Origin of the sequence: Pseudomonas sp. Ant30-3, assembly GCF_000690905.1 — a bacterium.
Classification (GTDB): domain Bacteria; phylum Pseudomonadota; class Gammaproteobacteria; order Pseudomonadales; family Pseudomonadaceae; genus Aquipseudomonas.
The window spans coordinates 1-56261 of record NZ_JMCL01000038.1 but is presented as its reverse complement, the minus strand read 5'-3'; the positions used below and the strand labels follow the sequence as shown (position 1 = coordinate 56261).

The window sequence follows — 56261 nt, the reverse complement described above, 5'->3', positions numbered from 1 at the left end:
GCTGCCACTTTCCTACAAGACCTTGGTCATCATCCTTGCGGCGTTCTCCCTGCTGGTGTCCAACCTCGGCCTGACCAATCTGATTGCGTTCTCGATCCCGGTGCTGACGGCGATCTATCCGCCGTGCATCGCGCTGGTGGCCCTGAGCTTTTGCAAGGATTTCTGGAATGAGCAGACCCGTATCGTCGGTCCGGTGATGCTGGTGTCGTTCATCTTCGGCCTGATCGATGCGCTTAAGGGCGCAGGTCTGGCGGACTGGATGTCGACGCAACTCACCCACCTGCCGCTGAGCGAGCAAGGCCTGGCCTGGCTGGTGCCGTCGGTCATGACGCTGGTAGTGGCGGTGATCTGCGATCGTCTGCTGGGCAAGCGCGAAGAAGCCTTGGCTTAAGCCGGTTCAAGGCCCGTCACAAGCGGGCTTGAGCTGCTCTCAGCAAAAAAACGAAATGCCCCGTATCAATCGATACGGGGCATTTTTTTTGCGCTTGATGCAGTGTCTTTCCCTTGAGCTAACGTCGAACCACCGCCTGAACCTTGTAGGAGTGAGCCCTGCTCGCGATAGCGGTATTACAGTCAACACAGAGGGTGAATGTTCGGCCGCTGTCGCGAGCAGGCTCACTCCTACAGGTAATATGTACTGCGTATTTACATCAAAAGGACCCGCATGTCGTTCATCCAAGCCAACCTGATCCACATTCTCGCCGCCGTCTGGTTCGTCATTTGCTGGGGTGGGTATACCCGTTATGCAACGTGGAAGGGCAGCGATACGGCGTGCCTGGCCAGTGTCCTGCACCTGTATCGGGAGGACTGGATGCGCCGCATGCTGCTGCGCGACAACCGCATCGCTGATGCCAGCGTTATCGGCAACCTCGAACGCAATGCCTCGTTCTTCGCCTCCAGCACGTTGATCATTCTGGCCGGTATTCTGACCGTGCTGGGCGCGTCCGAACGTGCGGTGTCGTTGCTGGCAGACATCCCCATGGTGCAGCAGGCGTCCCGGGGTATGTCTGAAATCAAGCTGTTGTGCCTGGCGATGGTGTTCGTCTATGCGTTCTTCACCTTCAGCTGGTGCATGCGTCAGTACAACTTCGCGGCGATCCTGATCGGCTCGGCGCCCATGGTGGGGGAGCGCCATGTGTCCGAGCAGGAGCGTAAAGCCTTCGCCGCCCGTGCGGCGCGCGTCATCTCCATGGCGGCCAACCAGTTCAACTTCGGCCTGCGTGCTTATTACTTCGGCATGACCATGCTGGCCTGGTTCGTCAGCCCGTGGCTGTTCATGCTGATGAGTGCTGGCGTCGTAATGGTGCTGTACCGCCGCGAGTTTCACTCCGCTGTGCTCGACGTGATGGTGTATACACCTACAGAGGCACCTTTGCCTGATGCAAACAAAGAGGCTGTTTGATGAGTATTCCGTTCTGGTGTGTGTTTGTTAGTGCATTGCTTATCTATGTAGCCCGCATGCCGGTGGCGAAGGCGATGAAAGAGCAGGGCGGCTACAACAATCACCTGCCACGCCAACAACAGGCGCAACTGACTGGCTTCGGTGCACGCGCGTTGGCGGCGCATCAAAACAGTATCGAGGCATTTATCCTGTTTGCAGCGGGGGTCTTGATGGCGCATACCACGCAAACGGCGGGGTGGTTGATTGATACGCTGGCGATCATGTTTGTGCTAGCGCGAATAATCTACCTGCTGTGCTATTGGGCAGATCTGGCCTGGCAGCGCAGTCTAGTGTGGGTGGTCGGACTAGTGTGTTCGCTGTTGTTGATGATTAGTCCGACTTTTAGAACTGTTTTGCTCTAAGCCCTACTTCAAAAATGCAGACAAAAGAAAACCCGCACTTGGCGGGTTTTCTTTATCACGCTAAAAACTGAATCAGTTTTTAGGTGCTTCCTCTTTTGCTGCCGCTTCGTTCGATTCGGCCTGAGCTTTGGCAGCTTCAGCGTTTTCTTTCGCAGCGTCGTTCACTTTATCCTGTGCTTTGTTCATATCCTGCTGAGCCTGCTCAGCATGTTCGTTGGCATCTTGAGCTTTGTCCTCGGATTTTTTATCGCAGGCAGCGAGACCGAGGGAAGCGGTCAACATCAAGGCAATAGCAAAAGTCTTACGCATGGGGTGGATCTCCTTATGGAAAATATCTACTGGCCTTTCGAGCATGGCCCTTCCGGTTAAGTTCCTCAATTTGTTCAGATATATAAGATTGTTTTTCAGTGGAACTTCTGCCGCTTGGCATGTTGCTTATTATCGGCTCTAACGAGAATGTTTATCATATGTCTGAGAACCCCGTTTTTGAGCGTGCGACACGGTTCCTGTCGGCGTTGCGGCACTGTCAGGTGCTTGGGCTGCGTGTACACAGCGCCAGCAATGAAGGACTGACTGTGATCCTTCCATACAGCGAAAAAATTGTCGGCAACCCGCGCACCGGAGTGATTCATGGGGGGGCATTGACGTCGTTGATGGACACGGCGTGCGGCATGTCGACCCTGTGCGTGCTGGCAGAATTCGAAGTCTGTCCGACCCTCGATCTGCGCATCGATTACATGCACGCCGCCGAACCCCATAAAGATGTGTACGGATTCGCCCAGTGCTACCGGGTCACGACCGACGTGATCTTCGCTCGCGGTTTCGCCTACCAGGACGACCCGGAGCAACCCATCGCACATGTAGTGGGTACATTTATGCGCATGGGCAAAGCCATCAAGGGCACTAAAGGTTTTGGCGGCGCCATCGCCGGGAGCGCGCAATGACCGATACGTTCAAGGAGCAATTGCAACAGGCCCACGCGCTGGGCGACTACGCACCGCTGCTGCAGATGATTCCCTACGCCGGGCTGATCGGCATCGAATGCTCGCGGGTCGGCGACGAGCTGCTGTTTCGGCTGCCAGCCAACAAGGACAACATTGGTAATCCTATTCTGCCGGCGATCCATGGTGGTGTTATCGCCGGTTTCATGGAATTGTCCGCCGCCCTGCATTTGCTGATTTCCACCGGTTCGCCGGGCGTGCCGAAAATCATCGACTTCTCATTGGACTATTTGCGTGCCGGGCAATTTCGCGACACCTGGGCCCGCTGTCAGGTCTGTCGCCAGGGGCGGCGCGTGGCTAACGTGGCGGTGACAGCCTGGCAAAGCGTCGAATCGGAGCCCATTGCTACCGCCCGCGCACATTTCAAAATCGAAGAGCCCTTGAAATCCTGATCTCAGCCCCCAACTTTGATGACAACCCGCCGCCGACCCTGAAGGTCGCGGCCACTGCCATCTGATTGGAGTTTGATGACCATGAGTGTGGAAACTCAAAAGGAAACCCTGGGCTTCCAGACCGAGGTGAAGCAACTGCTGCACCTCATGATCCATTCGCTGTATTCCAACAAGGAAATTTTCCTTCGCGAATTGATCTCGAACGCCTCTGACGCTGTCGACAAATTACGTTTTGAAGCACTTTCCAAGCCGGAGTTGCTGGAAGGTGGCGCCGAGCTGAAAATCCGTGTGAGCTTCGACAAGGACGCCAACACCGTCACCCTCGAAGACAACGGCATCGGCATGAGCCGCGAAGACGCGGTCACCCATTTGGGCACCATTGCCAAATCGGGCACTGCCGATTTCATGAAAAACCTCTCCGGCGATCAGAAAAAGGATTCGCACCTGATCGGTCAGTTTGGTGTCGGTTTCTATTCCGCATTCATCGTTGCCGACAAGGTTGACGTGTTCAGCCGTCGTGCCGGCCAAGCCGCGAGCGAAGGCGTGCACTGGTCCTCAAAAGGCGAAGGCGAGTTCGAAATTGCCACTGTCGAGAAAGCCGATCGTGGTACTCGCATTGTTCTGCACCTGAAATCCGGCGAAGACGAGTTCGCCGATGGCTGGCGCCTGCGCAATATCATCAAAAAGTACTCCGACCACATCGCGCTGCCGATCGAGCTGCCGAAAGAAGTCGCCGCTGCTGAAGGTGAAGAGCAACCTGCCGCCGAATGGGAAACCGTCAACCGCGCCAGCGCGTTGTGGACCCGTCCTCGTACTGAAGTGAAGGACGAGGAATATCAGGAGTTCTACAAGCACGTCGCCCACGACTTCGAGAACCCGCTGAGCTGGAGCCATAACAAGGTCGAAGGCAAGCTGGAATATTCCTCGCTGCTGTATGTGCCGGCCCGCGCTCCGTTCGATCTGTACCAGCGCGAAGCGCCGAAAGGCCTGAAGCTGTATGTGCAGCGCGTCTTTGTCATGGATCAGGCCGAGTCGTTCCTGCCGCTGTACCTGCGTTTCATCAAAGGTGTGGTGGATTCCAACGACCTGTCGCTGAACGTGTCGCGGGAAATCCTGCAGAAAGACCCGATCATCGATTCCATGAAGTCGGCGCTGACCAAGCGCGTTCTCGACATGCTGGAAAAACTGGCGAAGAACGAGCCTGAGCAGTACAAGAGCTTCTGGAAGAACTTCGGCCAGGTCATGAAAGAAGGCCCGGCTGAAGACTTCGCCAACAAGGAAAAAATTGCCGGTCTGCTGCGTTTCGCATCGACCACCGGCGACGAAGGTGAGCAAGTGGTGGGTCTGGCCGATTACCTGGCGCGTGCCAAGGAAGGTCAGGACAAGATTTACTACCTCACCGGCGAAACCTACGCGCAGGTCAAAAACAGCCCGCACCTGGAAGTCTTCCGCAAGAAAGGCATCGAAGTGCTGCTGCTGACCGATCGTATCGACGAGTGGCTGATGAGCTACCTCAGCGAGTTCGACGGCAAGAGCTTCGTTGACGTGGCGCGTGGTGACCTGGATCTCGGCAACCTGGACTCGGAAGAGGACAAGAAGGCCGCGGAAGAAGTCGCCAAGTCCAAGGAAGGTCTGGTTGATCGTCTGAAAACTGCACTGGGCGATTCTGTCGCTGAAGTGCGGGTTTCGCATCGTTTGACCGATTCCCCGGCGATTCTGGCCATTGGCGAACAGGACCTGGGGATGCAAATGCGCCAGATCCTCGAAGCCAGCGGGCAGAAGGTCCCGGAATCGAAGCCGATCTTCGAATTCAACCCGGCTCACCCGCTGATCGAGAAACTCGACAACGAGCAGAGTGAAGAGCGCTTCGGCGACCTCTCGCACATCCTGTTCGATCAGGCGGCGCTGGCCGCCGGCGACAGCTTGAAAGATCCGGCCGCTTATGTGCGCCGTCTCAACAAGCTGCTGGTTGAACTGTCGGTCTAATCGGCAGGTAAGAAAAAACCCGCTTCGGCGGGTTTTTTTTGACTCCTCGACCCTGATCCCTAACGGGTTGTTGCGCAGACACTGTTCTTCAGGCCTCTTCGCGAGCAGGCTCGCTCCCACAGGGTTTCTGTGTCATCTACCGACTGCGCATCCGCCACCAATCCTTGTGGGAGCGAGCCTGCTCGCGAAGGCGTCTTTAAGCTCAGTACACAACTACGGCAATTCGATGCGCTCTATCTCCCCCGGCACTGTCGGCCAGTCGCCGGCGGCCCAGCGGCGCCGCGCTTCATCAATCGCAGTCGGGTCACTGGCGACGAAATTCCAGTTGATCCGTCGTGGTCCGTCCAGCGCAGCCCCGCCAAACAGCACGGCGTGGCAGTCGCTTTCAGCGAACAAGGTCAGCTCTTCCCCGGCAGGCAACACCACCAAGGCGTGCGGCTCGATCAGCTCGTCTTCCAGCTGCGCTGCACCGCTCAGCACATACAGCGCGCGTTCTTCATGTTCGGTCGGGATCAGCAATGTCGTCGCCGTCTGCAGGTGCAATTCGGCATACAGCGTAGGAGAAAGCACCGGGACCGGCGATTCCAGACAAAAGCCTGAGCCGGCTATCATGCGAATTCGCACGCCCAGGTTATCGCTGACCGGCAAGGTTGCCGCCGGATGATGGCTGTAGTGCCCCGGACCCTGTTCATGCTCTCGGGGGGACGCGAGCCAGACTTGCAAGCCATGCATCCTGAAGCCGCTTTCCAGCAGTACTTGCGGTGTGCGCTCAACATGGGCAATCGCGCTGCCGGCCGTCATCCAGCTGACATCGCCGGCGTCCACGACTTGATCGGAACCGAGGCTGTCTTTGTGCTGGATCTGCCCCTGAAACAGGTAGGTGAGGGTGGACAGCCCGATGTGCGGATGCTGGCGGATGTTCATGCCTTTACCGGCCGGGTAATCAGTCTCGAGCATATGGTCAAAAAACACGAAGGGCCCGACGCTGCGGCACTTGGCTGATGGCAAGGGGCGAAGAATCGGTTGACCTTCGACATCTTCGGCGCGGGGGCGAATCACGAGCGGAGTGTTCATGGTGCATTCCAGGCTGTGCGGGTGACGCATGAAGCATAACCCGCCGGCCCGGACGTTGCCGCTATTGGCTGAAGGCGCCCTCGGACAAATGAGTTTCAATGCTGACGTCGGTAGTGGTCATCAGCTTGTGGATAGGGCAGCGGTCGGCCACGCGGTGCAATTCATCGCGCTGAGCATCGGTGAGCACACCTTTCAAAGTCAGCTTGACGTGCAGGGCGTATTTGCCTTTCTGTTCTTCGCTGTTATCACGTTTGACTTCGACGGTGACGCCGGTCAGCGGGATGTCCTTCTTCTTGGCGTACATCTTCAGGGTCAGCGCTTTGCAGGCGCCCAGTGCGGCATCGAAATAATCGTGCGGCTCCGGTGCCGAGCCCTCACCGCCTGCGGTGGTAGGGGCGTCGGTAAACAGTTCGTGCTCATCGATCTGCACGCTGTGACGAAGACCTTCGGCGGTTACGGTGTTGACGGTGACAGTCATGTGAAACCTCGCAGGATGTAGGAAAACGATCGATGTTGAGCGCGCGCGGTGGCTGGGCGCCCTGAAGTTATAGAGCATTCTCACGCAACCGCGTTCCAAGGGTTTGTATCGGTGAACCCTCAATGGGGCGGCGGGGTCTACGCTGTTCCTGACTTTCGGAGATCGCCCGTGCCCCTGATTCGCTCCAGTGTTGCCTGCCTGTTGGCTTTTTGCTGCGCGAATGCCAGCGCCCGCGAATACGCCTACAGCGATGCGCACCTGCATTATGTGGATTTTTTCCAGGAAAGCGCCGGCATGCCGAAATTACTCACGGCGATGAAGGAAAATCGCATCGAGCATGTAATGATTTCCGGCATTCCGGTGGCGAAGAAATGGCACGAAGATGAACCCAAGCGCCCGCGTTATTACGCCGGTGATGACGCCGATGCCTATTGGTACAGTGCGACGGACGTGATTGTCGCCGCTGCAGTGAACAAACTGACGCCCGAACAACGCCCGTATTTTCACCCGTTTTTGTCCGGCTTCAATCCCAACGACAAAAACTCCGCCGCGCACATCCAGCGCATGCTCGATCTCAATCCCGGGCTATGGCAGGGCATCGGCGAAGTGTTCACCCGCCACGACGACTTGACCGCCCTGACGTCCGGCGACACGCCACGGGCGAATAACGAAGCGATGACGCGGATCTACCACCTCGCCGCCGAGAACGATTTGCCGGTGATGGTGCACTCCAACATCACCTCCAAGCGTGAGCGCAATCCGCTGTACCTGGCAGAAATCGAAGAGCCGCTGCGCAATCATCCGCACACCCGGTTTATCTGGGCGCACGCCGGCACCAGTGCGGAAATCCACCGGCATCAGACTCAGCTGGATTTTCTCTTGCCAACGCTGACCCGCATGCTCGAAGCCTATCCCAATCTGTTTATCGACCTGTCTTGGAGCATGCTCACGCCTTACCTGCTGGACGAGCAGGGCACGCCACGCAAAGAGTGGCTGAGCCTGGTAGAGCGTTTCCCTGAGCGCTTCATGCTCGGCTCGGACGTAGTAGGACGATTCAACAAGCTCGGTCAGGAACTGCACAGCTTCAAACCGTTTCTTGATGCTTTGCCTGAGGAAGTCGCGCGAAAAGTCGCGCGGGATAATTTCCTTGCGGTCCTGCCGCGCACGGTGCGCTGACACGGCCCGTTGATCCACTGAATGGCGCGCGACGGTTGCGGGTGACGGCATCCGGGCCTATGGTCCAAACGAGGTATTGCCGGCGACACGTACTGGATGGCGGGTCGTTGGGTTCAGTCCATCCAGTGCGGATTCTCCGCAGCGAGGTGACGCCATGCCGAATGATTTACGCCCCGCAGTGCTCGAACTGATCGGCAGCACGCCACTGGTTCGGGTCAATCGTTTTGACACCGGTCCGTGTACGCTGTTTCTCAAACTCGAATCACAGAACCCCGGTGGATCGATCAAGGATCGCATCGGGCTGGCGATGATTGATGCCGCCGAACGCGACGGTCGCCTGCGGCCCGGCGGCACCATCGTCGAAGCGACGGCCGGCAACACCGGTCTTGGCCTGGCGCTGGTCGGCCGCGCCAAGGGTTACCGGGTGGTGCTGGTGGTGCCGGATAAAATGTCGACTGAAAAAATCCTGCACTTGAAAGCCATGGGTGCCGAGGTTCATATCACCCGATCCGATGTCGGCAAGGGCCATCCCGAGTATTACCAGGATGTGGCGGCGCGCCTGGCGGAAGATATTCCCGACTCGTTTTTCGCCGATCAATTCAACAACCCGGCCAACCCGCTGGCTCATGAATGCAGCACTGCGCCGGAGATCTGGGCGCAAACTCAACACGACGTGGATGCCATCGTCGTCGGCGTGGGGTCGGCGGGCACGTTGACCGGGCTCACCCGTTTTTTCAGCCGTGTGCAGCCAGATCTGGAAATGGTCCTGGCTGATCCGGTCGGTTCGGTGATGGCCGAATACAGCCGCAGCGGCACCGTCGGTAAACCCGGGTCGTGGGCGGTTGAAGGCATTGGCGAAGACTTCATCCCCTCGATTGCCGACCTGTCCAGCGTGCGCCACGCCTATTCGATCAGCGATGAAGAAAGCTTCGATCACGCCCGTCAGCTGCTGCGCGCCGAAGGCATTCTCGGCGGTTCGTCGACCGGTACCTTGCTGGCGGCGGCGTTGCGCTATTGCCGCGAACAAACCGAACCGAAGCGGGTGGTGAGTTTTGTCTGCGACACCGGCACCCGTTACCTGTCGAAGGTCTACAACGACCAGTGGATGAACGATCAAGGCCTGCTGCAGTACAAGCATTACGGTGATTTGCGCGATTTGATCGCGCGACGTTTCGAGGACGGCAGGGTGATCAGTGTCGGCCCGGACGATACGTTGCTCACGGCCTTCCAGCGCATGCGCCTGGCAGATGTTTCGCAACTGCCGGTACTGGAAAACGGCCAGCGCCTGGTCGGGGTTATCGACGAGTCGGACATTTTGCTCGGCATGCAGGAGGACGCTTCGCACTTTCGCATGAGCGTCGCCAGCGCGATGACCGACAAGGTCCAGACCCTGCCGCCCGGCGCCAGCCTGTCGCGGCTGCAGGCTGAACTCGACCGCGGCCTGGTGGCGATCATTGCCGATTCTTCGGGTTTTCATGGCTTGATTACCCGGGTCGACCTGCTCAATCACTTAAGGAGATCGCTGGCATGAGTCAACACGACGAAACCGGCGCACCGCGCGCATTTGCCACCCGGGTGATTCACGCCGGGCAAGTGCCGGACCCGACCACCGGGGCGCTGATGCCGCCGATCTACGCCAACTCCACCTACCTGCAACAAAGCCCCGGTGTGCACAAGGGGTTTGACTACGGGCGCTCGCATAACCCGACGCGTTTTGCGCTGGAGCGATGCGTGGCGGATCTGGAAGGTGGCACTCAGGCGTTTGCCTTCGCGTCCGGGCTGGCGGCGATTGCCAATGTGCTGGAACTGCTCGATGCCGGCGCGCACGTCGTGTCGGGCAATGATTTATATGGCGGCACCTTTCGGTTGTTCGACAAAGTGCGTAAGCACAGCGCCGGGCATCGCTTCAGCTTTGTCGACCTGACCGATTTGTCTGCCTTCGAAGCGGCGCTGCAGGAGGACACGCGGATGGTCTGGGTCGAGACGCCGAGCAATCCCTTGCTCAGCCTCACCGACCTCGCCGCCGTCGCGCGCATTTGCCGTGATCGCGGGATTATCTGCGTGGCCGACAACACCTTCGCCAGCCCTTGGATCCAGCGACCGCTGGAGCTCGGTTTTGACATCGTTGTGCATTCGACCACTAAGTATTTGAACGGTCACTCCGATGTAATTGGCGGTATTGCGGTGGTCGGGCAGAACGCCGATTTGGCCGAGCGGTTGGGTTTTTTGCAGAATTCGGTCGGGGCGATTGCCGGGCCTTTTGATGCGTTTTTGACATTGCGCGGGGTGAAGACGCTGGCGCTGCGCATGGAGCGCCATTGCAGCAATGCGCTGGAGCTGGCGCAATGGCTGGAGCGTCAGCCGCAAGTGTCGCGGGTTTATTACCCAGGGTTGGCGTCGCATCCGCAGCATGAGCTGGCGCGGCGGCAGATGCGCGGTTTCGGTGGGATGATTTCCATTGATCTGAACAGCGATCTGGCCGGTGCGCGGCGGTTTCTTGAGGCCGTGGAGATTTTCGCGTTGGCGGAGAGTTTGGGTGGGGTGGAGAGTTTGATCGAACATCCGGCAATCATGACGCACGCCAGTATTCCGCCTGAAACGCGGGCGCAGCTGGGGATTGGTGATGGGCTGGTGCGGATGTCGGTGGGGGTTGAGGATGTTGAGGATTTGAGGTTGGATTTGGCGCGGGCGTTGGGGCGGATCTGAGTTTTCGGTTGGAGTGGGGTCCTATTCCGTCTGCTATGTCATGGCTGATATCGGGTCCGCTTATACAGCCATCTCTTTTCAAGGCCTTTGTTGATGATCGTTCCCAGCCTGGCTAACCGTCAGGCCGGCTATCAGGCCGCCTCGGCGGCTGTGGCTGTTAGCGCACCGTCGGGAGGCTGAGTGGAGGTTCTGCGCAGTGGGCAACCCGGCAAGGATGCCGGGTTAGGCGCGCACGGCCAAGGATGGCCGATCGCGCCGGGCCCACGGAGCAGGGCCGGAGCGAAGGCATGGCGAGCCTAAGCGAGCCACCGGACGTCAGGGGCAAGAGCACTTGGTTACTTGGTGTCGGGCCGCGCAGGCTTTTCCAAGTGACTCGCTGTAAGAGCGAAACAAATACAAGCCGTCACGGCAAAAATGGATATATACACCAAGAAAATCTCAAGCGCCTAAATGTCAGCTATCGCGAGCAAGCTTGCTCCTACAGTGGACCAAGAACATTTGCGAGGATCAGGCCGAACCAAACACCCACAGCGACATCATCAGCGAAGCGGCCACTCAGCTACCTTTTACAGCCTTCCCGTTAACAGTCCCATCAAGCAGCATGATGTTGTACTCCTTCCCATCCGTCTCAACCTGCTGCAAACGAACCAACAGATAATCCCAATCCTTGGCAAACCACAGCACGGTAGTGCGCTTGCTTTGAGTCGGATCCCGTACTCGCTCAACCTTGATCGCATCGATCTGGCCAGCCTTGGTATCGACTTTCTCCGAACCCAGCACACGGAAGTCATAAGTGTCGATTTCACCATCATCGACGACCTGATAACTCATGCTCTTCTTGCCAGCGGCCACGTCGTGTTGCAGAGCCAGCTGATAAGTGGATTTGTCGACCATGCCGCGATTCAGCGGGATCTTGACCGCGTCGCCGCGATCGGTACCGGTGACCATCTTGTTGGTCCAGTCGAAATCCAAGTCAGCCTTCTTGGCTTTACCCAGGCCGCCACGCTCGAAGTGATAGGACTGAGGCAGCAGAGCGTCCTTGTCGACGGTCAGAGTGCTTTCTTCGGTGAGGCTGGCGATCATCATCGACGCCTTGAAGCTGAGCTTCCAGACACCGTTGGCTTCCTTGGTCAGGCTGCGCTCGGCGGTGCCGCTCATGGGCAGCTGTTTCCAGTCGGCGGTGTAGCTGGCGGAGAAAGGTTGAAGGTCTGCAGCCTGCGCAAAAGGCAGGGCGAGCAGGGCGCAAGCGAGGAGCAGGGCGCGACGCATAATATCTCCTAGATTCGAATCAAGTGGCCGCTGGGCGCAAGTAACTTGCCATCCAGTAAAGCACCATCCTCGCCGAGCGATAAACGACCCTCGGCAAACCAGCGCACAGCCATCGGGTAGATCAGGTGTTCCTGGGTGTGGACTCGTTGCGCCAGACTCTGCGGCGAATCCTGCAACTCTACCGGTATTACTGCCTGTACGACCAGTGGTCCGCCATCGAGTTCCTCGGTGACGAAGTGCACGGAGCAGCCATGTTCAGTGTCACCGGTCTCCAGCGCACGCTGGTGGGTGTGTAACCCTTTGTATTTGGGCAGCAGCGAGGGATGGATGTTAAGCAGGCGGCCCGCGTAATGGCGCACGAAGTCAGCGCTGAGAATGCGCATGAATCCGGCCAGGACCACGAGTTTGGGGTTGAAGGCGTCAATCAGTTCGATCAGCGCGGCATCGAAGGCCTCGCGGCCTTCAAACGCTTTGTGATCCAGGGAGCGGGTTTCGATGCCCGCATCCCTGGCGCGTTGCAGGCCGTAAGCGTCGGCGCGGTTGGAAATCACCGCAGCGATGCGAACCGGGCTGTTGCCGGTCCGCGTGCTGTCGATCAAGGCCTGCAAGTTACTGCCGGTGCCGGACAACAGCACCACGACATCACAAGTTGCTGGCATCAGTGAGCCTTAAGGTTCTTCAGCTCGACCTGAGCCGCGCCTTCGGCAGCAGTGGAAATCTGGCCGATCACCCAAGGCTGCTCGCCGGCTTCACGCAGTACGTTCAGCGCAGTTTCAACGTGCTCCTGAGCCACGCAGATAACCATGCCGACGCCGCAGTTCAGTACACGGTGCATTTCGTTTTCGTCGACATTGCCTTGCTCTTGCAGCCAGTCGAACACGGCAGGGCGGGTCCAGCTTGCGACATCAACCACCGCTTGTGCGCCTTTTGGCAGAACACGCGGGATGTTGTCGAGCAGGCCGCCACCGGTGATGTGTGCCATGGCCTTGACCGCGCCGGTTTCCTTGATCAGCTTGAGCAGCGGCTTCACGTAGATGCGGGTGGGGGCCATCAGCAGGTCGGTCAGCGGCTTGCCGTCGAGCTGGATGTTTTCGATGTCGGCGCCTGCCACTTCGATGATCTTGCGGATCAGCGAGTAACCGTTGGAGTGCGGGCCGGAAGACGGCAGGGCGAGCAGGGCATCGCCGGCAGCGACTTTCGAGCCGTCGATGATTTCGGATTTTTCCACGACGCCAACGCAGAAGCCGGCCAGGTCGTAGTCTTCGCCTTCGTACATGCCCGGCATTTCAGCGGTTTCGCCGCCGACCAGGGAGCAGCCGGACAATTCGCAGCCAGCACCGATGCCGGTCACGACCTGGGTCGCGGTCTCAACGTTGAGTTTGCCGGTGGCGTAGTAATCGAGGAAGAACAGTGGCTCGGCGCCGCAAACCACCAGGTCGTTCACGCACATGGCAACCAGGTCGATGCCGATGCTGTCGTGCTTGTTCAGGTTCAGCGCCAGACGCAGCTTGGTGCCGACGCCGTCGGTGCCGGAAACCAGCACAGGCTGTTTGTAGCCGGCCGGGATTTCGCAGAGGGCGCCGAAACCGCCCAGGCCGCCCATGACTTCCGGGCGCGCAGTGCGCTTGGCGACGCTCTTGATGCGTTCGACCAATGCTTCACCGGCGTCGATGTCTACACCGGCGTCCTTGTAGCTCAGGGAGGGTTGCTTGCTCATGATCCAGGCCTTTAGGGGGGATTCAGGGGTAACGACCAGGTCCAGTGGGACCGCCGAAACAGACGAAGGCAGCTGCCATGCGCGCATTTCAGGGTGCCCGGCTATTGCCGGTCTGCGAAGGCGCGCGATTTTATCAGGCTTGAGGGACAGCGGCCATCCTCACGCCGACGGCAGGGACATATCCGCTCAAAAAAAGCTTCAGGGTGCGAGCGGTTTGCAATGCTTAAGGCGGTATAAGGTGACGCCATTACCGTCTATCGTTAGGGCAGTGCGAAAACTTACCCGGGACGTGTGAATGTTTTGCGCGGGGCGATGGTCACAGCCTTGCTCGATTGTCTTCACGCGGCCTGTTCCAGCCGCCCTTGTCGTCAGGAATCTTCCATGCGTTTTTCCGGATTGTTGTTTGCAGGATGTTTGTCCCTGATCAGCCTGGCCAGTCAGGCAGAAACCGTTAAAGGCCTTTATCAAGTGCGCGAGCCTGTCAGCAGTCAGGCGCCCGAAGAGCGTACCCAGGCAACCCAGCGAGCGCTGGAAACGCTGGTAACGCGTCTGACCGGCGATCCCAAGGCCGCACAGAATCCGGGCCTGGCCGCGATTCAGAAAGATCCGCAGCAGATCATCAGTCAATACGGTTTTGAAGCCGGGCCGCCGGAGGTACTGAAAGTCGACTTCGATCCGGCATCTACCCAGGCAGCCTTGCGTCGCGCCGGCTTGTCGCTGTGGGGCGCGAATCGGCCGTCGATCCTGAGCTGGTGGTTGAATGATTCCACCGAAGGCTCGAGCCTGGTGGGCGACGGTCAGGCCAGTGCCGCGCCGCTGCGTCGGGCGGCTCAGCATCGTGGTTTGCCGCTGCGTTTGCCGCTGGCCGACCTGAGTGAGCAGTTGGTGGCCACTGCGCCAAATCTGGAAGGCGCCGACCCTGCACCGTTGCGCGATGCATCAGACCGTTACAATGCCGACGCCTTGCTGGCGGTGCATGCCCGCGAGGAGGGCGGTCAGTGGCAGGCGAAATGGCAACTGTGGCTCGGCGACAAGAAGGAGGCGGGCAGTGTTGAGGGCGCGGATCAGGCTGCGCTGGCCGATGCGGTCATGCTGGCCGTCAATCAACGCCTCGCGCCGCGTTTTGTGGTCAAGCCGGGAGCCAGCGGCGAGCAACTGCTGGAAGTGCAGGGCATGAATCTTGAGCGTTATGCCACACTGGGCCGCTTGCTCGAACCGTTTCGTGGGCGCCTGCAAAGTGTTGACGGCGACCGAATTCTTTATCGGGTCAATGGCAGTGCCGAGCAGCTGCGAGCGCAACTGTCACTGGCAAAACTGCTGGAAGTGCCTGCCGGTGAAGTACCTGCGCCAGTCGCACCGGTTCAGCCCGTGGACGGCAGTACCGCACCTGTCCCAGCGCCAGCCCCGGTGGTGATGCCGCAATTGCGTTTCCGTTGGTAGATTTTCTTTCCTTATATAAAGCAGGAGTTTTACATGGCCGATACGCGGCGTTGGTTTTGGCTCGGTGGGTTGGTCCTGCTTTGCGCATTCCTGTGGCTGTTACATCCGATTCTCACGCCGTTTCTGGTGGCGCTGCTGCTGGCCTACATGTTCGACCCGCTGGTGGATCGTCTGGAAAAGGCCGGTTTGTCCCGCACATGGTCGGTGGTGGCAGTGTTCGCGCTGATCACGCTGATCTTTACCGCGCTGTTGCTGGTGCTGGTGCCGATGCTCGCCAAGCAGTTAATCCGTTTGTACGAGCTGGCGCCTCAGATGCTCGACTGGTTGCAGCACAGCGCGTTGCCTTGGGCCCAGTCTAAGTTTGGTCTGTCGGATGGTTTCTGGAAGTTCGACAAGCTCAAGGCTGCCATCAGCGAACACATGGGGCAGACCACCGACATTGTGGGTGTGGTGCTGAGTCAGGCGACGGCTTCGGGCCTGGCGTTGATCGGCTGGCTGGCTAACCTGGTGCTGATCCCGGTGGTGGCCTTTTATCTGCTGCGGGACTGGGACCTCATGATGGCCAAGATCCGCAGCCTGCTGCCGCGCGACCGGGAAGAGCGGATCGTCACATTGGCCGGCGAATGTCATGAAGTACTGGGCGCGTTCATACGCGGGCAGTTGCTGGTGATGGTGGCCCTGGGCATCATTTACGCAGCGGGCTTGATGATTGTTGGCCTGGAGCTTGGGTTGTTGATCGGACTGATCGCCGGGCTCGCGGCAATCGTGCCGTACATGGGCTTTGTCATCGGCATCGGCGCGGCATTGATTGCCGGCCTGTTCCAGTTCGGTGGCGACCTCTATCCAATGATCGGCATCGTTGCGGTATTCATGGTGGGTCAGGCGCTGGAAGGGATGGTGCTGACGCCTTTGCTGGTCGGCGACCGCATCGGCCTGCACCCGGTAGCAGTGATTTTCGCGATACTGGCCGGTGGTGAATTGTTCGGATTCACCGGCGTATTGCTCGCACTGCCAGTGGCTGCAGTGATCATGGTGCTGGTGCGTCATGTGCATGATTTGTACAAGGATTCGGAAATGTACAGCGGTGCCGAGGATCCTAAACTGTAAGGTCGTTCGGTAGTGATAACAGGCGGTGTTACCCTGACACCGCCAATGAAACGGTCACCAAACCGCAGCAATTACGCAAACCTTTGATTTTGCTTGTGGTCTGTCGCATTGTGCGGCCAGCTTCACGGGTATAAACTTCGCAAACTTTACACAGAGGCCACTAACGGTTCCCTTGGAACTGTTCAGTCAGGATGAAACCGATTCAGCTGCCCTTAGGTGTGCGTCTGCGTGACGACGCTACCTTTATCAACTACTACCCAGGCGCCAATGCCGCTGCACTCGGCTATGTCGAGCGGCTTTGCGAAGCCGACGCCGGTTGGACCGAGAGCCTGATTTATCTCTGGGGCAAGGACGGGGTAGGGCGCACGCATCTGTTGCAGGCCGCCTGCCTGCGTTTCGAACAGTTGGGTGAACCGGCGGTGTACTTGCCGCTGGCTGAGTTACTGGATCGCGGCATCAGCATTCTCGACAACCTCGAACAGTACGAACTGGTGTGCCTGGATGACCTGCAGGCGGTTGCCGGTCGTGCAGATTGGGAAGAGGCATTGTTCCATCTGTTCAACCGACTGCGCGACAGCGGTCGGCGTCTGCTGATCGCGGCATCGACTTCACCAAGGGAGTTGCCAGTGAAGCTGGCGGACCTCAAATCCCGCCTGACTTTGGCGCTGATCTTCCAGATGCGCCCCCTCTCCGACGAAGACAAATTGCGTGCGCTGCAGCTGCGCGCATCCCGTCGCGGGTTGCATCTGACCGACGAAGTGGGGCATTTCATTTTGACCCGTGGAACTCGCAGCATGAGTGCGCTGTTCGAGCTGCTGGAGCGACTCGACCAAGCGTCACTTCAAGCTCAGCGCAAGCTGACCATCCCGTTTCTGAAAGAAACTTTAGGCTGGTAAAAATCAGAATTTTGCGTGGGATCGGCAGTTTTCAGACGTCAAAAAGCCCGCATTCCTACAGGTTATAGGCTTTGAACGGTCTAAATGGGGGATTAGCGCTTAGATGTTGAGCCGGAACAGGGAAGTCACATAAAGTTCGATTGAATTTGCAAATGAGGATGATAGCGGGCATAGTCGCGGCTTCTTCACCTCTCTCAGCCACGGTCGTGCCCATGCTAAATCGCTTCGCACCCCTCGTGCCTCTCGCACTCGTTACCCTTCTGTTCGGTTGCGCCGCCCACACTCCAGTCGTCGAGCAGGCGCCTCAGCAGCAGGTTAAAAACTCGGTTACAGCCCAGTCGTCTTCGATACTTTTCCAGCGCGAACTTGACCAGCAAGAGCTCGCGACCGACAAGGAACTGGCGACCTTTGCCGACGGCAAGTCTTACCAGCTTCCGGTTCTGGCTGACAGCATCCTTGAACGCGGCATGTCCCTGATCGGTACCCGTTACCGTTTCGGCGGAACCTCCGAGGCCGGGTTCGATTGCAGCGGCTTCATTGGCTACCTGTTTCGCGAAGAAGCCGGGCTGAATCTGCCACGTTCCACCCGTGAAATGATCAACGTTGATGCGCCGCTGGTTTCGCGCGGCAACCTCAAGCCGGGTGATCTGCTGTTCTTCGCGACCAACGGTCGTCGCGGCCGTGTCAGTCACGCCGGGATCTACCTGGGTGACAATCAGTTTATCCACTCCAGCAGCCGCCGTAGCGGTGGCGTACGGGTCGATAGCCTGGGCGACAGCTACTGGAGCAAGACTTTCATTGAAGCCAAACGCGCACTCGCAATGGCCCCTACCGTGGTCACTGCGCGCAAATAAGTGTCTAGAATCGCCACTCCGGTGGCGAGCAACGCCTCTCTGCAACGGAGTAGGCGGACACTTTGTAAGGCGAAGTTAAAGTCTTACTTGAAGTTTGCCGCGTAGCCGCTAGAATCCGATCTATTATTGATGGCAAACCGCCTGCGCCTCGCGTTGGCGGTTTTGTTTTCTGCCATTACGGTGGAAAAAAGCCGCAGCCAGATCAGGATGTTCTGCCCATGACCATGTCGGCCCGCCTCGCAATCATGATCTTCGCCGCGCTGCTGAGCGCCTGCGCCAGCCGCACACCGCCGCCGCCCGCGCCGGTGGTTCGCGCGCCCATCGTCTTCGCTCCGGCGCAGGATTTTTCACCCGAAGCTCAGGACGTGCTGTTCCGAGCGTTGGGCCTTGTCGGCACACCTTATCGCTGGGGCGGCAACACCCCGGATTCAGGTTTCGATTGCAGCGGGCTGATAGGTTACGTCTACCGTGACGTCACCGGCATCGCCCTGCCGCGCACCACCCGCGAGATGATCAGCATGCAAGCCGCCAGTGTCGGCAAGGAAGGCCTGCAGACCGGTGACCTGATTTTCTTCGCCACCAACGGCGGCTCACAAGTCAGCCACGCCGGGATCTATGTCGGCGAAGGCCGCTTTGTGCATGCGCCCGCCACGGGCGGGACGGTGAAGCTCGATAGCTTGTCGAAAGCTTACTGGCAGAAAGCCTACCTCAGCGCCAAGCGCGTTTTGCAACCTGAGCACCTGGCGCGCAACCCTTAACCGTCAGAGGTTGTCATGACCGCTCGCACGCTCAACCTCGACGATTCCCTTTATCAATACCTGCTCGACGTTTCCCTGAGGGAAACGCCGTTGCTCAAGCGTCTGCGCGACGAAACCCAGGCGATGCCCATGGCCCGTTGGCAGGTGGCGCCAGAGCAGGGGCAATTCCTTGCGTTGCTGGTGAAACTGATCGGCGCGAAACGTCTGTTGGAAGTGGGCACCTTCACCGGATACAGCGCGCTGTGCCTGGCGGCAGCGCTGCCGGAGGACGGCTCGCTGATTTGCTGTGACATGCCAGGGGATTACAACGACATTGCGGAGCGTTACTGGCAGGAAGCCGGACTGGACGCTCGAATCGACCTACGCCTCGCGCCGGCGCTGCAAACGCTGGGTCAGATCGACAAGCCCGAGCATTTCGATCTGATCTTCATCGACGCCGACAAAGCCAATTACCCAAGCTACCTGGAACACGCGTTGCGCTTGCTGCGCGTCGGCGGTCTGGCGATATTCGACAATACGCTGTGGAGCGGGAGAGTGCTTGAAACGAATCCCGAAAGTACCGACACCCGCGCCATCCAGGCGCTCAATCTGGCTTTGAAGAATGACGCGCGGGTTGATTTGTCACTGTTGCCGCTGGGCGATGGTTTGACGTTGTGCCGTAAGCGGTAGAGCGCAGCGCCTGTGTTAGCGAGTCTGCTCGCGAGAGCGGACTGAATGCTGGCATTGATGGTGCGCTACTGACGCCATCGCTGGCAGGCCAGCTCCCACAAGAATGACCTGTGACAACTGGCGCAGCCTGCGTCTGATCGCGGCCCGAGCCGGACGCAGGCTTCTAAGGTTTTATGCTATGGCGCACACCGAGTTACTTGGCCGCCGACACCCGCCAAACCTTATTCCCCACATCATCCGCTACCAACAGCCCGCCCTGCTGATCCACCACTACGCCCACCGGCCGGCCCATGGCTTTCTCATCGTCATTGAGAAAGCCGGTCAGCACATCAATTGGCTGCCCGGTCGGTTTGCCCGCAGCAAACGGCACGAAAATCACCTTGTAGCCACTGTGCGGCTTGCGGTTCCACGAACCATGCTGACCGATGAAAGCGCCTTCCTTGAACTGCGCCGGCAGCTCGTTGCCCTCTGCAAACGTCAAACCCAGCGAAGCTGTATGCGGGCCAACCGCATAATCCGGGGCGATCGCCTTGGCCACTAAATCAGGATTCTGCGGTGTCACGCGCACATCCACATGCTGGCCGTAATAGCTATAAGGCCAGCCGTAGAATCCTCCGTCCTTCACCGAAGTGATGTAATCCGGGACCAGATCGCTGCCGATCTCATCCCGCTCATTCACCGCCGTCCACAACGCGCCGCTCTGTGGCTCCCAGGCCAAACCGTTCGGATTGCGAATGCCGGAAGCGAAAATCCGATGGTTGCCCGTGGCCCGATCAACTTCCCAAATCGCCGCGCGACCTTCTTCCTGATCCATGCCGTTCTCGCCGACATTGCTGTTGGAACCCACCGTCACGTACAACTTGCTGCCGTCCTTGCTGGCGATGACATTCTTGGTCCAGTGATGATTCAACTTGCCGCCCGGCAAATCGACGATTTTGATCGGCTGCGACTTGATCGCCGTCTCGCCCGCTTCGTAATGGAAACGCAGCAAGCGATCCGTGTCCGCGACGTACAGGTCAGTACCAACCAGCGTCATGCCAAAAGGAGAGTTGAGGTTTTCCAGAAACACCGTGCGTGTTTCGGCAACGCCATCGTGATCGGCATCGCGCAACAGAGAGATTCGATTCGCGCTGGGCACGCCGGCACCGGCGCGGCCCATGACTTTCTCGGTGACCCAGCCTTTGATGCCTTTGCTGTCGTCAGGCTTGGGCGGTGCATTGGTTTCGGCCACCAGTACGTCGCCATTGGGCAGCACGTAGAGCCAGCGCGGGTGATCCAGGCCTTCGGCAAACGCCGCGACTTGGGTTCCCGCTGCCGGAACCGGTTTGGCACCTTCGGGCCAACCGATCGCGGGCGCGATGTTCACCGTCGGTATCAGGGTCTTGTTTGGTTCCGGCAATTTTGGCGATGGGCCGGTGCCGTCGGACACCTGCAGCGTGGACGTTTCGCCACAGGCCGCGAGCCCTCCAGCGAGTACGATGACGAAAGCGAGCTGGGGCTTGCGCATGCTGATCTTCCCTATGAATGCAGTGGCTTGATCAGTAGAGAAGCGCAAACCCGCGATGGTTCAACCGATCAGCCACGCGCTTCCTTGAGTAGCAGGGCGATGCCGGGGTGATAGTTGCCGGCCTCATTGTGCAACTTGCGGTAGGCGTACGGGAAATACCAGGCGACGGCGCAGGTGTGTTCCTTCTGCAAATCGTCGACCATGTCCTGGAGCTCTTCCGGGGTGGCGCTGTGCTGGGATTTTTGCGGCGCGACGAACAGGCAGCCGAGTTTCAGATCGCTGGCGTAGCTGATTTTCCTCGCCTCGCTGGTGATATCGGCCAATGCCTGTGTCAGGTTCAAGCTGTTGACCTTCGGCCAGCGTTGTGAGGCCTGAATGAAGGCACGCTCTTCGCTGGTGGCAATCAGCAAGTCGGCGCGAGCGTTGCGTTCACCTTCTTCATTCTGTTTGCGGGTCGGTGTTTGCTGCAGCGTGATCATTTCCGCCATCCACGCAGCGGCCGAGAGCACGCTGAGGTTGGCTTTTTCGTCATGCCAGTAAGGCGTTTCGTTATCGCCGCGCACGGCGTTGAAACGGTCGATGCAATCGAACCAGCGTTCGAGCGCCGGGCGCAGGAATTCCAGCTTTGGATTGCTGATGATCATGCCTTGCATGTGGCTCACCCTTGTTATTGTAATGTGGCAGATGTGGCTCTTTGATATCACTGCTTGAAGTGTGGCACAAGATCGGCGACAGCAAATGGATCGACGTAAGTTATTTACCCCGCTGCCTCCCGGCTTCAATTGACGCTCCACCCCCAACCCTCTAACCTTCGCCGCTTGTTTCAGGTGCTCTGTGGCCGTGGCCGACAGGGTGAAACAGGGAAACCGGTGAGTGCGCTCTTCCAGTACATGGGAAGCCACAATCCCGGCGCTGCCCCCGCAACGGTAAATGAGTAAACACTGCGTCTTGAGCCACTGTGTCGATTGTCGGCATGGGAAGGCGCGCAGTCAGGCGAACGCCGCTCATGAGCCCGGAGACCGGCCTGATTCATCCAACGGCATCACGGTGGGCGATGCCAGGCTTTTTGCCGTCTATTCTTGTGCCTGCCCGCCGTTATCCAGTCTCAACGGAGAGCTCCCCCATGACCGATTCCCCTGATCGTGACGAACGTCATCTGGCGCGCATGTTGCGCAAAAAAGCCGTGATCGACGAACGCATCGCCAATTCCCCGAACGAATGCGGCCTGCTGCTGGTGCTGACCGGCAATGGCAAAGGCAAAAGCAGTTCGGCGTTCGGCATGCTCGCACGGTCGATGGGCCACGGCATGCAGTGCGGCGTGGTGCAGTTCATCAAGGGGCGCAACAGTACCGGTGAGGAAATGTTCTTCCGGCGCTTCCCGGAGCAAGTTCGCTTTCATGTGATGGGCGAGGGCTTCACGTGGGAAACCCAGGACCGCCAGCGTGACATCGCCGCCGCCGAAGCCGCGTGGGAAGTTTCCCGGGAACTGCTGCGCGATCCGTCGATTGGCCTGGTGGTGCTCGACGAATTGAACATCGCGCTGAAGCATGGCTACCTCGATCTCGATCAGGTGCTCAGCGACCTGCAAGCGCGACCACCGATGCAACACGTAGTGGTCACCGGTCGGGGTGCAAAACCGGAGATGATCGAACTGGCCGACACCGTCACTGAAATGGGTGTGATCAAACATGCTTTCCAGGCCGGGATCAAAGCGCAAAAAGGCGTAGAGCTGTGAACCAGCCACGTCATTGCCCGGCGGTATTGATTGCCGCGCCGGCTTCCGGCCAAGGCAAGACCACCGTCACCGCCGCGCTGGCCCGGTTGCACCGCAATCAGGGGCGCACGGTACGCGTGTTCAAATGCGGACCGGACTTTCTCGACCCGATGATTCTCGAACGCGCCAGCGGCGCGCCGGTGTATCAATTGGACATGTGGATGGTCGGCGAGCAAGAAAGTCGCCGACTGTTGTGGGAAGCCGCCGCCGAAGCCGACCTGATTCTGATCGAAGGCGTCATGGGGCTATTCGACGGTACGCCGTCCAGCGCCGACCTGGCGCGACACTTTGGTGTGCCGGTGCTCGCCGTCATTGACGGCACGGCGATGGCGCAGACCTTCGGTGCCCTGGCGTTAGGGCTGGCGAAATACCAGCCGGATTTGCCGTTCGCCGGCGTCCTGGCCAATCGCGTCGGCACCCTGCGTCACGCGCAATTGCTTGAAGGCAGCCTGACCGAGGGTTTGCGCTGGTACGGCGCCTTGTCCCGAGAGACCGGCATCGAATTGCCAAGTCGCCATCTCGGCCTGGTCCAGGCCAGCGAGTTGAACGATCTCGATGTGCGCCTCGATGCGGCGGCCAACGCGCTGGCCAGCAGTTGCGAAGTGGCGCTGCCACCGCTGGTGGAATTCGCCGCGCCAGACGTTATCGCTGTCGAGCCATTGCTGGCCGGCGTGCGGATTGCGGTGGCGCATGACGAAGCGTTTGCGTTCACCTACGGTGCAAGCCTGGATGTGCTGCGGGCCATGGGCGCCGAGCTGCTGTTTTTCTCGCCGATCCGAGATGCCGATCTGCCCGAAGCGGACAGCCTTTATCTGCCCGGTGGCTACCCGGAATTGCACCATGTAGCGTTGTCGCAGAACACCTCGATGCTGGAGGCCATTCGCGCCCATCACGCGGCGGGCAAACCGCTGCTGGCCGAGTGTGGCGGCATGTTGTATCTGCTCGACTCGCTGACCGATGTCGAAGGCACTCGCACCGAACTGGTCGGCTTGCTGCGCGGCGATGCGGTGATGCAAAAGCGCCTCGCCGCGCTGGCCCTGCAAGCGGTCGAATTGCCGGAAGGTCTGTTGCGTGGCCACACCTACCATCACTCGCTGACCTCCACCGAACTTGAGCCGATTGCCCGCGGGCTGAGCCCCAATGGCGGGCGCGGGGCGGAGGCGGTGTACCGCGAAGGGCGAATGACGGCTTCGTACGTGCATTTCTATTTCCCGTCGAATCTTTCAGCGGCTGCCGCGTTGTTCGCGCCCGACCTTAAGGACGCCTTCGCGAGCAGGCTCGCTCCTACAGTTGCAGATGTGTTGCCTGAAGAAACTCGTTCCACTGTGGGAGCGAGCCTGCTCGCGAAGAGGCCATGACCGACAACGCCTTCACTCAGGCAGAACGCGAGGCCGTCTATAAAGCCATCGCCGAACGCCGCGACATGCGCCATTTCACCGGCGGCACCGTGGAGCCCGAGCTGCTGCAGCGCCTGCTCGAAGCCGCTCATCAAGCGCCAAGCGTCGGCCTGATGCAGCCCTGGCGCTTCATCCGCATCAGCGATAAAGCGTTGCGCGGTGAGATCCGCCAACTGGTAGAAGCAGAGCGCATCCGCACCGCCGAAGCCCTCGGCGAGCGCAGCGACGACTTCATGAAACTCAAAGTCGAAGGTATTAATGACTGCGCCGAAGTACTGGTCGCGGCGCTGATGGACGACCGCGAGCGACACATATTCGGCCGTCGCACGCTGCCGGAAATGGACATGGCCTCGCTGTCCTGCGCAATCCAGAACCTGTGGCTGGCGTCCCGTGCCGAAGGGTTGGGCATGGGCTGGGTGTCCTTGTTCGAGCCGCAGGCACTGGCGGATCTGCTGGGCATGCCGGCCGGCGCGAAACCGCTGGCGGTGATTTGCCTGGGCCCGGTCAAGGCATTCTATCCGGCGCCGATGCTGGTACTCGAAGGCTGGGCGCAGGCGCGTCCGCTGAGCGAAATGCTGTATGAAAATTATTGGGGAGTGAGGCAATGAGTGTGGCGTTATTGAGTGTCGCCGCGGTTGCGCTGGATGCGCTGCTGGGCGAACCGAAACGCTGGCATCCGCTGGTGGCGTTCGGCCGTTTTGCCGATCGCATCGAGCGCCGTTTCAACGGTGAAGGTCGCGGCTGGCGCAGTCATGGCGTTACCGCGTGGGTGATCGCAGTGGTGCCGCTGACGTTGCTGGCCACGGCGTTTTCCTGGGCGCCTTACATCGGCTGGATGATCGAAATTGCGCTGCTGTATTGCGCGCTCGGCATGCGCAGCCTTGGTGAGCATGTTGAGCCGGTCGCGAAAGCGTTGCGCAGCGATGACCTCGATGAAGCGCGCAGGCGGGTCGGTTATCTGGTCAGCCGCCAGACCAGCGAGCTGGATAAAACCGAAGTCGCCCGCGCCGCCACCGAGTCGGTCCTGGAAAATGGCAGCGACGCGGTGTTCGCCGCACTGTTCTGGTTTGCCGTGGCGGGTGCACCCGGGGTGGTGCTGTATCGCTTGAGCAATACGCTTGATGCGATGTGGGGTTATCGCAACGAACGCTTCGAGCGCTTCGGCTGGGCGGCCGCGAAGATCGACGACGTGCTCAACTACATTCCTGCTCGCCTGGTGGCGTTGACCTACGCACTGCTGGGTAAAACCCGACTCGCGCTGAAATGCTGGCGCACCCAAGCGCCGCAGTGGGACAGTCCGAATGCCGGTCCGGTGATGGCCGCAGGCGCCGGTGCATTGGGGGTCGAACTGGGCGGGGCGGCGATTTATCACGGTGAGTTGCATCAGCGCCCGCAACTGGGCGAAGGCGTGCTGGCGGACGCCGATTCGATTGATCGTGGCTGGCAATTGGTCCAGCGCGGGGTATGGTTATGGCTGCTGATTCTCTGCGTCGGAGCTGAATTTTATGCTTGAACACGGTGGACGCTTGCGCCAGGCCGCGCTCGAATACGGCATCGCCGAAGGCGAGTGGCTGGACCTCTCGAGCGGGCTCGCGCCCTGGCCTTTTCCTGTCCCGGAAATTCCCCTGCGCGCGTGGGCACGCTTGCCGGAAATCGACGATGGCCTGGAGCAGGCAGCTTGCGACTATTACGGCGCCGCACACTTGCTGCCGGTGGCCGGCTCACAGATGGCGATTCAATTGCTCCCGCGCTTGCGCCGCGTCGGCAAGGTCGGCGTGTTGTCGCCGTGCTACGCCGAACATGCCGAAGCCTGGCGCCGCAGCGGTTACATCGTGCGTGAGGTGCTGGAGCAGGAAGTCGATTTCTATATCGATAACCTCGACGTACTGGTGGTGGTCAACCCGAATAATCCCACCGGTTTGAGCCTGCCTCCGAGCCGACTGCTCGGCTGGCACACAAAAATGGCGCAACGCGGTGGCTGGCTGGTCGTCGACGAAGCGTTCATGGACAACACGCCGCAGTTGAGCCTGGCGCCTTTTGCCCATTTGGTCGGTTTGATCGTGCTGCGTTCGTTCGGCAAGTTTTTCGGCCTGGCCGGGGTGCGTCTGGGCTTTGTGCTGGCTGAACGCAAATTGCTCAGATTGCTCGCCGAACAGGTGGGGCCCTGGGCCGTCAGCGGGCCCACTCGCGTCATCGGTCAGGCCTGTCTGCTCGACACCGACGGCCACGCACGCCAACGCCTGCGCACCGAAGAAGCCAGTGAGCGGTTGCGGCAGTTGCTGGAAAAATCCGGCTTCCCTGCGCAGGGCGGCTGCGCGTTATTTCAATGGGTGGTTACCGACCGTGCCGAGCAGCTGCACGAGTTCATGGCCCGCCGTGGCATTCTCTTGCGACTGTTCATCCACAGCAGCAGCGTCCGTTTTGGTCTGCCCGCTGACGATTGCGATTGGCAGCGCCTTGAGCAGGCATTTATGGCGTTCAACAAGGAAACCCGATGACCACGTTGATGGTGCAGGGCACCACTTCCGATGCCGGCAAAAGCACACTGGTGACGGCATTGTGTCGCTGGGTCACGCGCCAAGGCGTGCGGGTGGTGCCGTTCAAGCCGCAGAACATGGCACTCAACAGTGCGGTGACCGCAGACGGTGGTGAGATCGGTCGCGCGCAAGCAGTGCAGGCGCAGGCGGCTTTTTTGCCGCCGCACACCGACATGAACCCGGTGCTGCTCAAGCCCAACAGTGACACCGGTGCACAAGTGATCATTCATGGTCGCGCGGTCACGACGATGAACGCGGTCGCTTATCACGACTACAAAACCATCGCCATGCAAGCGGTGCTGGCGTCCCATGAACGGCTGAGCGCAGCCTATCCAGTGGTGATGGTCGAAGGCGCAGGCTCGCCGGCGGAAATCAACCTGCGCGCTGGTGACATCGCCAACATGGGTTTTGCTGAAGCGGTGGATTGCCCTGTGGTCCTGATCGCCGACATTAACCGTGGCGGCGTTTTTGCCCATCTGGTCGGCACGCTGGAGCTGCTGTCGACAAGCGAACAGGCGCGGGTCAAAGGCTTCATCATCAACCGTTTTCGCGGCGACATCGCGCTGCTGCAGCCAGGTCTCGACTGGCTTGAAGCGCGCACCGGCAAACCGGTGATTGGCGTCTTGCCCTACGTGATGGACCTGCATCTGGAAGCCGAGGATGGCATTGATCAGCGCCAGACCGGCAAGGTCGAGCACGTTCTCAAAGTCGTGGTGCCGGTGCTGCCGCGCATCAGCAACCACACCGATTTCGATCCGCTGCGCCTGCATCCGCAAGTCGATCTGCAATTCGTCGGCCCCGGTCAGGCGATTCCATCCGCCGACCTGATTATTCTGCCCGGCTCGAAGAGCGTGCGCAGCGACCTCGCTTTTTTGCGCGCCAACGGCTGGGAAACCGCGATCGCCCGTCACTTGCGCTACGGCGGAAAATTGCTGGGGATTTGCGGCGGTCTGCAAATGCTTGGCCTGCAGGTGCACGACCCGCTGGGACTGGAGGGCGCGCCGGGTTCGAGTGCCGGTTTGGGTTTGCTGGCGTTCGAAACCCGACTCGAGCAAGAAAAACAATTACGCAATGTGCGCGGGCGTCTGGCGCTGGAAGATGCGCCGGTCAGTGGCTATGAAATTCATGCCGGCGTCACGACCGGGCCGGCGCTGGAGAATGCCGCCGTGCAGCTGGACGATGGCCGTTGCGATGGCGCGCAAAGTGCCGACGGGCAGATTTTTGGTACGTACTTGCATGGGCTGTTCGAATCGCCGCAGGCGTGCAGCGCGCTGTTGCGCTGGGCCGGCTTGCAGGACGTGCAGGAGGTCGATTACCACGCTCTGCGCGAGCGCGATATCGAGCGATTGGCGGATCTGGTGGAACAGCATCTGGATACCCGGCTGCTGCGGGAGCTGTGTGGGATTTGAGGTGCTTTCCAGAATGCCATCGCCAGCAGGCTTGCTCCCACAGGTTTCATGTTGAATTGAATTGTGTGAACGGCGCAAAACCTGTGGGAGCCAGCCTGCTGGCGATGAGGCATTCACCGTCTTCGAAGGCTGGCTCCCACAAGTTTCGTGTTGGATTCAATAGTGTGAACGGTGCAAAACCTGTGGGAGCCAGCCTGCTGGCGATGAGGCATCCACCGTCTCCGAAGACTGGCTCCCACAGGTTTCGTGTTGAATTGAATTGTGTGAACGGCGCAAAACCTGTGGGAGCCAGCCTGCTGGCGATGAGGCATTCACCGTCTCCGAAGATTTCAAGGAATAAACCATGCTCCAACTGATCCTCGGCGGCGCCCGCTCCGGCAAAAGCCGTCTCGCCGAAAAACTCGCTACAGATAGCCAGCTCAAGGTCACCTACATCGCCACCAGCCAACCCTTGGATGGCGAGATGAACGAGCGTATTGCCCATCACCGTGCCCGTCGCCCGGCCGACTGGTTGCTGATCGAAGAGCCCGTCGAGCTGGCCCGCGTCCTGCGCGAAAACGCTAGCGCCGAGCGTTGCCTGCTAATCGATTGCCTGACGCTATGGCTGACCAATCTGCTGATGCTCGAAGACAATGATCGCCTGATCGCCGAGCGCGAGGCCTTGCTGGACGGCCTGGCATCGCTGCCGGGTGAAATCATTTTTGTCAGCAACGAGACCGGCATGGGCGTCGTGCCGTTGGGTGAGCTGACTCGCCGCTACGTCGATGAGGCCGGTTGGCTGCATCAAGCCCTGGCCGAACGCTGCCAACGCGTCGTCCTGACCGTCGCCGGTCTACCCCTGACTCTGAAAGGAAGTGCTTTATGACCCCATCCTGGTGGCTGAACCCGTGCCAGCCGATCAACGCTGCCATCGTCGAGCAGGCCCAGGCGCGCCAGCAACAGCTGACCAAACCGGCCGGTTCGCTCGGTCGACTGGAAACGGTAGCGGTGCAATTGGCCGGGATGCAAGGCCAGGTAAAGCCCAGCGTTGATCACCTGTGGATCGCCATTTTTGCCGGCGATCACGGCGTGGTGGCCGAAGGCGTGTCGGCATTTCCGCAGGAAGTCACCGGGCAGATGCTGCACAACTTCGTCAGCGGCGGGGCGGCGATCAGCGTGCTGGCGCGGCAGCTCGGCGCGTCGCTGGAAGTGGTCGATCTGGGTACCGTCAACCCGGCACTGAATTTGCCGGGCGTGCTTCACCTCAACATCGGCGCCGGCACCGCCAATTTCGTCCAAGGCCCGGCGATGACGGTAGCTCAGGGCGAACTCGCCTTGCAGGCCGGGCGTGACAGCGTGTTGCGCGCAGTGGCGGCGGGCAGTCAGTTGTTCATCGGCGGCGAGATGGGCATCGGCAATACCACAGCGGCGAGTGCATTGGCTTGCGCGTTGCTGAACTGCCCGGTGGTGCATCTGACCGGGCCGGGCACGGGCCTTAACGCAGCCGGCGTCAGCCACAAAACGCAAGTCATCGAGCGCGCGTTGACGCTGCACGGTGCGCAATGCGGTGATGCCTTGCAGACGCTGTTCAACCTCGGTGGCTTTGAAATCGCGGCACTGGTCGGCGCCTATCTGGCGTGTGCGCAGCAAGGTGTTGCGGTGTTGGTGGACGGTTTCATTTGCAGTGTCGCCGCGCTGGTCGCGGTGCGCTTGAATCCTGAATGCCGCGCTTGGCTGCTGTTCGGGCATTGCGGCGCCGAGCCGGGCCATCGTCATGTGCTCGAAACGCTGGGTGCCGAGCCGTTGCTCGATCTCGGCCTGCGTCTGGGCGAGGGCAGCGGTGCCGCGCTCGCCGTGCCGCTGCTGCGTCTGGCGTGCGACCTGCATGGCCAGATGGCGACCTTCGCCGAAGCTGCCGTTGCGGATCGACCGGCATGACCTTGCGCCTGGACCTCTTGCGCCACGGTGAAACCGAACTCGGCGGTGGTCTGCGCGGCAGTCTCGATGACGCGCTGACCGATAAGGGCTGGGCGCAAATGCGCGCCGCGGCGGTTGAGCAGGGCCCCTGGAATCGCTTGATCAGCTCACCGTTGCAACGTTGCGCGCGGTTCGCTGAAGCGTTGGGCGAGCAGTTGGAACTGCCGGTGCAGCTGGAGAAAGATCTGCAAGAGCTGCATTTCGGCGCATGGGAAGGGCAGAGCGCGGCGGCGTTGATGGAGACCGATGCCGACGCGTTGGGCTCATTCTGGGGGGATCCTTATGCCTTCACACCGCCTCAAGGTGAGCGAGTCGCGGATTTCTCAACTCGCGTGCTGGCCGCTGTCGAGCGTCTGCACGCGGCTTATGCCGGCGAGCGGCTGCTGCTGATCAGTCATGGCGGAGTGATGCGTTTATTGCTGGCACAGGCGCGCGGATTGCCACGTGAGCAATTGCTCAATGTCGCAGTGGGCCACGGGGCGATGTTTTCCCTGTCGGTCGAATCCGCGGGTTTGTTGAAGGAAGTGAGCTGAGCATGCTGCCATTCTGGATCGCCCTGCAATTTCTCGGCAGCCTGCCGATTCGTCTGCCGGGCATGCCGTCCCCGCAGGAATTGGGCCGCTCGCTGCTGTTTTACCCGCTGGTAGGGCTGCTGTTTGGTGTCATCCTGTGGGTCTTCAACGAACTGTTGCTCGGCGCGCCATTACTGCTTCACGCCGCATTATTGCTGACGGTTTGGGTGATGCTCAGCGGCGCCCTGCACCTGGATGGTCTGGCCGACAGCGCCGACGCCTGGCTCGGTGGTTTTGGTGATCGGGAACGCACGCTGACGATCATGAAAGATCCGCGCAGCGGACCGATTGCCGTCGTGACGCTGGTGCTGGTGCTGCTGCTCAAGTTCGCCGCGTTGCTGGCGTTGATCGAACAGCACAACAGCGTTTTTCTGATTATTGTTCCGCTGCTGGGGCGCGCTTCCTTGCTGGCGTTATTTCTGACGACGCCCTACGTCCGCCCCGGAGGATTGGGGCAGGCATTGGCCGATCATTTGCCGCGCACGGCTGCTAGGCAGGTGTTGCTGATTTGCGCAGTGGCTTGCGTTGTCTTTGCAGGCCTCGACGGCTTTATCGCCCTCGTTGTAGCGGCGCTGCTGTTTGCCTGGCTGCGTCAGCTGATGATTCGGCGACTGGGCGGCACCACCGGCGATACTGCTGGAGCGCTACTGGAATTACTGGAAATGACCCTGCTGGTCAGCGTTGCACTATTCCCGTAGGAGCAAGCTTGCTCGCGAAGCAGGCGCCTCGGTCTTGCAGTGGAAACCATGCCATCGTTCTTCGCAAGCAAGCCTCGCTCCAAGGGTGAGACGTATCTAAATATTTGCTTTTATCTTTTCGCGGGTATATACACGCACCATGCTCGAATCCCAATGTTTATGCATCAACCTGCGTCGCGCCGCTCGTGGCGTCAGCAGGCACTATGACGGCGCTCTCGACGGCTTCGGAATCAACGTTGCCCAGTATTCTCTGCTGTGCAATCTGCAGCGTCTTGATCAGCCGAGTATTTCCACCCTGGCCGAGGCCATGGGCCTGGATCGCAGCACGCTTGGACGCAATTTGCGCGTGTTGGAGGGCGAGGGGCTGGTGTTGTTGGTCGAAGGCGATGACATGCGCAACCGCATCGTCAAATTGACCGACACCGGCGCCGAGCGTCTCAAAGCCGCGTTGCCGGCGTGGGAAGCGGCGCAGCAACGGTTAGTCGATCGTCTAGGCACTGAAAAACGCGAAATCCTGCTGCAACTGTTGGATGAACTGGCCTGAGGCCGGTTCTTCTCGATCTTAAGCGGGTATATACCCGCTAGCGGAGAATAATAATGACATCGATGTGGCGTACGTGCGGTTGGGTACTGTTGGGGAGTGCGCTGATTCTGGCGCTGTCCTTGGGCGTGCGCCACGGCTTCGGGCTTTTTCTCGCGCCGATGAGCGCTGAGTTCGGCTGGGGACGTGAGACATTTGCGTTCGCCATCGCCTTGCAAAACCTGATCTGGGGCCTGGCGCAACCGTTTACCGGAGCCTTGGCAGACCGCTTCGGCGCGGCGAAGGTGGTGCTGATCGGCGGTGTCCTCTACGCAGTGGGCCTGGTCTGCATGGGCCTCTCCGATTCAGCCGTGACCTTGTCCCTGAGCGCCGGCCTGTTGATCGGCATCGGCCTGTCCGGCACGTCCTTTTCGGTAATCCTCGGCGTCGTCGGTCGCGCCGTGCCGCCGGAGAAACGCAGCATGGGCATGGGCATCGCGAGCGCTGCCGGTTCCTTCGGCCAGTTCGCCATGCTGCCCGGCACGCTGGGGCTGATCGGCTGGCTCGGCTGGTCGGCAGCATTATTGGTGCTGGGTCTGCTGGTGGCGCTGATTGTGCCGCTGGTGAGCATGCTCAAGGACAAGCCTTTGCCGCTGCTCGGGCATGAGCAGACTCTTTCCGAGGCACTGCGCGAAGCGTGCTCGCACTCGGGATTCTGGCTGCTGGCGTTCGGCTTTTTTGTCTGCGGTTTTCAGGTCGTGTTCATTGGCGTGCATTTGCCGGCCTACCTGGTCGATCAGCATCTGCCTGCCACCGTCGGCACTACGGTGCTGGCGCTGATCGGTCTGTTTAATATCTTCGGCACGTACACGGCCGGCTGGCTGGGCGGGCGCATGTCGAAGCCGCGCCTGCTGACTGGGTTGTATTTGTTGCGGGCCGTAGTGATCGGGTTGTTTCTCTGGGCTCCGGTCACCACCACGTCTGCGTACCTGTTCGGCATGGCGATGGGTTTCCTGTGGCTGTCGACAGTGCCATTGACCAACGGCACCGTGGCGACCTTGTTCGGCGTGCGAAACCTGTCCATGCTGGGTGGCATTGTTTTCCTGTTCCACCAACTCGGCTCGTTCCTCGGCGGCTGGTTGGGCGGGGTGGTGTATGACCGAACCGGGAGTTACGACTTGATCTGGCAGGTAGCGATTCTCTTGAGTGTGTTGGCCGCGGCGCTGAACTGGCCGGTACGCGAGCGGCCGGTGGCGCGCCTGCAAACACAGGTGACGGCGGTATGAACAGTCTCTGGCCACAAGTCGCCGTTGGAGCGGGCGGCGTTTTGCTGCTGGCGCTGGCGTGGTGGGGCTGGCAGCAGGGCGGGCTGGCGTTGATGCAGTTGGGCATGGGCGCTTGCTAGCAGGCGGTGAGGACGAGTAACTTCGTTAATGACGAACTCTCAAGGATGCACGAACATGCTGATGCGCTGGCTGGCAGTTCCCGTATTAATGGTGGCGTTTACCGGTTTGGCCCAGGCGGCGGAATGTCCGGAGCTGCTCAAGGGCTCGTTGCCCAAGTTGCGTGCCAAGGAATCCATCGACCTGTGCCAGCGCTTCGCCGGCAAACCGCTGGTGGTGGTCAATACCGCAAGTTTTTGCGGTTTCGCCCCACAGTTCAAAAGCCTTGAAGCGTTGAATCAGCGCTACAAATCTGAAGGACTGGAAGTGATCGGCGTACCCTCCAACGACTTCAAGCAGGAGTCCAAGGACGGCGAAGAAACCGCCAAGGTCTGCTACGTGAATTACGGCGTCACCTTCACCATGACCGAGCCACAGAAGATTCGGGGTGACGATGCCATCAACCTGTTTCAGGTGTTAGCCGCACAAAGCAGCGCGCCGAAGTGGAATTTCTACAAGTACGTGGTCGATCGCAAAGGCAAGGTAATCGCCGATTTCTCGAGCCTCACCAAGCCGGATGATCCCGAGTTCATCGACGCCGTCGAGAAAGCCATCGCTTCGCAACCCTGATCGATGCGCATAAAAAAGCCCCGCCTCTGGACCAGAGCGCGGGGCTTTTTCAATTCAGGTGGCGCAGCCTTCAGCCTCGCCGTGAATCATCAGAAACGGTAGGTAGCACCCACACCAAAACCGTTCGCCGAGTTTTCATACTTGGCGCTGTAGGTCTGGCGACCGTTGTCGTCGTTGACCTTGACCGACTCTTCCAGCAGGTACGAATACGCTACGTCAATGGTCAGGTCGTCGGTTGGGCTCCAGCCAGCGCCCAGGCTGAAAATCTTGCGATCGCCAGTCGGGATGCGTGGGGAACGGTTTTCGTTGTTGGTCGGTGCCTGATCAACCGAGAAGCCGGTGCGCAGAACCCATTGCTTGTTCAACTTGTACGACGCACCGATGGCGTGAGCCCAGGTGTCGTGCCAGTTTTGTTCTTCAGTGATCGTGCCGAGACCGCGAGCGGCCAGAGCGGCAGGCACACCTTCGTTCTCGACGGTGATCTCTTTCAGGCGGCTCCAGCGGGTCCAGGTGCTGCCTGCATAAAGAGTCCACTGATCATTCAACTCGTGAGTGACCGAGAAGTCGACCGACTCAGGCGTGGTAATGTCCAGCGAAGCATCAAACTTCTGATTCGGGTTCTGACCCAGAGCGCCGAGCAGGCCGTAGTTGACCTTGGTGTCACCGTCCAGCTTGTACTTCACTTTCGAGTGATAGGTCAGGCCGACGCGAGTGCTGTCGGTAGCTTGAACCAGCACGCCGATGTTGTAACCCAGTGCAGTGTCGTCGCCCTTGATCTTGACTTGACCATCGGGTGCGCGCGGATCCAGCGACAGGTTCGATTCCAGCTTGCCGTCGATGCGGTTGATGGTCGGGCCGAAACCGATCGACACCTTGTCGTTGAAGGCGTAGCTGACAGTTGGCTGCACAGTGACGATTTTGACTTCGCTTTTGCTGCCGAAGTAACGACCGGCGAAACCGTTTTCGTAATCGGTCACCAGACCGAACGGTGCGTATACGCCGACACCGAATGCCCAGTGCTCATCGATTGGCTTGACGTAGTAGCCCATCGGAACGGCAATGAACGGAACCATGTCACCATCATTGCTGCCGCCATTCGGGCGCGAGGTGGCGTCGCTGATATCGGTGTGTGCGTCGAGGAATGCAGCGCCGCCGGTGACTTGTTCGCGCTTGATGCGCGCCATGCCGGCAGGGTTGCCAAATACTGTACTTGCATCATCGGCAGTCGAAGATCGCCCGGCAAAACCAGTACCCATCCCGCTGATGCTTTGTTCATTGATGGCAAAGCCACTCGCAAATAGCTGGGTGGATGCCATGGCAGCGGCGAGGGTAAGTGTGGTTTTGAGCATTACTTTTTTCATTATTAGAACTCCTGGTGATCACCGGGGCGAAAATTACCAACATTTTCGTCCCAGCGCTATAGGCTGTATGCGTTGAGCTAGAGCGGTTTTGTAGGACAATCCGACCATATTCGGAACGTGTTGCACGATCTTTCAAAGATGGGGATTCAGCAGGCGACCTGATTCAGCGGTGAAACACATGTTTGCCAGGCGTAGGTGAAGTCTCTCAGGCGGCCTTGAGGCTGGAAGGTCTGGCGCCAGATCCGGGCCATGCCCAAAAGATCGTCGGCTTCGGGGAGCGGGGTGTTTTGTTCTTCAACCAGCAACCAGGCGATGGCTGTGGCGTAGCGAAGATTGACGGTCAGTTCGAGGTGCGGTCCACTGAGGAACGCATGCTGGCTGGCCAGTCCCCGAACCAGGCTGGCGCGTTCCGGATCCAGTGCGAGGTAGTGGTCCCAGAGCGCTTGATGGCGAGGCTCGTTGATTCGGTACAAACCGTGTCCACGGCGGTCGTGCAGGGCGGAACCAAGGGCGGACTGACTGGCGGCGATGCCCAGCAGCAGGGATTCGGCAGTTGCGCTATGGCGTCCAAGGTAAATCAAGGTTGGACGGATCACATAACGACACAGTTCGCTGGCAGCGATACCCATAACACCCTCGGAACGTGAAGTGGTCGGCGAGTCCTGAAAGGGGGCCTTGGCAGCAGTGGATCGAATCAGGCTCGCCGCAAGCGGATCACGCCGCTTGAGTTGAAGTGTAGTGTCATATTCGCGCTGTAAAGGACTGTTTTTAAAATATTTCCGGCTTCGAGTTATAACCGTTATATCCCTTGGTGCTTAAGCCTTGCCGAAAAATCGGGAAATTTTCGGCAATAAAAAGCCCCGCATTTAGCGAGGCTTTTGGGTTTGCAGCTTTTGCAGCGTATCAGGCCACGAGTGCCTGACGAGTACGCTCGATCACGGCCTGCAGCGGTTCGGCGCTGGAGTACTGATCGGGGTAGAGGCGTTCGCTATGGCGGGCGATGCCGTGTTCATTGACCAGGGTGAAGCTGAAGCAGCCTTTGCGAGCGGCCATGATCAGGCAGTTCATTGGGGCAAAAGCATTGGTCAGGGCGCGGATAGCATCCTGGGTGTGGATTTGAGTAGACATAGTCATTGGTGTTCCTACAAGCGACACGGATAAGAGCCGTGCAAAATTAAAACGTTCCAGTGACGTCGACCACCGTTGGTCGTACGAAGAACCCGACTGGAACAAAGCAGCCAGTTTGAAGCGCTGATAATTGGCGCGCTTGGGCTGGCAGGTAGGTACTTAGGAGGGCAGGCAACACATCAAGGGCAAAGGTTCTGGGCCCGGGGTGAAGATCCTGATCAATTTGCAGGCTGGTTCGGTCAGAGTAAGTGGTCTTCGCAACACCCTTTGCTTTTGATTCAAAGGCTGTGTTGACGCAAGATTTACCTGGAAACCATCGAGGTGGTCGATCCCGCTTGTTCGGTTAGGGCTTCCTTGAGGGAGGCTGACCGGGGGGATTTGTTCGACCAGAATTGACTTTCAGCTTGGTACTAACGCCGCGGATAGTAACGGATTGGTTTGCGGAAGGGAAGATACGTTTACAAAAACATCTCTGCCCAGGCTCCTTGTACGGAATTCATTCATACAACGGCATGAGCACCGGCGCGATAGCTGTCCCTGGCAGGTTAAATCCGACCGTTGGTCGCTACCGCCCATCGCCCAATCTTGGCGCATTTTGGGATAAGCAAGCGATTTATCCCCAATCCAAGTGAAAATTCGCTCCGAAAAAGCGCGTGTATATAACCATCACACTGTTACTTGTGCACAAAGGTGCCACAGGCAGTCACAGGAGTGTCACATTGCCTGCGTCGAGAGTGGGTGCCTGTATCCGAAATTTAAGTCAATGAAAAACATCGCTTTTTTTTACTGGTGAAAAAATCGTCAGTTTGACTGCGAGCCCCGTTCCATAGGGCTTTGCAAGAGTTCAAAGGCGGTTGTCCACTGAGTTATCCACAGCTTCTGTGGATTGTCCCAAGCGCTTGCTCTAGGACGGGCGTGCCGCGAATTTTCGAGCTTTACCTGTCAGAAAAAAAGAGTAGAGTGGCGCGCCTTCCGATCTGTCCCACAGTGCTTTATGAAGTTTCGCTCAGTACCAGATTCCGTTACCTCCCCACCGTCAAGTGTTACCCCACCCAAGCGTATGTCGATGCGCGTGGCCGAGTGGCTGCTCGATAGCCCGCGTCTGAGTGAGAACACTAGCGTCAAACACTTGGCCGGGCGGCTGCTCAAGCAACCGGCCCGCGAAGGCGTGGTCGCTGCGCAAAGTCGCCTCGGCCAGCTGATGTGCCGCGAATGCGGGAATGCCCGCGACCGTCGGATTGGCCACGACCTTTTGCGTCAGGCCGCCCGCGCAGGCGATCGCCGCGCCTTGCAGGAACTTGGCCTGGTCGAAGACTGAGCTGTCCAAGACCTGACGCCTTGGTTAACCTTCAAGCTTTAATTCATCGGCAGGAATGGCTATGGCTATGGACTTGACCAGCATATTGCTCGGTCTGGCGGGTGCTGCACTGCCTCTTCTGGTGTTGGCGTGGCAGCTTCAGCGCCGGGCCAGCAGCACGCAGTCGGATGTGGCCCTGCTGGAAGAGCGTCTGGCCATGGCCAACCTGGCGCAGGACGGGCTCAACGCTCAGCTCGAAGCCTGTCGCGACGAAATAGCAGACCTCGGCCAGGCAAATGCCACCAAGCAGGCTGATCTGGCGGCGCTGCGGCGAGAAGTCGAGTTGCTGCAGATCGAGCGTGATGACGCCCGCGACGCCGCCCACGCCTGGAATATCGAACGCGCCGGCAAAGAGACTGAGTTGCGCCGACTGGATGCGCAGGCGGCTTCGCTTAACGCAGAGCTGCGAGAGCAACAGGAAAGCCATCAGCAACGCCTCAACGACCTGCAAGGCTCGCGCGACGAGCTGCGCGCGCAGTTCGCCGAACTGGCGGGCAAGATCTTCGACGAGCGTGAACAGCGCTTTGCCGAGACCAGCCAGCAACGCCTCGGGCAATTGCTCGATCCGTTGAAAGAACGCATCCAGTCCTTTGAAAAACGCGTTGAAGAAAGCTATCAAGCCGAGGCGCGTGAACGCTTTTCGCTGGCTAAAGAGCTGGAGCGTCTGCAGCAGCTGAACCTGCGCCTCAGCGATGAAGCCACCAACCTGACCCGTGCCCTCAAGGGTCAGAAAACCCAAGGTAACTGGGGCGAGCTGATTCTGGAGCGGGTGCTTGAGCACGCCGGCCTGGAGAAGGGTCGCGAGTACCAGACCCAGGTCAATCTCAAAGGCCCGGATGGCGAGCGCTTCCAGCCTGACGTGATCATTTATCTGCCGGGCGACAAGCAGGTGGTAGTGGACTCGAAGGTCAGCCTCACGGCTTACCAGCAATACGTCACGGCGGACGACGATGGCATCGGCCAGATCGCACTGAAGCAGCACGTGCTGTCGTTGCGCACCCACGTCAAAGGTCTGGCCGGCAAGGATTACAAGCGTCTCGATGGCTTGCACAGTCTGGATTTCGTGTTGTTGTTCGTGCCGATCGAAGCGGCATTCTCCGCAGCGCTGCAGGCTGAACCGACGCTGTTTCAGGAAGCCTTCGACCGCAACATCGTCATTGTCAGCCCGACCACGTTGCTGGCCACTTTGCGTGTCATCGACAGCCTGTGGAAGCAGGAGCGGCAAAGCCAGAACGCCCGGGAAATCGCCGAACGTGCCGGTTGGCTGTACGACAAGTTCGTGTTGTTTATCCAGGACCTTGATGAGGTCGGCAATCGCCTGCAACAGCTGGACAAAGCCTACAGCTCGGCGCGCAACAAGCTGACAGAGGGGCGAGGCAATCTGGTCAGCCGCAGCGAGCAGCTGAAGTTGTTGGGGGCACGGGCGAGCAAGAGTTTGCCGGCGGATCTGCTGGAGCGGGCGATGACGGATGTGGATGGCCTGGCCGAGTTGCCGGAGTAGCTAAAACTACAACGGCAAATGCCGGCTCAACAACGCCCTCAGCGCCGCCGGTTTCACCGGTTTTGGCAGGTAATCCAGCCCCGCGGCATGCACCTGAGCCACCATCTCCGGGCGGCCGTCGGCGCTGATTACCACGCCCGGTACCGGTTCGCCCAAGCGCGTGCGCAACCACGCCATCAGTTCGGTGCCGGTCTCGCCATGGTCGAGGTGATAGTCCACCAGTGCCAGTTGCGGACGCATTCCTGCATCGAGCAACTGCGCGCATTCCGCGCGATTACGCGCGGTCCAGACCTGGCAGCCCCAGCGCGTCAGCAGGCTGTTCATGCCGATCAAGATGCTGTCTTCGTTGTCGATGCACAGCACCTGCGCGCCACTCAACAACTTGCCGTTTATCTCACTGATGGCGACTGGCGCCACAGTTTGCGCCTGCGCCAATGGCACGCAGACACTGAACATCGTGCCGCGCCCCTCCCAAGAGCGAACCTGCAACGTGTGGCCCAGCACGCGGCACAACCCGTCGGCGATCGCCAGCCCCAAACCCAGGCCCTTCTCCGCGCGGGTCTGGTGACTGTCGAGGCGTTTGAACTCTTCGAAGATGACTTTTTGCTTGTCCAGCGCAATCCCCGGACCGCGATCCCACACCTCCAGACACAATTGCCCCTCGCGCCGCCGAACGCCCAGCAGCACCGGGCCTTTGGCGTAACGGAACGCGTTGGTAAGGAAGTTTTGCAGGATTCGCCGCAGCAGTTTGATGTCGCTATAAACGCGCAAGGTGCTGCCGCGCACACGGAAGTCCAGGCCCTGTTCGCCGGCCAGCGCCTTGAACTCAGCCGCAAGGACGTCGAACAATTCGTCGAGCGCAAACGCCTGAGGATCAGGATTGATCTTGCCGTTTTCCAGGCGAGAAATATCCAGCAGATCGCTGATCAGGTCTTCGGCTGAGCGCAGCGAACTGTCCAGATGCCGGACCAGTTTCTGCGCTTCGTTGGACAAGCCGTCATCCTGGTGGGAGAGGGCGGCGGAGAACAGGCGGGCGGCATTCAACGGTTGCATCAGGTCATGGCTGACGGCCGCGAGAAAACGGGTCTTCGACTGGTTCGCCGACTCGGCAGTGCCCTTGGCTTCAGTCAGGGCCACGTTCAATTGCGACAGTTCATGGGTGCGCTCGGTGACCCGCCGTTCCAGGCCTTCGTTGGCCTCGGTCAGCGCCTGTGCGGCCTCGCGGAATGCGGTGATGTCGGTGAAACTCATGACGAAACCACCACCCGGCATCGGGTTGCCGATCAGTTCAATCACACGCCCGTTGGGGAAAAGTCTTTCAGAGGTGTGAGCCCGGCCCTGACGCATCCAGTGCAGACGACGAGCAACATGCACTTCCGCCTCGCCGGGGCCACACAAACCGCGCTCGGCATTGTGGCGAATGATGTCGGCAATCGGTCGACCGACACTGATCAGGCCGTCCGGATAGTTGAACAGCTCCAGATAACGACGGTTCCAAGCCACCAGCCGCAACGATTGATCCACCACGCTAATGCCTTGGGTGATGTTCTCGATAGCGCCTTGCAGCAACGCACGGTTGAACTGCAGCACTTCGGAGGCTTCGTCGGCGATCCGGACGACATCCTCCAGCTGCATTTCCCGACCTTCGATGGCCGCTTTCACCACGGCGCGGGTCGATGACGCACCGAGCACACCAGCCAGCAGGCGCTCGGTGTGGGCGATCCATTCACTGTCGGCGTTCTGATTGGGGTTGAAGCCCTTGCCCTGGCGATAGGCGAAGCGAATAAAGCTCTGACGAGCACGTTCTTCACCGACAAACCGCGCGGCCAGTTGCAGCAGATCGTCGATTTGCACTGCCAGCATCGAACGGGCGCTGGGGCGGGCGCTGATTTCCTGGCCGATGAAACGGCCGGCCTGCCAGTGCTCCGAAACGCGTGTACGTGACAGCACCGAAACCCAGGCGAACAGGGTGAAGTTGCCGGCCAGTGACAGCACCACACCTTGGGTCAAGGGGGTGATCGGCAGGTTCAACGGATTGCTGTGCAACCACGCCAGTCCTGGAAAAGTGTTTAGCGACAAGCCCAGGCTGTGAGCGGCAATCGGCAGGACCAGCGTGTAAAACCATAGAAAGGTCCCTGCCGCGAGGCCGGCAAACACACCACGGCGATTGGCCTGTTTCCAGTACAGCGCGCCGAGCATGGCCGGAGCCAATTGAGTCACGGCGGCGAAAGCGATCTGGCCGATGGTGGCCAGGCTGGCCGTCGAGCCGAGCAGGCGATAGCTCACATACGCCAGCAGCAAAATCACCACGATGCTGACCCGGCGCACCGACAGCATCCACTGGCGGAACACTTCAAACGGCCGCTCGGCGTTGTTGCGGCGCAGCAGCCACGGCAACAGCATGTCGTTGGACACCATTGTCGACAGCGCCACGCTCGCGACGATGACCATGCCGGTCGCCGCCGACGCGCCGCCGATAAACGCCAGCATCGCCAGCGCAGGGTGGGCTTGGGCCAAGGGCAGGCTGATGACGAAAGAGTCTGGCAGCACCGAGCTCGGCAGCAGCATCTGACCGGCGAGGGCGATCGGGACTACAAACAGTGCGGCCAGGGCGAGGTAGGCCGGGAACACCCATTTGGCCAGGCGCAGATCCTGCGGGTCGATGTTTTCCACCACGGTGACGTGAAACTGCCGCGGCAGGCAGATGATCGCCATCATCGCGACCCCGGTCTGCACCACCATCGACGGCCAGTTGATGGTTTCCTTCCAGTATTCCTCGAGACGCGGTGCGAGCATGGCCTGGTCGAACAGGTCTTCAAAACCGTCGTACAACCCGTACGTCACGAACGCGCCGACCGCCAGAAAAGCGAACAGCTTGACCAGTGACTCGAACGCAATCGCCAGCACCATGCCTCGGTGGTGCTCCGTGGCGTCGAGGTTGCGGGTACCGAAGACAATGGTGAACAGCGCGAGCACCAGCGACACGATCAGTGCCGTGTCCTGGGCGCGCGTGCCCATGGCGTCGGCTCCGGCGCCGATCAGCAGGTTCACGCCCAGCACAATGCCTTTGAGTTGCAACGCGATGTAAGGCAACACGCCGACCAGGCAGATCAGCGCGACGACAATGGCCAGCGATTGCGATTTGCCGTAGCGGGCGGCGATGAAGTCGGCGATCGAGGTGATGTTTTCCTGCTTGCTGATCATCACCATTTTTTGCAGGACCCACGGCGCGCAGACCAGCAACAGGATCGGCCCGAGGTAGATCGGCAGGAACGACCAGAGCTGTTCAGCGGCCTGACCGACCGCGCCAAAGAACGTCCAGCTGGTGCAATAGACGGCCAGCGACAGGCTGTAAACCCAAGCGCGCACCCGTGGCGGCAGCGGCGTGCTGCGGCGATCGCCGTAAAAGGCGATGGCGAACATGATGGCCATATAGGCCAGGGCGACGGCGGCGATCAGCCCGCTGGACAGAGACATGGAAACTCCCGGCAAAAGACACCCGGGACTCCCGCCCGGCACGACAGTCTCGCACGCCGGCCGGCGTTCGTCAGTGTCGACCAAGGTCGAGGCGTGGCGGGGTGTTGCAGGGTGGGGTGGTCGTTTGGATACTGACGGATTTCGCCGGTGATGGCGGTGTGTAAGTCGGTAGTGTTGTGGGCTGAGCCGGCGCCATCGCGAGCAGGCTCACTCCTACAGTTTGGAATGCGATAAGGCAGCCGCCGCCGACCCCTGTAGGAGCCGGGCTTGCCCGCGATGGCGGTGTGTCAGTCGGTAGTGTTGTGGGCTGAGCCACCGCATTCGCGAGCAAGCCCGCTCCCACAGTTTGGAATGCGATAAGTCAGCCGCCGCCGACCCCTGTAGGAGCCGGGCTTGCCCGCGATGGCGGTGTGTCAGTCGCTACTGTTGGCGGCTGAGCGACCGCATTCGCGAGCAGGCTCGCTCCTACAGTTTGGAATGCGTCCGGCCAACCACCGCCGATCAGTGTGGGAGCCGGGCTTGCCCGCGATGGCGGTGTGTCAGTCACTATTGTTGGCGGCTGAGCGACCGCATTCGCGAGCAGGCTCACTCCTACAGTTTGGAATGCGATAAGGCAGCCGCCGCCGACCCCTGTAGGAGCCGGGCTTGCCCGCGATGGCGGTGTGTCAGTCGGTAGTGTTGTGGGCTGAGCCACCGCATTCGCGAGCAAGCCCGCTCCCACAGTTTGGAAGGCGTTCGACCAACCAACGCCGATCAGTGTCTGACCCAATCTCAGAAACTGAAATGCTCCATATCTACAAACCAGATAACTTATAGAGATATTACCCGTTATATAGATATTCGATTCTGTTCCACCATTAACTCCACCTCTCCAGAGGACAGGAGTTCACCATGAAATGCAGCGCAACCCGGCTTAAACCCTTCAGCCATTTAAACCACCCTAGCGAAGTCATCCGCCAATTCACCCCCAACTGGTTCGCGGCGACCATGGGCACCGGCGTGCTCGCGCTGGCCCTCGCACAACTGCCGTTCGCCAATTCCGGTGTTCACGCCGTGGCCGAAGCCCTGTGGCTGTTCAACATCCTGTTGTTCACCACATTCACTGCGCTCTATGCAGCGCGCTGGGTAATGTTCTTCGACGAAGCGCGGCGCATCTTCGGCCACTCAACGGTTTCGATGTTTTTCGGCACCATCCCGATGGGGCTGGCGACCCTCATCAACGGTGCTCTGCTGTTCGGTGTGCCGCGTTGGGGTGAGGGCGTCATTGCGGTCGCTGAAGTGCTGTGGTGGCTGGATGTAGCAATGTCGCTGGCCTGCGGCGTGCTGATCCCCTATCTGATGTTCACCCGTCAGGACCACAGCATCGACCAGATGACGGCGGTCTGGCTGTTGCCAGTCGTAGCAGCGGAAGTAGCGGCCGCCAGCGGAGGCTTGCTCGCTCCGCACCTCGCCGATAGCCATTCACAATTTCTGATGCTGGTAACCAGCTACGTACTCTGGGCATTTTCCCTACCCGTGGCCTTCAGCATTCTGACAATCCTGTTGCTGCGCATGGCCCTGCACAAACTGCCACCCGCCAGCATGGCGGCGTCCAGCTGGCTGGCGCTCGGCCCCATCGGCACTGGCGCGCTCGGCATGTTGCTGCTGGGCGCCGATGCGCCGGCCATCTTCGCCGCCAACGGCCTGCCCGGTATCGGCGAAATGGCAGCCGGCCTGGGGCTGATCGGCGGAATTTTGCTCTGGGGGTTTGGGCTGTGGTGGATGCTGATCGCGCTGCTGATCACCGTGCGTTATCTGCGTGCCGGCATTCCCTTCAACCTCGGCTGGTGGGGCTTCATCTTTCCACTGGGCGTTTATGCGCTGGCCACGTTAAAGCTCGCCAGCGCCTTGCAGCTGACGTTCTTTACTGTTTTCGGTTGTGCGCTGGTGGCGATGCTGGCGGTGATGTGGCTGATCGTCGCCCGGCGCACCGTGCAAGGTGCCTGGCGCGGCGAACTATTTGTTTCGCCATGCCTTGCAGGATTAGCAAAATAAATCACGAAGATTAGGTAATGTGTGGCCCTGAATCTGAATCTCTACCCAGACAAGGGACACACGGAAGATGAGTCACCCCTCACAGTTTGCCTTGCTCCGCACCCGGCGCTTCCTGCCTTTTTTCATCACCCAGTCGCTCGGCGCGTTCAACGACAATGTCTTCAAACAATCGCTGATCCTCGCCATTCTGTACAAGTTGACCATCGAGGGCGATCGTTCGATCTGGGTCAACCTGTGTGCGCTGCTGTTCATCTTGCCGTTCTTTCTGTTTTCGGCGCTGGCCGGGCAGTTTGGCGAAAAGTTCGCCAAGGACGCGCTGATCCGTCTGATCAAGCTCGGCGAAATCGCCATCATGGCGGTCGGCGCCGTCGGCTTTGTGTTCGATCACCTGGCGTTGATGCTGGTGGCGCTGTTCGCCATGGGCACGCACTCGGCGCTGTTCGGGCCGGTGAAATATTCCATTCTTCCGCAAGCGTTGCATGAAGATGAGCTGGTCGGTGGCAACGGCCTGGTGGAAATGGGCACCTTCCTGGCCATTCTCGCCGGCACTATCGGCGCCGGGATCATGATGTCGTCGGCGCAGTACGCGCCCATCGTGTCCGTAGCGATCGTCGGCATCGCGGTACTCGGTTACCTGGCCAGTCGCAGCATTCCACGTGCCGCCGCATCAACGCCGGAAATGCGCCTGAACTGGAACATTTTCAGTCAATCCTGGGCCACCTTGAAGCTGGGCCTGGGGCAAACGCCGGCGGTATCACGCTCGATTGTCGGCAACTCGTGGTTCTGGTTTGTCGGCGCGATTTACCTGACGCAAATCCCGGCCTACGCGAAGGAGTGGATGCACGGCGACGAAACCGTGGTGACACTGATTCTTACCGTATTCTCGGTCGGTATCGCACTCGGCTCGCTGCTCTGTGAAAAGCTCTCGGGGCGCAAAGTCGAGATCGGTCTGGTGCCGTTCGGCTCGTTCGGTCTGACCGTCTTCGGCCTGCTGCTGTGGTGGCATTCCGGGGGAATACCGGACAGCGTCAGCGGCCACGGCTGGATTGAAGTGCTTGGGTTTGGCCACACCTGGCTGGTGTTGATCGACATTCTGGGTCTGGGTATTTTCGGTGGCTTCTACATTGTGCCGCTGTACGCGTTGATTCAGTCGCGCACCCCGGAGAACGAGCGGGCGCGGGTGATTGCCGCCAATAACATCCTCAATGCCCTGTTCATGGTGATCTCGGCCATTGTCTCGATCGTATTGTTGAGCATGGCCAAGTTGTCGATTCCGCAGTTGTTTCTGGTGGTCTCGCTGCTCAACATCGGCGTCAACGCTTATATCTTCAAAATCGTCCCCGAGTTCAGCATGCGCTTCATGATCTGGCTGCTCAGCCACTCCATGTACCGCGTGGAGCATCGCAACCTCGATGTGATCCCTGACGAAGGCGCCGCTTTACTGGTGTGCAATCACGTGTCCTTCGTCGACGCCTTGCTGATTGGCGGCGCAGTGCGTAGGCCGATTCGCTTTGTGATGTACTACAAAATCTACAATTTGCCGGTGCTGAACTTCATCTTTCGCACGGCCGGGACAATTCCGATCGCGGGGCGTCAGGAAGACATTCAGATTTACGAAAAAGCCTTCACGCGCATCGCCGGCTATCTGAAGGATGGCGAGCTGGTGTGTATTTTTCCGGAAGGCAAGTTGACCGTCGATGGCGAGATCAACGAGTTCAAGGGCGGGCTGCGGCGGATCCTCGAAGAGACGCCCGTGCCAGTGATTCCGTTGGCGTTGCAGGGGTTGTGGGGGAGTTTCTTCAGCCGCGACCCCGACAAAGGCATATTCCGTCGGTTATGGTCGCGGGTGACGCTGGTCGCCGGGCCGGCAGTCGCGGTAGAAGCGGCTGAGCCGGTGAAGCTGCAAGCTTTGGTAGGGGAATTGCGCGGGACGCTGCGGTAACCATTGTTGACTGGCGCGGGCCGCCCCAGTGCGTGCCCGCTATGACGCAGTCTCAGCCCGCCATCGCCAAGCGGTTACGGCCTTCGCGCTTGGCCACGTAGAGCGCGCTGTCGGCACGGCGCAGCAGGCTTTCGGACGACTCGCCGGGCAGCAAGGTCGAGCAACCGAGGCTGACCGTCAGCTCTATGGTGTTGCCGTCCGCAGAATACTTGCGTGCCTGCGCGGCGTAGCGCAAACGCTCACCGACCATCGCTGCGGCCTCGCGACCGGTGTTCGACAGCAGAATCAGAAACTCTTCGCCACCGAAACGGAACACCATGTCAACGTTGCGCAGCTGGCTTTTGATCGACGCGGCCACCGCTCGCAGCACATCGTCACCGGCGCTGTGCCCGTGGGTATCGTTGATGTGTTTGAAGTGGTCGATGTCGAGCATCAGCAGCGACAACGGTTGCAGATGACGCCGGGACATTTCGATTTCCCGTTGCAACGTCTGGTCCATGGCGATGCGATTGCCGGTGTCGGTCAGCGGATCACGCAGCGCACTTTGCGTTGCCGCACGATAGAGCAGGGTGTTGCGCATCGGGTACAGCAGCGCCGACAGCAACGACTCGAGATTGGCCTGTTCCTGCACGTTGAACCGTTGATTGCGGCGGAACACCAATTCGCCCAGATGCTCGCCTTCGTGGCTGAGGCTGTAGCTGACCGAGTGGTGGCCGCGAACGCCGAACTCGAGGCGCAGGTCGCTGGCCTTGTGCGTATAGCTCAAGGCATCGAGCGGTACCAGTCGCTGAATCTCCCGGAAAAAAAGCCCCAGAATGCGCTGCGGTTCCAGGCTCGTTTGCAGTTGCAGGCTCAATTGCTGGCGCAGTTGCGCAAGACTGACCGGCCTCTCCAGAATGGCAGGCTGTTGACCAAAGCCCAGGCGTTGCAATTTGGCGCTATCGAAGTCAATTGCGTTGGTCTGGGAAGGTGATTTCATAAAGCAGTCGCCCCTAAGCAGTAAGCTGTCTTACAGGCTGGGTGAGAGCGGCTTTAGGCTGCGCGTCGTACTGGTCCGTCAGTCCCGTAGGACATTTCGTACAAGTCTAATCTGCTTTGTCGAACTTACGTAATCTGTCGACTCAAGCGGCGCCCCATTTGCTGTCACACGGCGTGTCTGAGCAGGATTAGAGCTGGAATTATGCCATTCAGTTCATTCGATAAAAAACTCTTCAAAATCAATGTTTTGAAGAGTTGGAAAACGCTCTGGGAAGTTTTACGCGGCATTTATTTGACTTCTTTCATGCTCATTTACGACGCTGTTCTTGTTTCGCGACGAATTTTCGTCGCGAAACAAATGCGACGTGTGGCACTACTGAGCGTTGAAAGCCTGGCCGTTGATGCCGGTGCTGTCCGGACCCATCAAGTACAGGTAGACCGGCATGATCTCCTCAGGCGTCGGGTTGTTCAGCGGGTTCTCACCGGGGTAAGCCTGCGCGCGCATGCTGGTGCGGGTGGCGCCCGGATTGATACTGTTGGAGCGCACCGGTGCCACGGTGTCTACTTCGTCCGCCAAGGTTTGCATCAGGCCTTCGGTGGCAAATTTGGACACGCCGTAAGCGCCCCAATAGGCACGACCCTTGCGACCGACGCTGCTTGAGGTGAACACCACCGAAGCGTCCTGCGACAGCTTCAACAATGGCAACAGCGTACTGGTGAGCATGAACATCGCGTTGACGTTGACGTGCATGACCCGCATGAAATTTTCGCCGGACAGTTGTTCGATCGGCGTGCGCGGGCCAATGATCGAGGCGTTGTGCAGCAGGCCGTCAAGGTGGCCAAACTCGGTTTCAATCATCGCCGCCAGCTCATCGTATTGATGCGGCTGGGCGGTTTCGAGGTTGAACGGGATCACGGCCGGTTGCGGATGACCCGCCGCTTCGATTTCGTCGTAGACCTGAGTCAGATTCGCTTCGGTCTTGCCCAGCAACAAAACGGTGGCGCCATGCGCGGCGTAAGCCTTCGCAGCGGCCGCACCGATGCCACGACCGGCACCGGTGACCAGAATGACCCGGTCCTTGAGCAATTCGGGGCGGGCGGAATAATCAAACATAAAGAACCTCATCAAAATCGTGCAGGGAACCTGTGGCGAGGGGATTTATCCCCGTTGGGCCGCGAAGCGGCCTCAGACCCCTAATTGCGGCGTGTCAGATTCGCTGCATGGAATTATCTACGTTCCCTTGTAGCAGCTGCCGAAGGCTGCGTCCCCGTACCAGAGACCGCTTTCTGTAGCAGCTGCCGAAGGCTGCGTCCGACTGCGAAGCGGTCGTAAACAAAGACTGCGCAATATCTGAGCCAGTCCCGGTGTGCGGTGTTAGCGACTGCTTCGCAGTCGGACGCAGCCTTCGGCAGCTGCTACAAGGGAGCGCGGTGTCTGTTACAAACGCAGCCTTCGGCAGCTGCTACACGGGATTAGTCGCGGCTGCTCAGCAACTGCACAGCGCGTTATCCAGCACCCCAAGCAACTCCAGCGGATGATCAATCACGGCGTCCGCGCCCCAGTGCTTCGGGTTGTCATCCGGGTGAATGTAACCGTACGTCACCGCGCAGGTCTTGGTCCCGGCATCACGGCCAGACTCGATGTCGCGCAAATCATCGCCGATAAACAACACGCTGGCCGGGTCCAGATCCAGCAGCTTGCACGCCAGCGTCAGCGGTTCAGGGTCCGGCTTGCTGTGGGTCACATGATCAGGGCAGATCAACACCTTCGAGCGCTCAGCCAAACCCAGCTGCTGCATGATCGGCTCGGCGAAGCGCACCGGCTTATTGGTGACCACGCCCCAGATCAAATTGGCCTTCTCGATTTTCTCCAGTACTTCGGCCATGCCATCGAACAGATGGCTATGCACCGCGCAACCCTTGAAGTACCGGTCAAGAAACTCCTGACGCAGTTCCTCGAACCCCGGCGATTCGGGGTCCATGGAAAAGGTCGCGGCAACCATCGCTCGCGCACCACCGGAAATTTCGTCGCGAATGTACTGCGGGTTGATCGGCGGCAGGCCACGGTCGGCGCGCATCGCCTGGGCGATCGCAATGAAGTCCGGCGCGGTGTCGAGCAGCGTGCCGTCCATGTCGAAAAGAACCGCTCTGAGACGCATCGCCTTACTCCTCGCGCAGGGTCTGGATCATGTAATTGACGTCCACATCGGACGCCAGTTTGTAGTGTTTGGTCAGTGGGTTGTAAGTCAGGCCAATGATGTCCTTGACGGTCAGGCCCGCCATGCGGCTCCAGGCACCCAGCTCGGAAGGGCGGATGAATTTCTTGAAGTCGTGCGTGCCGCGCGGCAGCAACTTCATGATGTATTCAGCGCCGACGATGGCGAACAGGTAAGCCTTGGGATTGCGGTTGATGGTGGAGAAGAACACCTGGCCGCCCGGTTTGACCATTTTGTAGCAGGCGCGAATCACCGACGACGGGTCCGGCACGTGCTCGAGCATTTCCAGACACGTCACCACGTCGAACTGCTCTGGCATTTCTTCAGCCAAAGCCTCGGCGGTGATTTGCCGATACTCGACGGTCACGCCCGATTCCAGTTGATGCAGCTGCGCCACCGCCAGCGGCGCTTCGCCCATGTCGATGCCCATCACGGTCGCGCCGCGCTGCGCCATGGCTTCGCTGAGAATGCCGCCGCCACAACCGACGTCGAGGACTTTCTTGCCAGCCAGGCTGACGCGCTCGTCAATCCAGTTGACGCGCAGCGGGTTGATGTCGTGCAGCGGCTTGAATTCGCTTTCGCGGTCCCACCAGCGATGGGCCAGCGCTTCGAATTTGGCGATCTCGGCGTAGTCGACGTTGCTCATGTTCAATCCTCTAAAACTTGAAAAATCCTGTTGCCCCGGCACTCGGTCCGGGGGGCTTACGATTCGTTCTGACCGCTGATGCGTTGGCCCCAGGCCTTGGCGGTCGCGGCCAGCTGTTGTTCGTCCATGCGTGTCAGGCGGCGATCGTCGAGCAACGGCTTGCCGGCGACCCACAAATGTTTCACGCAGTCGCGACCGGTGGCATATATAAGCTGCGACACCGGGTCATAGACTGGTTGCTGCGCCAGCCCGGACAGGTCGAACGCGACCATGTCTGCCGCCTTGCCGATTTCCAGCGAGCCTACGTCAGCTTCGATACCCAGCGCGCGGGCGCCGTTCAGCGTGGCCATGCGCAGTGCGCGGTGGGCGTCCAGCGCCGTGGCCGAGCCGGCCACCGCTTTCGCCAGCAGCGCAGCGGTGCGGGTTTCGCCAAGCAGGTCGAGGTCGTTGTTGCTGGCCGCGCCGTCAGTGCCAATCGCCACATTGACCCCCGCCTGCCACAAACGCTCGACCGGGCAGAAACCGCTGGCCAGTTTAAGGTTCGACTCCGGACAATGAATCACATTGGTGTTGCTTTCTACCAGCATCGCCAGGTCTTCTTCGCTGATCTGGGTCATGTGCACCGCCTGGAAGCGCGGGCCCAGCAGGCCAAGGCGTTCGAGGCGGGCCAATGGCCGTTCGCCCGTCTGCTCGACGGCCTGCTGCACCTCGAATGCCGTTTCGTGCACGTGCATGTGGATCGACGCGTCGAGTTCCTCGGCAATCACACGGATCTTCTCAAGGTTTTCATCGCCGACGGTGTAAGGCGCATGCGGGCCGAATGTCACTTTGATGCGTTCGTGATGCTTGAGGTCGGTGAACAATTCGACGCCCTGACGAATGGCTTCGTCCGCCGAGCTGGCGCCGGGGATGGGAAAGTCGAGGATCGGAATCGCGATTTGCGCGCGGATGCCGCTGTTGTGCACTCGCTCGCTGGCCACCTTCGGGAAAAAATACATGTCGGAAAAGCAGGTGATACCGCCTTTGATCTGCTCGGCGATGGCCAGATCGGTGCCGTCGCGCACGAACGCTTCATCGACCCACTTGGCTTCAGCCGGCCAGATGTGATTTTCCAGCCAGGTCATCAGCGGCAAATCATCGGCCAGGCCGCGAAACAGCGTCATCGCCGCATGACCATGGGCATTGATCAGGCCGGGGCTGAGCAGCACGTCCGGCAATTCGCGGATTTCGCTTGCTTCAAGCTTCAGCGCGGCGGAACGTGGGCCGATAAAGACAATGCGCCCGTCACGAATGCCTACGCCGTGTTCCTTGAGGACGACGCCTGCAGGTTCGACGGGTACCAGCCAGGTCGGCAGCAATAACAGGTCGAGCGCAGCGGCAGGGTTTGGCATCGAAGGCGGTTCCAGAGCTTTTGTCAAAGAGGGCGAAGTATACCCGAGCGTCTTCGCGGGGGGCTCGCTATAATCGGCGGCTTTGTGACTGAGTACGGGGTGTGGGATGCGCGATCGACTGTTGGCTGCGGAGAAGGTGAAGGCCATCGATTGGCGTGATGGCGCCCTGTATCTGCTGGACCAGCGTATTCTGCCGTTCGAGGAAACCTGGATTGCCTACACCAGCGCGGCGGGCGTGGCCGAGGCGATTCGCTCGATGGTCGTACGCGGCGCGCCGGCGATTGGCATCAGTGCGGCGTACGGGGTGGTGCTGGCCGCCCGGGCCCGCTTCGCCGAGGGTGGCGACTGGCATGCGGCGCTGGAAGAAGATTTCGCGCTGCTGGCCGACTCGCGTCCGACGGCGGTGAATCTGTTCTGGGCGCTGGCTCGCATGCGCGACCGGCTGGACCGCCTGAAAAAGCACGCCGATCCGCTGGCCGTGCTGGAAGCCGAGGCCATCGCCATCCATGAAAGTGATCGTGAAGCCAACCTGACCATGGCGCAGCTCGGTGTCGACCTGATCCGCAAGCATCAGGGCAACGCGCAGACCATCCTGACTCACTGCAATACCGGCGCACTCGCCACCGGTGGCTTCGGCACAGCGCTGGGGGTGATTCGCGGGGCATTTATTGAAGGCATGGTCGAGCGGGTTTACGCCGATGAAACCCGTCCATGGCTGCAAGGTTCGCGGCTGACCGCGTGGGAACTGGCCAACGAAGGCATTCCCGTGACGCTCAACGCTGACTCCGCCGCTGCGCACATCATGAAGACCAAAGGCATCACCTGGGTCATTGTCGGCGCCGACCGTATCACCGCCAATGGCGACGTGGCGAACAAGATCGGCACCTATCAACTGGCGGTGAACGCCATGCACCACGGCGTGCGCTTCATGGTCGTGGCGCCGAGTTCGACCATCGACATGAACCTCGCCAGCGGCGACGACATTCCGATCGAAGAGCGCGACGGCGGCGAATTGCTGGAGGTCGGTGGCAAACGGGTCGGCGCGGATGTCGACGCGTTCAACCCAGTGTTCGACGTAACGCCTGCGGACCTGATCGATGTGATCGTCACCGAAAAGGGCATCGTCGAGCGGCCGGATACGGCGAAGATGGCGCAGTTGATGTGTCGCAAGCGGTTGCATTGATGATATCTGGCGTTTGGTAAATCGCCATCGCCAGCAGGCTGGCTCCCACAGGATTTGCAATCGACTCCGATACTGTGGGAGCCAGCCTGCTGGTGATGAGGCCATTAAAGGCAACAAATCTCCCCGAACCAGACCGTTTTTTTACATTCAGCGCAGCTCTAAGCCCCTCTGATCCCCTATCAGCCCCTCACCACTCAACTAACTACACTCCATGCGCATCTGGGGGATAGGTGCGTGGCGGCTCTTGTGATAACATTCGGCGGTTTCCAAGGTAGCCCGATGTGGCTGCCTTTACTGCGCAGATCCATGGCATAAATCGTTGATTTGTCGTAAGTCGTTGCATGGCACTCAGCCTGCAGCGGCGAGCTTCGTTCGTCCCATATGGATGTGACGAGGTTTCACCAGAAAAAGGAATCAGGCTTCTCATGGGCGAACTGGCCAAAGAAATCCTCCCGGTCAATATCGAAGACGAGCTGAAGCAGTCCTACCTCGACTACGCGATGAGCGTAATTGTCGGGCGGGCACTGCCGGATGCGCGCGATGGCTTGAAGCCCGTGCACCGGCGTGTGCTGTTCGCGATGAGCGAGCTGGGCAACGACTTCAACAAGCCGTACAAGAAATCTGCCCGTGTTGTCGGTGACGTGATCGGTAAGTATCACCCGCACGGTGATACCGCGGTGTACGACACCATCGTTCGGATGGCACAGCCATTCTCGCTGCGCTACCTGCTGGTGGACGGTCAGGGCAACTTCGGTTCGGTGGACGGCGACAACGCCGCGGCCATGCGATACACCGAAGTGCGCATGACCAAGCTGGCGCACGAGCTGCTGGCTGACCTGCACAAAGAAACCGTGGACTGGGTGCCGAACTACGACGGCACCGAAATGATCCCCGCGGTCATGCCGACCCGTATTCCCAACCTGCTGGTCAACGGCTCCAGCGGTATTGCCGTGGGCATGGCGACCAACATCCCGCCACACAACCTCGGTGAAGTCATCGACGGTTGCCTGGCACTCATCGACAACCCCGAGTTGACCATCGATGAGCTCATGCAATACATCCCCGGTCCGGACTTCCCGACCGCCGCGATCATCAACGGTCGCGCCGGCATCATCGAAGCCTACCGCACCGGTCGCGGCCGCATTTACATGCGCGCCCGCTCGACCATCGAAGACATCGATAAGGTCGGTGGCCGTCAGCAGATCGTCATCACCGAACTCCCGTACCAGCTGAACAAGGCCCGTCTGATCGAGAAGATCGCCGAGCTGGTTAAAGAGAAGAAGCTGGAAGGCATCACCGAACTGCGCGACGAGTCCGACAAGGACGGTATGCGCGTCGTGATCGAACTGCGTCGCGGCGAAGTGCCTGAGGTGATCCTCAACAACCTCTACGCCCAGACCCAGCTGCAGGCGGTGTTCGGTATCAACATCGTCGCGCTGATCGACGGCCGTCCTCGCATCCTTAACCTCAAGGACCTGCTGGAAGCCTTCGTTCGTCACCGTCGCGAAGTCGTCACCCGCCGCACCGTGTTCGAACTGCGTAAAGCACGCGAGCGTGGTCACATCCTCGAAGGTCAAGCGGTTGCCCTGTCGAACATCGACCCGGTCATCGCCCTGATCAAGGCTTCGCCGACGCCGTCGGAAGCCAAGGAAGCGCTGATCAAGACCGCGTGGGAATCGTCCGCCGTGGTCGCGATGGTTGAACGCGCCGGTGCCGATTCGTGCCGTCCCGAGACCCTCGATCCGCAATACGGCCTGCGTGAAGGCAAGTACTTCCTGTCGCCGGAACAGGCGCAAGCGATTCTCGAACTGCGCCTGCACCGTCTGACTGGTCTGGAACACGAGAAGCTGCTGGCCGAGTACCAAGAGATCCTCAACCAGATCGGCGAACTGATCCGCATCCTCAGCAGCGCCACGCGCCTGATGGAAGTGATCCGCGAAGAACTGGAAGTGATCCGCGCCGAATACGGCGACGTGCGTCGCACCGAGATCCTCGATGCCCGTCTCGACCTGACCTTGGGTGACATGATCCCGGAAGAAGAGCGCGTCGTGACCATTTCCCACGGTGGCTACGCCAAGACCCAGCCATTGGCTGCGTACCAGGCTCAGCGTCGTGGCGGCAAAGGCAAATCGGCTACCGGCGTCAAGGACGAGGACTACATCGCGCACCTGCTGGTCGCCAACAGCCACACCACGCTGCTGCTGTTCTCCAGCAAAGGCAAGGTGTACTGGCTGAAAACCTACGAAATCCCGGAGGCCTCCCGCGCTGCCCGTGGTCGTCCGCTGGTCAACCTGCTGCCGCTGGACAGTGATGAATACATCACCACCATGCTGCCGGTCGAGGAATACACCGAAGGTCACTTCATCTTCATGGCCACCGCCAAAGGCACCGTGAAGAAGACCCCGCTGGAATCCTTCAGCCGTCAACGCAGCGTCGGCCTGATCGCGCTGGAGCTGGACGAAGGTGACGTACTGATTTCTGCCGCCATCACCGATGGCGAGCGCGAAGTCATGCTGTTCTCCGACGGCGGTAAAGTGACACGCTTCAAGGAAACCGACGTTCGTGCCATGGGCCGTACCGCTCGTGGTGTGCGCGGCATGCGCCTGCCGGAAGGGCAGAAGCTGATTTCCATGCTGATCCCGGAAGAAGGCAGCGAGATCCTCACTGCGTCGGCCCGTGGTTACGGCAAGCGCACGGCGATCGCCGAGTTCCCTGAGTACAAGCGTGGCGGTCAGGGCGTTATCGCCATGGTCAGCAACGACCGTAACGGCCGTCTGGTCGGCGCGGTCCAGGTGCTCGACGGTGAGGAGATCATGCTGATTTCCGACCAGGGCACACTGGTGCGTACTCGCGTCGACGAAGTCTCCAGCCTGGGTCGTAACACCCAAGGCGTGACCCTGATCAAACTGGCCAGCGACGAAACGCTGGTCGGTCTGGAACGGGTTCAGGAGCCATCGGAAGTCGAGGGCGAAGAGCTCGAAGGCGAGGAGGGCGAAGAAGGTGCAGTGTTCGACGGTGAGGTCGTGATCGACGACGCAGTCGAAGACCAGCAACTCGACGCCGCCGCAGACGAAGAACCGCAAGAGTAAGCGGACAAACAGGGGGCGGATGAAAATTCGCCCCCTTGTTGTTTGTCCTCCAGGAAAATGATCCCCCTGTAGGAGCGAGCTTTTGTGCTTGTCCCTTCGGAATGTTGATGCCGTGTAGGAGCGAGCTTTTGTGGCGAGGGGGTTTACCCCCGTTGGGGTGCGAAGCGCCCCCAAAACCAGCCGCCTATATCTCGCATGAGAATGGGGTGACAGGTTTGCGATTGCTTCGCAATCGAACGGGGGTAAACCC

General features: G+C 59.8%; 52 protein-coding genes and 1 riboswitch (1 of these 53 running past the window's edge). Of the genes, 35 read left to right on the top strand and 17 right to left on the bottom strand.

Translation table 11 applies throughout. The features are described 5' to 3' along the window. The 3 genes from brnQ to DU29_RS0110685 form a co-directional block, all read left to right on the top strand. Positions 1-391: the end of a branched-chain amino acid transport system II carrier protein gene (gene brnQ / locus DU29_RS0110695; protein WP_028621691.1), read on the top strand. Its footprint begins 923 nt before the window's first position; only the last 391 of its 1314 coding nucleotides appear in the window; its start codon lies off the left edge, out of view; the stop codon is at positions 389-391. A gap of 273 nt (positions 392-664) precedes the next feature. Next, positions 665-1402 carry a DUF599 domain-containing protein gene (locus DU29_RS0110690; RefSeq protein ID WP_028621690.1) on the top strand — a complete coding sequence of 246 codons (738 nt, stop codon included), beginning with the start codon at positions 665-667 and terminating at the stop codon, positions 1400-1402. Then, entirely contained in the window at positions 1402-1803 is a 402-nt protein-coding gene (locus tag DU29_RS0110685; protein WP_028621689.1) for an MAPEG family protein, read from the top strand. The genes DU29_RS0110690 and DU29_RS0110685 overlap by 1 nt, the downstream gene beginning before the upstream one ends. A gap of 72 nt (positions 1804-1875) precedes the next feature. On the opposite strand, the gene DU29_RS0110680 is transcribed toward DU29_RS0110685, so the two are convergent. Continuing rightward, positions 1876-2112 carry a hypothetical protein gene (locus DU29_RS0110680; protein ID WP_028621688.1) on the bottom strand — a complete coding sequence of 79 codons (237 nt, stop codon included), beginning with the start codon at positions 2110-2112 and terminating at the stop codon, positions 1876-1878. 158 nt (positions 2113-2270) lie between these two features. On the opposite strand from DU29_RS0110680, the gene DU29_RS0110675 reads away from it, so the two are divergent. The 3 genes from DU29_RS0110675 to htpG all read left to right on the top strand — a co-directional run bounded on the left by DU29_RS0110675 (position 2271) and on the right by htpG (position 5182). Continuing rightward, on the top strand, positions 2271-2747 hold the full coding sequence (locus DU29_RS0110675; RefSeq protein WP_028621687.1) for a PaaI family thioesterase: 477 nt from the start codon (positions 2271-2273) through the stop codon (positions 2745-2747). Further along, positions 2744-3196, top strand: a complete 453-nt coding sequence (locus DU29_RS0110670; protein WP_028621686.1) for a PaaI family thioesterase — start codon at positions 2744-2746, stop codon at positions 3194-3196. The genes DU29_RS0110675 and DU29_RS0110670 overlap by 4 nt, the downstream gene beginning before the upstream one ends. 81 nt (positions 3197-3277) lie before the next feature. Beyond that, positions 3278-5182 (top strand): molecular chaperone HtpG, encoded by a 1905-nt coding sequence (htpG, locus tag DU29_RS0110665; RefSeq protein WP_028621685.1) that lies wholly within the window; start codon positions 3278-3280, stop codon positions 5180-5182. A gap of 213 nt (positions 5183-5395) precedes the next feature. Here the strand turns inward: htpG and DU29_RS0110660 are convergent, their stop codons facing one another. Together DU29_RS0110660 and DU29_RS0110655 are read right to left on the bottom strand one after the other, a co-directional pair. After that, positions 5396-6256, bottom strand: a complete 861-nt coding sequence (locus DU29_RS0110660) for a pirin family protein (RefSeq protein WP_028621684.1) — start codon at positions 6254-6256, stop codon at positions 5396-5398. A 61-nt stretch (positions 6257-6317) separates the two neighbouring features. Continuing rightward, positions 6318-6734 (bottom strand): OsmC family protein, encoded by a 417-nt coding sequence (locus DU29_RS0110655; RefSeq protein ID WP_028621683.1) that lies wholly within the window; start codon positions 6732-6734, stop codon positions 6318-6320. Between the two features lie 168 nt (positions 6735-6902). Between DU29_RS0110655 and DU29_RS0110650 the strand changes: the two genes are divergently transcribed. The 3 genes from DU29_RS0110650 to DU29_RS0110640 all read left to right on the top strand — a co-directional run bounded on the left by DU29_RS0110650 (position 6903) and on the right by DU29_RS0110640 (position 10616). Continuing rightward, a complete protein-coding gene (locus tag DU29_RS0110650) occupies positions 6903-7910 on the top strand; it encodes an amidohydrolase family protein (protein WP_028621682.1) in 1008 nt (335 codons plus the stop codon). A 154-nt stretch (positions 7911-8064) separates the two neighbouring features. Next, positions 8065-9441: a pyridoxal-phosphate dependent enzyme gene (locus tag DU29_RS0110645; protein WP_028621681.1), complete on the top strand. Its 1377-nt coding sequence runs from the start codon at positions 8065-8067 to the stop codon at positions 9439-9441. Beyond that, positions 9438-10616, top strand: a complete 1179-nt coding sequence (locus DU29_RS0110640; protein ID WP_028621680.1) for a cystathionine gamma-synthase — start codon at positions 9438-9440, stop codon at positions 10614-10616. Before DU29_RS0110645 ends, DU29_RS0110640 begins: the two co-directional genes overlap by 4 nt. A 555-nt stretch (positions 10617-11171) precedes the next feature. Here DU29_RS0110640 and DU29_RS0110635 read toward each other — a convergent pair. From DU29_RS0110635 to purM, 3 genes are read right to left on the bottom strand one after another with little or no spacing between them, the layout of a single operon-like run. After that, positions 11172-11885: a DUF3108 domain-containing protein gene (locus DU29_RS0110635; RefSeq protein WP_028621679.1), complete on the bottom strand. Its 714-nt coding sequence runs from the start codon at positions 11883-11885 to the stop codon at positions 11172-11174. A gap of 8 nt (positions 11886-11893) precedes the next feature. Further along, positions 11894-12544: a phosphoribosylglycinamide formyltransferase gene (gene purN, locus DU29_RS0110630; protein ID WP_028621678.1), complete on the bottom strand. Its 651-nt coding sequence runs from the start codon at positions 12542-12544 to the stop codon at positions 11894-11896. Beyond that, complete coding sequence (gene purM / locus DU29_RS0110625) at positions 12544-13602, bottom strand: phosphoribosylformylglycinamidine cyclo-ligase (protein ID WP_028621677.1); 1059 nt, start codon at positions 13600-13602, stop codon at positions 12544-12546. The genes purN and purM overlap by 1 nt, the downstream gene beginning before the upstream one ends. Before the next feature lie 381 nt (positions 13603-13983). On the opposite strand from purM, the gene DU29_RS0110620 reads away from it, so the two are divergent. From DU29_RS0110620 to DU29_RS0110595, 6 genes are all read left to right on the top strand, one after another. After that, a complete protein-coding gene (locus tag DU29_RS0110620; RefSeq protein ID WP_028621676.1) occupies positions 13984-15042 on the top strand; it encodes a DUF2066 domain-containing protein in 1059 nt (352 codons plus the stop codon). A gap of 33 nt (positions 15043-15075) precedes the next feature. Further along, complete coding sequence (locus DU29_RS0110615; protein WP_028621675.1) at positions 15076-16149, top strand: AI-2E family transporter; 1074 nt, start codon at positions 15076-15078, stop codon at positions 16147-16149. 191 nt (positions 16150-16340) lie between these two features. Next, positions 16341-17045 (top strand): DnaA regulatory inactivator Hda, encoded by a 705-nt coding sequence (gene hda / locus DU29_RS0110610; RefSeq protein WP_010456804.1) that lies wholly within the window; start codon positions 16341-16343, stop codon positions 17043-17045. A 212-nt stretch (positions 17046-17257) separates the two neighbouring features. Further along, entirely contained in the window at positions 17258-17899 is a 642-nt protein-coding gene (locus DU29_RS0110605) for a C40 family peptidase (protein WP_028621674.1), read from the top strand. 218 nt (positions 17900-18117) lie between these two features. Next, positions 18118-18657: a C40 family peptidase gene (locus tag DU29_RS0110600; protein ID WP_028621673.1), complete on the top strand. Its 540-nt coding sequence runs from the start codon at positions 18118-18120 to the stop codon at positions 18655-18657. A 15-nt stretch (positions 18658-18672) separates the two neighbouring features. Then, positions 18673-19326: an O-methyltransferase gene (locus DU29_RS0110595; protein WP_028621672.1), complete on the top strand. Its 654-nt coding sequence runs from the start codon at positions 18673-18675 to the stop codon at positions 19324-19326. Between the two features lie 193 nt (positions 19327-19519). On the opposite strand, the gene DU29_RS0110590 is transcribed toward DU29_RS0110595, so the two are convergent. Both DU29_RS0110590 and DU29_RS0110585 read right to left on the bottom strand, forming a co-directional pair. Beyond that, positions 19520-20833 carry a PQQ-dependent sugar dehydrogenase gene (locus tag DU29_RS0110590; protein WP_028621671.1) on the bottom strand — a complete coding sequence of 438 codons (1314 nt, stop codon included), beginning with the start codon at positions 20831-20833 and terminating at the stop codon, positions 19520-19522. A gap of 68 nt (positions 20834-20901) precedes the next feature. Continuing rightward, positions 20902-21486, bottom strand: a complete 585-nt coding sequence (locus DU29_RS0110585; protein ID WP_028621670.1) for a hypothetical protein — start codon at positions 21484-21486, stop codon at positions 20902-20904. Positions 21487-21641: 155 nt separating this feature from the next. Next, positions 21642-21875, top strand: a riboswitch (cobalamin riboswitch). 81 nt (positions 21876-21956) lie between these two features. Between DU29_RS0110585 and cobO the strand changes: the two genes are divergently transcribed. From cobO to DU29_RS0110515, 14 genes are all read left to right on the top strand, one after another. Beyond that, positions 21957-22568 (top strand): cob(I)yrinic acid a,c-diamide adenosyltransferase, encoded by a 612-nt coding sequence (gene cobO, locus DU29_RS0110580; RefSeq protein ID WP_028621669.1) that lies wholly within the window; start codon positions 21957-21959, stop codon positions 22566-22568. Then, entirely contained in the window at positions 22565-23965 is a 1401-nt protein-coding gene (locus DU29_RS0110575; RefSeq protein WP_028621668.1) for a cobyrinate a,c-diamide synthase, read from the top strand. The genes cobO and DU29_RS0110575 overlap by 4 nt, the downstream gene beginning before the upstream one ends. After that, positions 23962-24612, top strand: coding sequence for a 5,6-dimethylbenzimidazole synthase (bluB, locus tag DU29_RS0110570; protein ID WP_028621667.1), 651 nt, complete (start codon positions 23962-23964; stop codon positions 24610-24612). The genes DU29_RS0110575 and bluB overlap by 4 nt, the downstream gene beginning before the upstream one ends. Further along, entirely contained in the window at positions 24609-25517 is a 909-nt protein-coding gene (cbiB, locus tag DU29_RS0110565; protein ID WP_028621666.1) for an adenosylcobinamide-phosphate synthase CbiB, read from the top strand. Before bluB ends, cbiB begins: the two co-directional genes overlap by 4 nt. Further along, positions 25510-26502, top strand: a complete 993-nt coding sequence (cobD, locus tag DU29_RS0110560) for a threonine-phosphate decarboxylase CobD (RefSeq protein WP_028621665.1) — start codon at positions 25510-25512, stop codon at positions 26500-26502. Before cbiB ends, cobD begins: the two co-directional genes overlap by 8 nt. Beyond that, positions 26499-27950: a cobyric acid synthase gene (locus tag DU29_RS0110555; protein ID WP_028621664.1), complete on the top strand. Its 1452-nt coding sequence runs from the start codon at positions 26499-26501 to the stop codon at positions 27948-27950. Before cobD ends, DU29_RS0110555 begins: the two co-directional genes overlap by 4 nt. A 343-nt stretch (positions 27951-28293) precedes the next feature. Further along, a complete protein-coding gene (gene cobU / locus DU29_RS0110550; RefSeq protein ID WP_028621663.1) occupies positions 28294-28815 on the top strand; it encodes a bifunctional adenosylcobinamide kinase/adenosylcobinamide-phosphate guanylyltransferase in 522 nt (173 codons plus the stop codon). Beyond that, the gene (cobT, locus tag DU29_RS0110545) at positions 28812-29867 is read left to right on the top strand and encodes a nicotinate-nucleotide--dimethylbenzimidazole phosphoribosyltransferase (RefSeq protein WP_028621662.1); all 1056 of its coding nucleotides are present in this window, start codon (positions 28812-28814) and stop codon (positions 29865-29867) included. Before cobU ends, cobT begins: the two co-directional genes overlap by 4 nt. Next, positions 29864-30439, top strand: coding sequence for an alpha-ribazole phosphatase family protein (gene cobC / locus DU29_RS0110540; protein ID WP_028621661.1), 576 nt, complete (start codon positions 29864-29866; stop codon positions 30437-30439). The genes cobT and cobC overlap by 4 nt, the downstream gene beginning before the upstream one ends. A 2-nt stretch (positions 30440-30441) precedes the next feature. Beyond that, a complete protein-coding gene (locus tag DU29_RS0110535) occupies positions 30442-31176 on the top strand; it encodes an adenosylcobinamide-GDP ribazoletransferase (RefSeq protein WP_028621660.1) in 735 nt (244 codons plus the stop codon). Positions 31177-31315: 139 nt separating this feature from the next. Beyond that, positions 31316-31720: a MarR family winged helix-turn-helix transcriptional regulator gene (locus tag DU29_RS0110530; RefSeq protein WP_028621659.1), complete on the top strand. Its 405-nt coding sequence runs from the start codon at positions 31316-31318 to the stop codon at positions 31718-31720. Positions 31721-31773: 53 nt separating this feature from the next. After that, positions 31774-32982: an MFS transporter gene (locus tag DU29_RS0110525; RefSeq protein ID WP_028621658.1), complete on the top strand. Its 1209-nt coding sequence runs from the start codon at positions 31774-31776 to the stop codon at positions 32980-32982. Further along, positions 32979-33101 (top strand): hypothetical protein, encoded by a 123-nt coding sequence (locus tag DU29_RS1000000133510; protein ID WP_268871175.1) that lies wholly within the window; start codon positions 32979-32981, stop codon positions 33099-33101. Before DU29_RS0110525 ends, DU29_RS1000000133510 begins: the two co-directional genes overlap by 4 nt. Positions 33102-33156: 55 nt before the next feature. Next, positions 33157-33708 (top strand): glutathione peroxidase, encoded by a 552-nt coding sequence (locus tag DU29_RS0110515; RefSeq protein ID WP_028621657.1) that lies wholly within the window; start codon positions 33157-33159, stop codon positions 33706-33708. Between the two features lie 89 nt (positions 33709-33797). Here DU29_RS0110515 and DU29_RS0110510 read toward each other — a convergent pair whose 3' ends face one another. From DU29_RS0110510 to DU29_RS0110500, 3 genes are all read right to left on the bottom strand, one after another. Further along, positions 33798-35069: an OmpP1/FadL family transporter gene (locus tag DU29_RS0110510; protein ID WP_028621656.1), complete on the bottom strand. Its 1272-nt coding sequence runs from the start codon at positions 35067-35069 to the stop codon at positions 33798-33800. A gap of 146 nt (positions 35070-35215) precedes the next feature. Next, positions 35216-35698 (bottom strand): hypothetical protein, encoded by a 483-nt coding sequence (locus DU29_RS0110505; protein WP_028621655.1) that lies wholly within the window; start codon positions 35696-35698, stop codon positions 35216-35218. A 274-nt stretch (positions 35699-35972) separates the two neighbouring features. After that, complete coding sequence (locus DU29_RS0110500) at positions 35973-36197, bottom strand: hypothetical protein (RefSeq protein ID WP_028621654.1); 225 nt, start codon at positions 36195-36197, stop codon at positions 35973-35975. Between the two features lie 994 nt (positions 36198-37191). Here DU29_RS0110500 and DU29_RS0110495 point away from each other — a divergent pair. Next, positions 37192-37515, top strand: coding sequence for a hypothetical protein (locus DU29_RS0110495; protein WP_081832469.1), 324 nt, complete (start codon positions 37192-37194; stop codon positions 37513-37515). Between the two features lie 175 nt (positions 37516-37690). Then, positions 37691-39055: a DNA recombination protein RmuC gene (rmuC, locus tag DU29_RS0110490; protein ID WP_161781286.1), complete on the top strand. Its 1365-nt coding sequence runs from the start codon at positions 37691-37693 to the stop codon at positions 39053-39055. A 6-nt stretch (positions 39056-39061) separates the two neighbouring features. Here rmuC and DU29_RS0110485 read toward each other — a convergent pair whose 3' ends face one another. Beyond that, a complete protein-coding gene (locus DU29_RS0110485) occupies positions 39062-42532 on the bottom strand; it encodes a hybrid sensor histidine kinase/response regulator (protein WP_028621651.1) in 3471 nt (1156 codons plus the stop codon). Between the two features lie 891 nt (positions 42533-43423). Between DU29_RS0110485 and DU29_RS0110480 the strand changes: the two genes are divergently transcribed. Both DU29_RS0110480 and DU29_RS0110475 read left to right on the top strand, forming a co-directional pair. Next, positions 43424-44566 carry a TDT family transporter gene (locus DU29_RS0110480; RefSeq protein ID WP_028621650.1) on the top strand — a complete coding sequence of 381 codons (1143 nt, stop codon included), beginning with the start codon at positions 43424-43426 and terminating at the stop codon, positions 44564-44566. 67 nt (positions 44567-44633) lie between these two features. After that, entirely contained in the window at positions 44634-46508 is a 1875-nt protein-coding gene (locus DU29_RS0110475) for an MFS transporter (protein ID WP_028621649.1), read from the top strand. Positions 46509-46560: 52 nt separating this feature from the next. Here DU29_RS0110475 and DU29_RS0110470 read toward each other — a convergent pair whose 3' ends face one another. The 5 genes from DU29_RS0110470 to DU29_RS0110450 form a co-directional block, all read right to left on the bottom strand. Then, entirely contained in the window at positions 46561-47487 is a 927-nt protein-coding gene (locus DU29_RS0110470) for a GGDEF domain-containing protein (RefSeq protein WP_028621648.1), read from the bottom strand. 372 nt (positions 47488-47859) lie between these two features. Beyond that, the gene (locus DU29_RS0110465; protein WP_028621647.1) at positions 47860-48600 is read right to left on the bottom strand and encodes a YciK family oxidoreductase; all 741 of its coding nucleotides are present in this window, start codon (positions 48598-48600) and stop codon (positions 47860-47862) included. Positions 48601-48973: 373 nt separating this feature from the next. Beyond that, on the bottom strand, positions 48974-49645 hold the full coding sequence (gene mupP / locus DU29_RS0110460; protein WP_028621646.1) for an N-acetylmuramic acid 6-phosphate phosphatase MupP: 672 nt from the start codon (positions 49643-49645) through the stop codon (positions 48974-48976). 4 nt (positions 49646-49649) lie between these two features. After that, positions 49650-50348 carry a bifunctional 2-polyprenyl-6-hydroxyphenol methylase/3-demethylubiquinol 3-O-methyltransferase UbiG gene (gene ubiG / locus DU29_RS0110455; protein WP_028621645.1) on the bottom strand — a complete coding sequence of 233 codons (699 nt, stop codon included), beginning with the start codon at positions 50346-50348 and terminating at the stop codon, positions 49650-49652. 56 nt (positions 50349-50404) lie between these two features. Next, a complete protein-coding gene (locus DU29_RS0110450; RefSeq protein WP_028621644.1) occupies positions 50405-51739 on the bottom strand; it encodes a TRZ/ATZ family hydrolase in 1335 nt (444 codons plus the stop codon). Between the two features lie 106 nt (positions 51740-51845). Here DU29_RS0110450 and mtnA point away from each other — a divergent pair, with 106 nt between their 5' ends. Together mtnA and gyrA are read left to right on the top strand one after the other, a co-directional pair. After that, positions 51846-52922 carry an S-methyl-5-thioribose-1-phosphate isomerase gene (mtnA, locus tag DU29_RS0110445; RefSeq protein ID WP_028621643.1) on the top strand — a complete coding sequence of 359 codons (1077 nt, stop codon included), beginning with the start codon at positions 51846-51848 and terminating at the stop codon, positions 52920-52922. Between the two features lie 425 nt (positions 52923-53347). Further along, a complete protein-coding gene (gyrA, locus tag DU29_RS0110440; RefSeq protein ID WP_028621642.1) occupies positions 53348-56011 on the top strand; it encodes a DNA gyrase subunit A in 2664 nt (887 codons plus the stop codon). Positions 56012-56261 lie beyond the last annotated feature (250 nt).

Excerpts from the sequence above, each read along its gene's own strand:
- DU29_RS0110690 (WP_028621690.1), top strand. The coding sequence starts at position 665 with ATGTCGTTCATCCAAGCCAACCTGATCCACATTCTCGCCGCCGTCTGG.
- DU29_RS0110685 (WP_028621689.1), top strand. The coding sequence starts at position 1,402 with ATGAGTATTCCGTTCTGGTGTGTGTTTGTTAGTGCATTGCTTATCTAT.
- DU29_RS0110680 (WP_028621688.1), bottom strand. The coding sequence starts at position 2,112 with ATGCGTAAGACTTTTGCTATTGCCTTGATGTTGACCGCTTCCCTCGGT.
- DU29_RS0110675 (WP_028621687.1), top strand. The coding sequence starts at position 2,271 with ATGTCTGAGAACCCCGTTTTTGAGCGTGCGACACGGTTCCTGTCGGCG.
- DU29_RS0110670 (WP_028621686.1), top strand. The coding sequence starts at position 2,744 with ATGACCGATACGTTCAAGGAGCAATTGCAACAGGCCCACGCGCTGGGC.
- htpG (WP_028621685.1), top strand. The coding sequence starts at position 3,278 with ATGAGTGTGGAAACTCAAAAGGAAACCCTGGGCTTCCAGACCGAGGTG.
- DU29_RS0110660 (WP_028621684.1), bottom strand. The coding sequence starts at position 6,256 with ATGAACACTCCGCTCGTGATTCGCCCCCGCGCCGAAGATGTCGAAGGT.
- DU29_RS0110655 (WP_028621683.1), bottom strand. The coding sequence starts at position 6,734 with ATGACTGTCACCGTCAACACCGTAACCGCCGAAGGTCTTCGTCACAGC.
- DU29_RS0110645 (WP_028621681.1), top strand. The coding sequence starts at position 8,065 with ATGCCGAATGATTTACGCCCCGCAGTGCTCGAACTGATCGGCAGCACG.
- DU29_RS0110640 (WP_028621680.1), top strand. The coding sequence starts at position 9,438 with ATGAGTCAACACGACGAAACCGGCGCACCGCGCGCATTTGCCACCCGG.
- DU29_RS0110635 (WP_028621679.1), bottom strand. The coding sequence starts at position 11,885 with ATGCGTCGCGCCCTGCTCCTCGCTTGCGCCCTGCTCGCCCTGCCTTTT.
- purN (WP_028621678.1), bottom strand. The coding sequence starts at position 12,544 with ATGCCAGCAACTTGTGATGTCGTGGTGCTGTTGTCCGGCACCGGCAGT.
- purM (WP_028621677.1), bottom strand. The coding sequence starts at position 13,602 with ATGAGCAAGCAACCCTCCCTGAGCTACAAGGACGCCGGTGTAGACATC.
- DU29_RS0110620 (WP_028621676.1), top strand. The coding sequence starts at position 13,984 with ATGCGTTTTTCCGGATTGTTGTTTGCAGGATGTTTGTCCCTGATCAGC.
- DU29_RS0110615 (WP_028621675.1), top strand. The coding sequence starts at position 15,076 with ATGGCCGATACGCGGCGTTGGTTTTGGCTCGGTGGGTTGGTCCTGCTT.
- hda (WP_010456804.1), top strand. The coding sequence starts at position 16,341 with ATGAAACCGATTCAGCTGCCCTTAGGTGTGCGTCTGCGTGACGACGCT.
- DU29_RS0110605 (WP_028621674.1), top strand. The coding sequence starts at position 17,258 with ATGCTAAATCGCTTCGCACCCCTCGTGCCTCTCGCACTCGTTACCCTT.
- DU29_RS0110600 (WP_028621673.1), top strand. The coding sequence starts at position 18,118 with ATGACCATGTCGGCCCGCCTCGCAATCATGATCTTCGCCGCGCTGCTG.
- DU29_RS0110595 (WP_028621672.1), top strand. The coding sequence starts at position 18,673 with ATGACCGCTCGCACGCTCAACCTCGACGATTCCCTTTATCAATACCTG.
- DU29_RS0110590 (WP_028621671.1), bottom strand. The coding sequence starts at position 20,833 with ATGCGCAAGCCCCAGCTCGCTTTCGTCATCGTACTCGCTGGAGGGCTC.
- DU29_RS0110585 (WP_028621670.1), bottom strand. The coding sequence starts at position 21,486 with ATGCAAGGCATGATCATCAGCAATCCAAAGCTGGAATTCCTGCGCCCG.
- cobO (WP_028621669.1), top strand. The coding sequence starts at position 21,957 with ATGACCGATTCCCCTGATCGTGACGAACGTCATCTGGCGCGCATGTTG.
- bluB (WP_028621667.1), top strand. The coding sequence starts at position 23,962 with ATGACCGACAACGCCTTCACTCAGGCAGAACGCGAGGCCGTCTATAAA.
- cbiB (WP_028621666.1), top strand. The coding sequence starts at position 24,609 with ATGAGTGTGGCGTTATTGAGTGTCGCCGCGGTTGCGCTGGATGCGCTG.
- cobD (WP_028621665.1), top strand. The coding sequence starts at position 25,510 with ATGCTTGAACACGGTGGACGCTTGCGCCAGGCCGCGCTCGAATACGGC.
- DU29_RS0110555 (WP_028621664.1), top strand. The coding sequence starts at position 26,499 with ATGACCACGTTGATGGTGCAGGGCACCACTTCCGATGCCGGCAAAAGC.
- cobU (WP_028621663.1), top strand. The coding sequence starts at position 28,294 with ATGCTCCAACTGATCCTCGGCGGCGCCCGCTCCGGCAAAAGCCGTCTC.
- cobT (WP_028621662.1), top strand. The coding sequence starts at position 28,812 with ATGACCCCATCCTGGTGGCTGAACCCGTGCCAGCCGATCAACGCTGCC.
- cobC (WP_028621661.1), top strand. The coding sequence starts at position 29,864 with ATGACCTTGCGCCTGGACCTCTTGCGCCACGGTGAAACCGAACTCGGC.
- DU29_RS0110535 (WP_028621660.1), top strand. The coding sequence starts at position 30,442 with ATGCTGCCATTCTGGATCGCCCTGCAATTTCTCGGCAGCCTGCCGATT.
- DU29_RS0110530 (WP_028621659.1), top strand. The coding sequence starts at position 31,316 with ATGCTCGAATCCCAATGTTTATGCATCAACCTGCGTCGCGCCGCTCGT.
- DU29_RS0110525 (WP_028621658.1), top strand. The coding sequence starts at position 31,774 with ATGACATCGATGTGGCGTACGTGCGGTTGGGTACTGTTGGGGAGTGCG.
- DU29_RS1000000133510 (WP_268871175.1), top strand. The coding sequence starts at position 32,979 with ATGAACAGTCTCTGGCCACAAGTCGCCGTTGGAGCGGGCGGCGTTTTG.
- DU29_RS0110515 (WP_028621657.1), top strand. The coding sequence starts at position 33,157 with ATGCTGATGCGCTGGCTGGCAGTTCCCGTATTAATGGTGGCGTTTACC.
- DU29_RS0110510 (WP_028621656.1), bottom strand. The coding sequence starts at position 35,069 with ATGAAAAAAGTAATGCTCAAAACCACACTTACCCTCGCCGCTGCCATG.
- DU29_RS0110505 (WP_028621655.1), bottom strand. The coding sequence starts at position 35,698 with ATGGGTATCGCTGCCAGCGAACTGTGTCGTTATGTGATCCGTCCAACC.
- DU29_RS0110500 (WP_028621654.1), bottom strand. The coding sequence starts at position 36,197 with ATGTCTACTCAAATCCACACCCAGGATGCTATCCGCGCCCTGACCAAT.
- DU29_RS0110495 (WP_081832469.1), top strand. The coding sequence starts at position 37,192 with ATGAAGTTTCGCTCAGTACCAGATTCCGTTACCTCCCCACCGTCAAGT.
- DU29_RS0110485 (WP_028621651.1), bottom strand. The coding sequence starts at position 42,532 with ATGTCTCTGTCCAGCGGGCTGATCGCCGCCGTCGCCCTGGCCTATATG.
- DU29_RS0110480 (WP_028621650.1), top strand. The coding sequence starts at position 43,424 with ATGAAATGCAGCGCAACCCGGCTTAAACCCTTCAGCCATTTAAACCAC.
- DU29_RS0110475 (WP_028621649.1), top strand. The coding sequence starts at position 44,634 with ATGAGTCACCCCTCACAGTTTGCCTTGCTCCGCACCCGGCGCTTCCTG.
- DU29_RS0110470 (WP_028621648.1), bottom strand. The coding sequence starts at position 47,487 with ATGAAATCACCTTCCCAGACCAACGCAATTGACTTCGATAGCGCCAAA.
- DU29_RS0110465 (WP_028621647.1), bottom strand. The coding sequence starts at position 48,600 with ATGTTTGATTATTCCGCCCGCCCCGAATTGCTCAAGGACCGGGTCATT.
- mupP (WP_028621646.1), bottom strand. The coding sequence starts at position 49,645 with ATGCGTCTCAGAGCGGTTCTTTTCGACATGGACGGCACGCTGCTCGAC.
- ubiG (WP_028621645.1), bottom strand. The coding sequence starts at position 50,348 with ATGAGCAACGTCGACTACGCCGAGATCGCCAAATTCGAAGCGCTGGCC.
- DU29_RS0110450 (WP_028621644.1), bottom strand. The coding sequence starts at position 51,739 with ATGCCAAACCCTGCCGCTGCGCTCGACCTGTTATTGCTGCCGACCTGG.
- mtnA (WP_028621643.1), top strand. The coding sequence starts at position 51,846 with ATGCGCGATCGACTGTTGGCTGCGGAGAAGGTGAAGGCCATCGATTGG.
- gyrA (WP_028621642.1), top strand. The coding sequence starts at position 53,348 with ATGGGCGAACTGGCCAAAGAAATCCTCCCGGTCAATATCGAAGACGAG.